Source organism: Georgenia daeguensis (genome assembly GCF_039537705.1).
GTDB lineage: Bacteria > Actinomycetota > Actinomycetes > Actinomycetales > Actinomycetaceae > Georgenia > Georgenia daeguensis.
The window spans coordinates 1-55,767 of sequence record NZ_BAABBA010000021.1; the positions used below are offsets into that span (position 1 = coordinate 1).

General features: G+C 69.2%; 53 protein-coding genes and 7 pseudogenes (1 of these 60 only partly in view). 25 read left to right on the forward strand and 35 right to left on the reverse strand.

The genetic code is table 11. The annotated features are described in order from the left end of the window. Positions 1–591 precede the first annotated feature (591 nt). The 8 genes and pseudogenes from ABD774_RS16990 to ABD774_RS17020 form a co-directional block, all read right to left on the reverse strand. On the reverse strand, positions 592–1,365 hold the full coding sequence (locus ABD774_RS16990) for a hypothetical protein (protein ID WP_345043781.1): 774 nt from the start codon (positions 1,363–1,365) through the stop codon (positions 592–594). Between the two features lie 123 nt (positions 1,366–1,488). Further along, positions 1,489–1,722: a Zn-ribbon domain-containing OB-fold protein gene (locus ABD774_RS16995; RefSeq protein WP_345043784.1), complete on the reverse strand. Its 234-nt coding sequence runs from the start codon at positions 1,720–1,722 to the stop codon at positions 1,489–1,491. Between the two features lie 27 nt (positions 1,723–1,749). Then, positions 1,750–1,917 (reverse strand): annotated as a pseudogene (locus tag ABD774_RS21715) (zinc ribbon domain-containing protein); the annotation flags it as partial. Positions 1,918–1,965: 48 nt separating this feature from the next. Continuing rightward, complete coding sequence (locus ABD774_RS17000; protein WP_345043787.1) at positions 1,966–3,144, reverse strand: thiolase C-terminal domain-containing protein; 1,179 nt, start codon at positions 3,142–3,144, stop codon at positions 1,966–1,968. Between the two features lie 31 nt (positions 3,145–3,175). Next, on the reverse strand, positions 3,176–4,399 hold the full coding sequence (locus tag ABD774_RS17005; RefSeq protein WP_345043790.1) for a CaiB/BaiF CoA transferase family protein: 1,224 nt from the start codon (positions 4,397–4,399) through the stop codon (positions 3,176–3,178). Beyond that, positions 4,396–5,721 (reverse strand): CaiB/BaiF CoA transferase family protein, encoded by a 1,326-nt coding sequence (locus ABD774_RS17010; RefSeq protein WP_345043793.1) that lies wholly within the window; start codon positions 5,719–5,721, stop codon positions 4,396–4,398. Before ABD774_RS17010 ends, ABD774_RS17005 begins: the two co-directional genes overlap by 4 nt. Positions 5,722–5,745: 24 nt before the next feature. Next, on the reverse strand, positions 5,746–6,189 hold the full coding sequence (locus ABD774_RS17015) for a hypothetical protein (RefSeq protein WP_345043795.1): 444 nt from the start codon (positions 6,187–6,189) through the stop codon (positions 5,746–5,748). Further along, positions 6,189–7,718 (reverse strand): sodium:solute symporter family protein, encoded by a 1,530-nt coding sequence (locus ABD774_RS17020; RefSeq protein ID WP_345043798.1) that lies wholly within the window; start codon positions 7,716–7,718, stop codon positions 6,189–6,191. Before ABD774_RS17020 ends, ABD774_RS17015 begins: the two co-directional genes overlap by 1 nt. A gap of 470 nt (positions 7,719–8,188) precedes the next feature. On the opposite strand from ABD774_RS17020, the pseudogene ABD774_RS17025 reads away from it, so the two are divergent. Further along, positions 8,189–9,278 (forward strand): annotated as a pseudogene (locus ABD774_RS17025) (IS630 family transposase). 173 nt (positions 9,279–9,451) lie between these two features. On the opposite strand, the gene ABD774_RS21720 reads toward ABD774_RS17025, so the two are convergent. Continuing rightward, the gene (locus ABD774_RS21720; protein ID WP_425554588.1) at positions 9,452–9,991 is read right to left on the reverse strand and encodes a transposase; all 540 of its coding nucleotides are present in this window, start codon (positions 9,989–9,991) and stop codon (positions 9,452–9,454) included. A gap of 311 nt (positions 9,992–10,302) precedes the next feature. On the opposite strand from ABD774_RS21720, the pseudogene ABD774_RS17035 reads away from it, so the two are divergent. The 3 genes and pseudogenes from ABD774_RS17035 to istB (ABD774_RS17045) all read left to right on the forward strand — a co-directional run. Then, positions 10,303–10,443: pseudogene (locus ABD774_RS17035) on the forward strand (IS3-like element ISPfr13 family transposase); the annotation flags it as partial. A gap of 89 nt (positions 10,444–10,532) precedes the next feature. Beyond that, complete coding sequence (gene istA / locus ABD774_RS17040; protein WP_345043803.1) at positions 10,533–11,765, forward strand: IS21 family transposase; 1,233 nt, start codon at positions 10,533–10,535, stop codon at positions 11,763–11,765. After that, a complete protein-coding gene (gene istB / locus ABD774_RS17045) occupies positions 11,765–12,556 on the forward strand; it encodes an IS21-like element helper ATPase IstB (protein ID WP_345043806.1) in 792 nt (263 codons plus the stop codon). The genes istA (ABD774_RS17040) and istB (ABD774_RS17045) overlap by 1 nt, the downstream gene beginning before the upstream one ends. Positions 12,557–12,928: 372 nt before the next feature. Here the strand turns inward: istB (ABD774_RS17045) and ABD774_RS21725 are convergent, their stop codons facing one another. Beyond that, positions 12,929–13,159 carry a hypothetical protein gene (locus ABD774_RS21725; RefSeq protein WP_425554590.1) on the reverse strand — a complete coding sequence of 77 codons (231 nt, stop codon included), beginning with the start codon at positions 13,157–13,159 and terminating at the stop codon, positions 12,929–12,931. On the opposite strand from ABD774_RS21725, the pseudogene ABD774_RS21730 reads away from it, so the two are divergent. Beyond that, a pseudogene (locus ABD774_RS21730) lies at positions 13,137–13,265 on the forward strand (IS3 family transposase); the annotation flags it as partial. The gene ABD774_RS21725 and the pseudogene ABD774_RS21730 overlap by 23 nt on opposite strands. A 112-nt stretch (positions 13,266–13,377) precedes the next feature. On the opposite strand, the gene ABD774_RS17055 reads toward ABD774_RS21730, so the two are convergent. After that, positions 13,378–13,725, reverse strand: coding sequence for a winged helix-turn-helix transcriptional regulator (locus ABD774_RS17055; protein WP_345043808.1), 348 nt, complete (start codon positions 13,723–13,725; stop codon positions 13,378–13,380). A 103-nt stretch (positions 13,726–13,828) separates the two neighbouring features. Here ABD774_RS17055 and ABD774_RS17060 point away from each other — a divergent pair, with 103 nt between their 5' ends. The 4 genes from ABD774_RS17060 (at position 13,829) to ABD774_RS17075 (ending at position 16,422) form a co-directional block, all read left to right on the forward strand. After that, positions 13,829–14,248: a DoxX family protein gene (locus ABD774_RS17060; protein ID WP_345043811.1), complete on the forward strand. Its 420-nt coding sequence runs from the start codon at positions 13,829–13,831 to the stop codon at positions 14,246–14,248. A gap of 236 nt (positions 14,249–14,484) precedes the next feature. Then, entirely contained in the window at positions 14,485–14,778 is a 294-nt protein-coding gene (locus ABD774_RS17065) for a luciferase domain-containing protein (protein WP_345043813.1), read from the forward strand. Between the two features lie 46 nt (positions 14,779–14,824). Continuing rightward, the gene (locus ABD774_RS17070; protein ID WP_345043816.1) at positions 14,825–15,667 is read left to right on the forward strand and encodes an SDR family NAD(P)-dependent oxidoreductase; all 843 of its coding nucleotides are present in this window, start codon (positions 14,825–14,827) and stop codon (positions 15,665–15,667) included. Positions 15,668–15,852: 185 nt separating this feature from the next. Then, positions 15,853–16,422: a PaaI family thioesterase gene (locus tag ABD774_RS17075; protein WP_345043818.1), complete on the forward strand. Its 570-nt coding sequence runs from the start codon at positions 15,853–15,855 to the stop codon at positions 16,420–16,422. Between the two features lie 134 nt (positions 16,423–16,556). Here ABD774_RS17075 and istB (ABD774_RS17080) read toward each other — a convergent pair whose 3' ends face one another. The 3 genes and pseudogenes from istB (ABD774_RS17080) to ABD774_RS17090 all read right to left on the reverse strand — a co-directional run bounded on the left by istB (ABD774_RS17080) (position 16,557) and on the right by ABD774_RS17090 (position 19,954). After that, positions 16,557–17,387, reverse strand: a complete 831-nt coding sequence (gene istB / locus ABD774_RS17080) for an IS21-like element helper ATPase IstB (RefSeq protein ID WP_345043820.1) — start codon at positions 17,385–17,387, stop codon at positions 16,557–16,559. After that, positions 17,384–18,743, reverse strand: a pseudogene (gene istA, locus ABD774_RS17085) (IS21 family transposase). The gene istB (ABD774_RS17080) and the pseudogene istA (ABD774_RS17085) overlap by 4 nt, the downstream one beginning before the upstream one ends. A gap of 482 nt (positions 18,744–19,225) precedes the next feature. Continuing rightward, positions 19,226–19,954, reverse strand: a complete 729-nt coding sequence (locus tag ABD774_RS17090; RefSeq protein ID WP_345043825.1) for a dienelactone hydrolase family protein — start codon at positions 19,952–19,954, stop codon at positions 19,226–19,228. Between the two features lie 839 nt (positions 19,955–20,793). On the opposite strand from ABD774_RS17090, the gene ABD774_RS17095 reads away from it, so the two are divergent. Continuing rightward, positions 20,794–21,273: a peroxiredoxin gene (locus tag ABD774_RS17095; RefSeq protein WP_345043828.1), complete on the forward strand. Its 480-nt coding sequence runs from the start codon at positions 20,794–20,796 to the stop codon at positions 21,271–21,273. 211 nt (positions 21,274–21,484) lie between these two features. On the opposite strand, the gene ABD774_RS17100 is transcribed toward ABD774_RS17095, so the two are convergent. Next, complete coding sequence (locus tag ABD774_RS17100) at positions 21,485–21,979, reverse strand: MarR family transcriptional regulator (protein WP_345043831.1); 495 nt, start codon at positions 21,977–21,979, stop codon at positions 21,485–21,487. 83 nt (positions 21,980–22,062) lie between these two features. On the opposite strand from ABD774_RS17100, the gene ABD774_RS17105 reads away from it, so the two are divergent. After that, positions 22,063–25,170 carry an efflux RND transporter permease subunit gene (locus ABD774_RS17105; RefSeq protein WP_345043834.1) on the forward strand — a complete coding sequence of 1,036 codons (3,108 nt, stop codon included), beginning with the start codon at positions 22,063–22,065 and terminating at the stop codon, positions 25,168–25,170. An 806-nt stretch (positions 25,171–25,976) separates the two neighbouring features. Here the strand turns inward: ABD774_RS17105 and ABD774_RS17110 are convergent. The 3 genes from ABD774_RS17110 to ABD774_RS17120 are packed head-to-tail and all read right to left on the reverse strand — an operon-like array spanning position 25,977 to position 29,085. Then, the gene (locus ABD774_RS17110; RefSeq protein WP_345043836.1) at positions 25,977–26,822 is read right to left on the reverse strand and encodes a hypothetical protein; all 846 of its coding nucleotides are present in this window, start codon (positions 26,820–26,822) and stop codon (positions 25,977–25,979) included. Positions 26,823–26,845: 23 nt separating this feature from the next. Beyond that, on the reverse strand, positions 26,846–28,780 hold the full coding sequence (locus tag ABD774_RS17115; protein ID WP_345043839.1) for a relaxase/mobilization nuclease domain-containing protein: 1,935 nt from the start codon (positions 28,778–28,780) through the stop codon (positions 26,846–26,848). Beyond that, complete coding sequence (locus tag ABD774_RS17120; protein WP_345043842.1) at positions 28,777–29,085, reverse strand: MobC family plasmid mobilization relaxosome protein; 309 nt, start codon at positions 29,083–29,085, stop codon at positions 28,777–28,779. Before ABD774_RS17120 ends, ABD774_RS17115 begins: the two co-directional genes overlap by 4 nt. Before the next feature lie 331 nt (positions 29,086–29,416). On the opposite strand from ABD774_RS17120, the gene ABD774_RS17125 reads away from it, so the two are divergent. Further along, the gene (locus tag ABD774_RS17125; RefSeq protein ID WP_345043844.1) at positions 29,417–29,749 is read left to right on the forward strand and encodes a hypothetical protein; all 333 of its coding nucleotides are present in this window, start codon (positions 29,417–29,419) and stop codon (positions 29,747–29,749) included. A 467-nt stretch (positions 29,750–30,216) separates the two neighbouring features. On the opposite strand, the gene ABD774_RS17130 is transcribed toward ABD774_RS17125, so the two are convergent. Further along, positions 30,217–30,615, reverse strand: a complete 399-nt coding sequence (locus ABD774_RS17130; RefSeq protein ID WP_345043847.1) for an SOS response-associated peptidase family protein — start codon at positions 30,613–30,615, stop codon at positions 30,217–30,219. Positions 30,616–30,686: 71 nt separating this feature from the next. Next, positions 30,687–31,586, reverse strand: coding sequence for a universal stress protein (locus tag ABD774_RS17135; RefSeq protein WP_345043849.1), 900 nt, complete (start codon positions 31,584–31,586; stop codon positions 30,687–30,689). Positions 31,587–32,053: 467 nt separating this feature from the next. On the opposite strand from ABD774_RS17135, the pseudogene ABD774_RS21735 reads away from it, so the two are divergent. Further along, positions 32,054–32,440: pseudogene (locus ABD774_RS21735) on the forward strand (class I SAM-dependent methyltransferase); the annotation flags it as partial. Between the two features lie 246 nt (positions 32,441–32,686). Here ABD774_RS21735 and ABD774_RS17140 read toward each other — a convergent pair. The 3 genes and pseudogenes from ABD774_RS17140 to ABD774_RS21865 form a co-directional block, all read right to left on the reverse strand. After that, positions 32,687–33,397, reverse strand: a complete 711-nt coding sequence (locus tag ABD774_RS17140) for a spermidine synthase (RefSeq protein ID WP_345043852.1) — start codon at positions 33,395–33,397, stop codon at positions 32,687–32,689. Next, a complete protein-coding gene (locus tag ABD774_RS17145) occupies positions 33,394–34,347 on the reverse strand; it encodes an ADP-ribosylglycohydrolase family protein (RefSeq protein WP_345043855.1) in 954 nt (317 codons plus the stop codon). The genes ABD774_RS17140 and ABD774_RS17145 overlap by 4 nt, the downstream gene beginning before the upstream one ends. Positions 34,348–34,594: 247 nt before the next feature. Then, a pseudogene (locus ABD774_RS21865) lies at positions 34,595–34,766 on the reverse strand (LLM class flavin-dependent oxidoreductase); the annotation flags it as partial. Between the two features lie 179 nt (positions 34,767–34,945). Between ABD774_RS21865 and ABD774_RS17155 the strand changes: the two are divergent. From ABD774_RS17155 to ABD774_RS17170, 4 genes are all read left to right on the forward strand, one after another. After that, positions 34,946–35,353 (forward strand): MerR family transcriptional regulator, encoded by a 408-nt coding sequence (locus tag ABD774_RS17155; RefSeq protein ID WP_345043858.1) that lies wholly within the window; start codon positions 34,946–34,948, stop codon positions 35,351–35,353. A gap of 143 nt (positions 35,354–35,496) precedes the next feature. Further along, complete coding sequence (locus ABD774_RS17160) at positions 35,497–35,949, forward strand: DUF2795 domain-containing protein (protein WP_345043860.1); 453 nt, start codon at positions 35,497–35,499, stop codon at positions 35,947–35,949. A 414-nt stretch (positions 35,950–36,363) separates the two neighbouring features. Continuing rightward, a complete protein-coding gene (locus tag ABD774_RS17165; protein ID WP_345043862.1) occupies positions 36,364–36,606 on the forward strand; it encodes a hypothetical protein in 243 nt (80 codons plus the stop codon). Beyond that, complete coding sequence (locus tag ABD774_RS17170; RefSeq protein WP_345043864.1) at positions 36,603–36,815, forward strand: DUF2795 domain-containing protein; 213 nt, start codon at positions 36,603–36,605, stop codon at positions 36,813–36,815. Before ABD774_RS17165 ends, ABD774_RS17170 begins: the two co-directional genes overlap by 4 nt. A 35-nt stretch (positions 36,816–36,850) precedes the next feature. Here the strand turns inward: ABD774_RS17170 and pgi are convergent, their stop codons facing one another. Both pgi and ABD774_RS17180 read right to left on the reverse strand, forming a co-directional pair. Further along, the gene (gene pgi / locus ABD774_RS17175; protein WP_345043866.1) at positions 36,851–38,482 is read right to left on the reverse strand and encodes a glucose-6-phosphate isomerase; all 1,632 of its coding nucleotides are present in this window, start codon (positions 38,480–38,482) and stop codon (positions 36,851–36,853) included. 68 nt (positions 38,483–38,550) lie between these two features. Continuing rightward, positions 38,551–38,958, reverse strand: coding sequence for a MerR family transcriptional regulator (locus ABD774_RS17180; protein WP_345043870.1), 408 nt, complete (start codon positions 38,956–38,958; stop codon positions 38,551–38,553). Between the two features lie 338 nt (positions 38,959–39,296). On the opposite strand from ABD774_RS17180, the gene ABD774_RS17185 reads away from it, so the two are divergent. The 6 genes from ABD774_RS17185 to ABD774_RS17210 all read left to right on the forward strand — a co-directional run bounded on the left by ABD774_RS17185 (position 39,297) and on the right by ABD774_RS17210 (position 45,724). Continuing rightward, complete coding sequence (locus ABD774_RS17185; protein WP_345043872.1) at positions 39,297–39,503, forward strand: DUF2795 domain-containing protein; 207 nt, start codon at positions 39,297–39,299, stop codon at positions 39,501–39,503. Next, the gene (locus tag ABD774_RS17190; RefSeq protein ID WP_345043875.1) at positions 39,503–39,832 is read left to right on the forward strand and encodes a hypothetical protein; all 330 of its coding nucleotides are present in this window, start codon (positions 39,503–39,505) and stop codon (positions 39,830–39,832) included. Before ABD774_RS17185 ends, ABD774_RS17190 begins: the two co-directional genes overlap by 1 nt. 35 nt (positions 39,833–39,867) lie before the next feature. Further along, entirely contained in the window at positions 39,868–41,469 is a 1,602-nt protein-coding gene (locus tag ABD774_RS17195; RefSeq protein ID WP_345043877.1) for a peptide chain release factor 3, read from the forward strand. Between the two features lie 43 nt (positions 41,470–41,512). After that, entirely contained in the window at positions 41,513–42,592 is a 1,080-nt protein-coding gene (proB, locus tag ABD774_RS17200; protein WP_345043879.1) for a glutamate 5-kinase, read from the forward strand. Between the two features lie 268 nt (positions 42,593–42,860). Then, complete coding sequence (locus ABD774_RS17205; RefSeq protein WP_345043947.1) at positions 42,861–44,318, forward strand: SulP family inorganic anion transporter; 1,458 nt, start codon at positions 42,861–42,863, stop codon at positions 44,316–44,318. 200 nt (positions 44,319–44,518) lie between these two features. After that, positions 44,519–45,724, forward strand: a complete 1,206-nt coding sequence (locus ABD774_RS17210; protein ID WP_345043882.1) for an MFS transporter — start codon at positions 44,519–44,521, stop codon at positions 45,722–45,724. Here ABD774_RS17210 and ABD774_RS17215 read toward each other — a convergent pair. Further along, positions 45,715–46,068: an STAS domain-containing protein gene (locus ABD774_RS17215; RefSeq protein ID WP_345043886.1), complete on the reverse strand. Its 354-nt coding sequence runs from the start codon at positions 46,066–46,068 to the stop codon at positions 45,715–45,717. The genes ABD774_RS17210 and ABD774_RS17215 overlap by 10 nt on opposite strands. 3 nt (positions 46,069–46,071) lie before the next feature. Continuing rightward, a complete protein-coding gene (locus tag ABD774_RS17220) occupies positions 46,072–46,278 on the reverse strand; it encodes a DUF2795 domain-containing protein (RefSeq protein WP_345043888.1) in 207 nt (68 codons plus the stop codon). A gap of 164 nt (positions 46,279–46,442) precedes the next feature. Between ABD774_RS17220 and ABD774_RS17225 the strand changes: the two genes are divergently transcribed. Next, complete coding sequence (locus tag ABD774_RS17225) at positions 46,443–48,128, forward strand: ribonuclease J (RefSeq protein WP_345043891.1); 1,686 nt, start codon at positions 46,443–46,445, stop codon at positions 48,126–48,128. A gap of 349 nt (positions 48,129–48,477) precedes the next feature. Here ABD774_RS17225 and ABD774_RS17230 read toward each other — a convergent pair whose 3' ends face one another. Then, a complete protein-coding gene (locus tag ABD774_RS17230; RefSeq protein ID WP_345043894.1) occupies positions 48,478–50,523 on the reverse strand; it encodes a HelD family protein in 2,046 nt (681 codons plus the stop codon). A 977-nt stretch (positions 50,524–51,500) separates the two neighbouring features. Here ABD774_RS17230 and ABD774_RS17235 point away from each other — a divergent pair. Further along, positions 51,501–51,671: an NAD-binding protein gene (locus tag ABD774_RS17235; protein ID WP_345043896.1), complete on the forward strand. Its 171-nt coding sequence runs from the start codon at positions 51,501–51,503 to the stop codon at positions 51,669–51,671. On the opposite strand, the gene ABD774_RS17240 is transcribed toward ABD774_RS17235, so the two are convergent. From ABD774_RS17240 to ABD774_RS17270, 7 genes are all read right to left on the reverse strand, one after another. Then, positions 51,653–51,994: a histone-like nucleoid-structuring protein Lsr2 gene (locus tag ABD774_RS17240; protein WP_345043899.1), complete on the reverse strand. Its 342-nt coding sequence runs from the start codon at positions 51,992–51,994 to the stop codon at positions 51,653–51,655. The genes ABD774_RS17235 and ABD774_RS17240 overlap by 19 nt on opposite strands. A 93-nt stretch (positions 51,995–52,087) precedes the next feature. Continuing rightward, positions 52,088–52,357 (reverse strand): hypothetical protein, encoded by a 270-nt coding sequence (locus ABD774_RS17245; protein ID WP_345043901.1) that lies wholly within the window; start codon positions 52,355–52,357, stop codon positions 52,088–52,090. 108 nt (positions 52,358–52,465) lie between these two features. Then, positions 52,466–53,218 carry a hypothetical protein gene (locus tag ABD774_RS17250; protein ID WP_345043905.1) on the reverse strand — a complete coding sequence of 251 codons (753 nt, stop codon included), beginning with the start codon at positions 53,216–53,218 and terminating at the stop codon, positions 52,466–52,468. Positions 53,219–53,258: 40 nt separating this feature from the next. Further along, entirely contained in the window at positions 53,259–53,570 is a 312-nt protein-coding gene (locus tag ABD774_RS17255) for a hypothetical protein (RefSeq protein ID WP_345043907.1), read from the reverse strand. 167 nt (positions 53,571–53,737) lie between these two features. After that, positions 53,738–54,670 carry a ParA family protein gene (locus ABD774_RS17260; RefSeq protein ID WP_345043910.1) on the reverse strand — a complete coding sequence of 311 codons (933 nt, stop codon included), beginning with the start codon at positions 54,668–54,670 and terminating at the stop codon, positions 53,738–53,740. Between the two features lie 337 nt (positions 54,671–55,007). Then, positions 55,008–55,295 carry a hypothetical protein gene (locus ABD774_RS17265; RefSeq protein ID WP_345043912.1) on the reverse strand — a complete coding sequence of 96 codons (288 nt, stop codon included), beginning with the start codon at positions 55,293–55,295 and terminating at the stop codon, positions 55,008–55,010. Positions 55,296–55,356: 61 nt separating this feature from the next. Then, positions 55,357–55,767, reverse strand: the 3' end of a protein-coding gene (locus ABD774_RS17270; protein ID WP_345043915.1) for a hypothetical protein. The gene runs 969 nt beyond the window's last position; only the last 411 of its 1,380 coding nucleotides appear in the window; the start codon falls outside the window, past its right edge; its stop codon occupies positions 55,357–55,359.

Here is a 55,767-nt window from a genome sequence, read left to right on the forward strand (position 1 = left end):
CACCGAGCCTCTCGCCGCCATCAGCGCCTGACCCGACAACGAAGGATCACCGAACCGGAGATCACCGGACCGATACACCACTCCCGCGGACTTGACCCCCCGACTACACCCTCAATTCTGAAGAGCCGGTTTGCCATGCCCGATTTTACCGCATCGAGGGTTTTTTGGACGTGGCGGTTTGTCCGCTGCCGAGTGGCAGGAACGGGACATGGCAGGAACCGGACGGCTCTACCCCCAAGAAGTGGGGATTCCCCAGGAAAGATTTGGCGGTACTTTTCCCAAATCGGAGCAACGAGGCTCCTATCTAGATTGAGGCCGCATCATGCGAATAGCGATCAGAGAAGGTCGACGGCCTGGCGATGATCACAGAATTGCCGGCATGAATCACATCGCGAGAAGGGTCCTGGCTGTCGGGGCGAGTGTCATGGCCTTCGGGGCGATGATTACGGCAGGTTCCATCACGGAAGCGTTCGCACACGCCCAGACAGGAACGGTCGGCTCCGGCTACACGTATTTTCCGACCGCATCTCCATACCACTCCTATGCGTACGTGACTAAGTGCCACAGCGCCAACGGTTCCGCCCCCTTTTATCAGGGCGAAGCGATTCTCGGTACCTCCTCGGCTTTTGGGCCGCGCCAAGCCTTTCCGGGCCCCGACAGCACCGTCAGCCTGCACAAGATCGGCGAGCGTCGGTCGAGCTCCCGTGCGACGTCGGCCGCCACGACGACCACCGCAGCCCCACCGTCGGTGGTAACGCAGCAGTCAAGTCGGTGGAGCGGGTCTGCTATCAGTGGCGACTCGAGAACCTCCTCTACGGAGACGAGGTTCGGCAGCAGCGCCCGGGGATTGTGCTGCGCGTGCCGCGAGGCGGCGACCTTGATGAGCGCAAGATCCTCGGCCGTCGTGCCGTACTCGTACATGTGCCGCATGGCCACCAGCGCGTAGCTCGGCGGGATCGTCAGGCCGACGTCGCTCTCATAGTCGGACTCCGGCCCCGCTGTTCCGAAGTCCGGCGGGTAGAGAGACGGGATGCCGGCCATCGTCACAAGAGCGACCCGGCACTTGCCGGCAGCGATGGCTGCGGCCGCGTGTCCGATGTGCATCGGGTACGACGCGCCGCCGCCTTCCGTGGTGTCGATGTAGCTGAGTCCGTCGAGTCCCAGGTAGTCCGCCATTGAGATGGAGCCGATCCCAGGGGCTTCCGAGGAGCAGAAGAACCCGTCGACATCAGCGACGGACAGGCCGGCGTCGGCAATCGCGCCGTACGCCACGTCGGCGATCACCTCGGCGACGGTACGGCCGACGATGCGGCGCTCCGGGTGCTCGTAGACCCCAGCGATATGGGACAGTCCGCGGATCGACATCAGTTGGCTCCTTCGGTGTGGGCAGCTCGTGCAGATGGGTGATGGAGCGGTGCCCCTCGCTCGCGCCAAGAGCGAGGGCGAAGGTGAGGGGCACCTTCTCCGGTTCGCCGGCTCAGCGCGCCGTCACGCCGGTCGCCACGCGATCGACCCGCCGTCCTCACCCAGGTCGTCGAACACCGCCTCCATCCGTTGGCCGCACGCGAGCCCTTCCGGGTCGTCGCCGACATACCTGCCGATGATCCGGATTCCGCCCTCCACCTCCACGACGGCGACGCCGTACGGCAGCTGGTCCTTGAACCAGGGGTGGAAAGCTCGATACATCACCGTGTAGGTGTAGACCTCACCGGTGGTCGGCACGTCGCGGGGTACGAAGCTGGAGCCTTGGCAGGCTCCGCAGAGTTCACGCGGTGGCCACTGACGGGTGCCGCACTCAGTGCACTCTCGTACCCTGATGCGGCCTGTTCGCAGTCCGTCAAAGTATTGCTCGTAGAGCGGGTTGTCAGGAAGAAGCGGTGCCGGAGGCGCCACGCTGATGGTCGCTTTCGTACCCATGTTTCGTGTTCTCCTTCGTTGCCACGGAATCCGTGTGCTGCTGGCCGGTCAGTTGTGCAGTAGGACGACGGAGCCGTCGCTGAAGTCTCCGTATCCGGTCACGAGCCCGATGTGCGCGTTGCGGACCTGGGCGTCGCCGGCCTCACCGCGCAGTTGTGAGACGGCCTCGACCACGTGGTTCATGCCCACCACATGGGCTTGGGAGAGAAGTCCGCCGTGCGTGTTGATCGGCATCTCGCCACCGAGGGCGATCCGGCCCCCGCTGACGAAGTCGGGCGCCTCCCCCCTGCCGCAGAAGCCCATCTCCTCGATCTGCCGCAGCACCACGAAAGTGAAGCAGTCGTAGATCTCGGCAAAGTCGACCTCCTCGCGGCGGATACCGGCCATGTCGAACGCGCGGTCAGCGGCCTTCGTGATGCCCATGTTGAGAATGTCGGGGCGGCTGGACAGGTCGTCCGGGGAGTCCGCGTGTCCTTCCGCACCACCGGCGATCGCGACGGCGCGCTTTCCCATGTCGCGCGCCTCCTCCGCGGAGACGACGAGCACAGCCGCCGCGCCGTCGGTCTCGAGGCAGATGTCGAAGAGATGGAAGGGCTTCACAAACGTGGGCGATGCCCAGTACTGCTCGCTGGTCAGCTCGCGACCACGCATGTAGGCCTTCTTGTTGAGCTGCGCATGTTTGCGGGTGGTGAGGGCCACGGTCTCCATGCCGGCGGGGTCGGCCTTCGTCTCGTGGAACCACCGGTTCGCGTGCAGGCTGTACCACTGCATGGGGGCCAGCAGTCCGGCCGGGTTCTCCAGGTTGTTGCGGATCTCGTATCCAGGGACGTTTCCAACTCCGCCCGGAGACTGCTCGGCCGAACTGAGGCGGTTGGTGGTGGAGTAGAAGTTGTGACCGGTCGCCACGATGACGCGCTTGGCGAGTCCCGCCGCAACGGCGGCGGCTGCCTGGACGACGGCCGCCACCGGCGACGCGCCACCGATGTGCACGTGCGCGTGGAAGCGCAGGTCGGTGATCCCGAGGGCGGCGATGAAGTCCTCGTTGGTGGGGACGTCCTTCCACGCCATCACCACACCGTCGACCGTTGACGGGTCGACCCCGGCGTCGCGGCATGCGGCGACGGAGGCCTCGAGGATGAGTTGACGCTCTCCCTTCGGTGTCCCCCGCACGTACTCCGTCTCGCCGACGCCGGCGATGTAGGCCTTGTCCGTGATTGTGCTGACCACTGTGGCTCCTTGCCTTGGTGTCGGTCTTGGTTCACGCCCGCTGCGGGGCGAGGGCGTCCTCGTCGTACTCGCTCTCGCCCAGGGTGTTGAGGACCTCGTTGGTGTGGGCGCCCAGCGTCGGTGCCGGCCGCAGCTGTGCGGGGTTGCCCACCAGGTACGGCGGCTTGGCGTACAGGTGACTGCCCCGATTCGATCCGACCTCGACGAACGTGTCCCTGTGCTGCGTGAAGTGATCGTCCCGGAGCAGCTCATCGGGAGAGTTGACCGGCGCCCACGGCAGCCTTCGCACCTGAGCCTCGCGGAACATGTAGTCCGAGTCGTGACGGGCGCAGAACCGTCCGATGACGTCCACGACGTGGAACATCTCATTCTCGCGGCTGGCGGAGTGGCGGTACTTCTCGTCGGCGAGATCTTCCGCCATTCCCTCTGAGTCGAACCACTCGACAAGGGCGGCGAAGCGCGTGTCGTCGATGTAGAGCGGCAGCGCCAGGAGGTACTTGCCGTCGGCGCACAGGTGCTGCCAGCGGGGTGTGTCGGCGGGCATCGCGTGCCGCGCTGTGTGCCGCTCGACGTCACGCTGCTGGTAGATCCAGAACGGCACCGCCATCTCGGTGGATGTGGCGATGGACTCGTGCGCCGAGACGTCGATAAACTGCCCGTTGCCAGAGATGCCCTTCTCGAAGGTGGCCGCCAGCGTGGCCATCGTGGCCATCATGCCCACGAGGTGCTTGGCGTGACCGCCGATCGGGGCGATCGGATCGTCGTCGGGCAGGTCGTCGTACCCGCACGACGCCATCACCCCCCCGAGTGCGAGCTGCGTGAGGTCGCTCGCGGCGTAGCTGCTCCAGGGTCCGTCCACCCCGAAAGGGGTGACGGAGCAGTAGATGAGTCCCGGGTTGGTCGCGTGCAGCGCCTGCCAGCCGATGCCGAGCCTGTCGGCGACCCCGACGCCCAGGCCGTCCAGGACCACGTCGGCCTGTGCCGCCAGTGCCTTGAGGGCCGCGCGGTCCGCCTCACTCTCGAGGTCCAGCACGACCGAGCGCTTCGAGGTGTTGTAGTGCTCGAACTGCAGACCGGCGTCGCCGACGAACGGGCCGACCCGACGGCTTGCGACACCGGCCGGCGGCTCGATCTTGATCACGTCGGCGCCTGAGTCGGCCAGCAGCTTGCCGGCGAACTCGGCGAGGCCGTCGCGGTCGAGCTCGAGGACGGTCAGCCCGTCGAGCATGGGAGTGATGATGTCGTTGGTATTCACCAGAGTGACCTTTCGACTGCGGGGTTGGCCGGCATGCCTTCCGGCCAGAGGACGTGAGCGTCGCGGAGCTGTGAGATCTGGTCGGCCGAGTAGCCCAGCACGTCGGCCAGGACGTACTCGGTGTCGTTTCCGAGGACCGGCCACCGGGACTCGAGGGCGTAGTCGCTGGACGGGGAGCGGAACGGCACTCCCTCGAACAGCTGCGTCCCCAGGTGGGGGTGCTGCAGCGAGGTGAAAATCTTGCGGTGACGCAGTTGCGGGTCGTGCTCGACCCGGTCTCTTCCGGTCTGGACGGCACCGGCCGGCACGCCGTGCTGCTGGAGGTGGTACATCGCCTCATACTTGTCGTAGCTGCGCATCCAGTTGCCCAGGTGCGTGTCGATCTCGTCCTGGTGAGCGGCCCGGTTCTCGGCAGTGTCAAGAACCATACGTTCCGCCCATTCGGGGTTGCCGAGCGCCTTCTTGAGGGAGCCCCACTGGTTGTCGTTCAGGATCGACACGGCGCAGTAGTCGTTCGGTCCGTCACCGCGGCTCCGGTAGACGTTGCTGGGGCTCGCCGTGTCCCCGCGGAAGCCGACGACCTCTCCGTCCGGGGAGACCGACCGGTTGCCGCCGGGGATGCTCTCGTTGCGCAGCGACCGGTCGGTCATGGCCGCCTGGAGCAGCGCGGTGCCGACCAGGGAGATGCCCACCTCGACCTGGGACATGTCCACCCGGGCGCCCTCGCCGGTGCGCTGGCGACGAGATAGTGCGGTCAGCACACCGACGGCGCCCATGTAGCCGCTCGCGACGTCGAGGTACGACCAGCCCCAGCCGGCCGGCGGAGCACCGGGCTTGCCCGACATGAACGTAGTCCCGCTCATCGCCTGGGCCGTCGGCCCCCACGTGTTCTTGTTCTTGTGCGGGCCGGTGTGGCCGAACCCGCTGACACTCACGTACACGACCGAGGGGTTCAGCTTCTTGAGCTCGCCGTACCCCAAACCCCAGCGTTCGAGCACCGAGGCCGAGAACGACTCCGCCACGACGTCGGACTCTCGGATCAGGTCACGGATGACGGCGAGTCCCTCTTCGCTGCGCACATTGATGGTGAGGCTCTTCTTCCCCACGTTGAGGTTGGCGAAGAAGGGGCCGTTGTTGAGCGTCTTGTCCGTCTCGTCGCGCAGGTACATGGCGCTGCGCATCGGGTCGGGGTTCGTCGGCCACTCGACCTTGATGACCTCGGCTCCGAGGGACGCGAGGTAACGCGTCATCGTGGGTCCTGCCACGCTCCAGCTGAAGTCGACGACTCGGACACCCGTGAGCGGGCGTTTGCGGTTTTCCATGTGATTCACTCCTACGTCGACTGGTCAGGCGGTCTCGGGGGTGGCGTCGGGCGTGGGTGCCAGGGACGCGTGGATCGTTGTCAGCCCGAGGCGCTCGGCACAGAACGCGAACAGGGGGCCGCTGAAGAGCGCGTAGAACGGCCACGCGACGAGCGTGAGCACCCCGGTGCTGATGGGCAGGCCGGCGATGACTATCCGCTCGTCGTGGAGCGTCACGAGGGCGATGACCCAGAGGCCGGTCGAGACGGCGTGGAATGCGATCAGTGCTGTGATCGTGCCCCGGTCGGGCCATCCGTTCTCACGGTCGAGGACGGACATGAAGGTCAGCAGCGCGACAAGCAGCGGCACCGGGATGATGATGAGCGCCGGAGACCCGGCGAGCATGCCGATCATGGTCAGCACCAGCAGCCCGGCGAACACCAGCACGAAACGGTCGATCCGGCTCTGGCCTGCCTTCGACGAATACATCACTCAACTCCTTCGCTTGCGAACTTGTTGGCGCGCGAACTGCGGGGTTGCGGGATGTCGTCCGCAAGGACCGCCCCGTTGCGGTCATCTGGCGCCCCCGTGGTGTTCTGCGCGAGCACCAGGGGGTACAGCTCGTCGAACCGACGCTTGTCTGCCTTGGAGGACGTCGCGTAGGACGCAGCGATGTACACGAGGATCCCGGCCACGATGACCACCGCTCCGGAGAAGAAGTTCTCCGGAGGCACCCAGCCCGCCTGGCTAGTCAGGAGGGTGAACCCGACGTTCAGCACCAGACCGCTGACGATGGAGATCGTCGCCGCGATGCCTGTGCCGCGCCGCCAGTAGATGCCCAGGATGATGGGGCCGAAGATGGCTGCGCCGAACGCGGCCCACCCGATGGCACCCAGCAGGTAGATGATCTGGTCGAGGTACAGGCCGATGAAGAGCGAGGCACCGACGATGACGAGGCTCGCGAGGCGGTTCCACATCAGGTCCCGTCGCACCGCGATCCGCAAGGCGCTCGTCAGGTCCCGCATGAGCGCTGAGGCGCCGATGGTGATGAAGCTGCTGGCGCTCGACATGATCGCGGCGAGCAGTGCTGTCAGGGCCAGACCGGCGACGATCGGGTTCGTGAAGTTGGAGAGGAAGCTGGTGGCGGTCGAGTCCAGGTCCGGCTCTGCCAGACGGCCGTCGATGATGGCCGAGCGCGTCGCCACACCGACTCCCAAGGAGAACAGGGTGGTTGTGGCATAACCTAGCGCCGCGACGGTCGCGCCCCACTTGAGCTCTTTCGGCGACTTGAGCATCAAGAACTTATGGATCAGTTGCGGCTGGGCGACCATCCCGAGGACGATCATGATGGCGTTGGCGATGATCCAGACGACGGGCTTGACCCCATCGAGCGACAGGAACGCCGCGTCCTCGCCGGCAAGAGTGCCCATGATTCCGGACCACCCGCCGCCACTGGCCATCGCAATTCCGAAGATCACGATCGACATCGCGATCATGATGATTCCCTGGACGAGGTCGGTCCACACCGCCGCGAGCATTCCGCCGGTCACGGTGTAGATCGCGACAACGACGGCACCGACCCACGTGGCAGCGGCGAACGGAATTCCGAGCAGGAGGCTCGTGATGACCCCGGCAGCGACGATCTGCGCCGTCATGTACCCGATCGCGCCGAGGATCATGGCGATGGACATCCACAGGTGGGCTGCCTTGGACTCATACCTCACCCGCACGATGTCGGGGATGCTGTACACCTCGTGGCGGTGGGCGATAAGCCGCAGGCGGCCCCCGAGCAGGAACCAGGCCAGCGCGAACCCGAGGGGAGCCAGCAGGGCCGTTCCTACGAGGGCGGCGAGCCCCCAGGCAGAGGTCGTCCCGGTGGCACCGACCATTCCCCATCCGCTCTGGATGGACGAGAACGACGCCATGGCCATCACAAAGAACCCGAGGGACTGGCCCGCCACCAAGAATTCTTTGGAAGACTTCATCTTCGTGTTCGCCCAGAAGCCGACGGCGAGCATCAGCCCTAGGTAAGCGATCGCTACGCCTAGAATTATTGTTTGCGCATCCATGCGAGCCCCTTCGTCATCATTGATCTGGGAACAGATTGAACGACTGCAAATTGCGAGAGTCGGGCGACATTTCAATCTCCCATGCACTAGGTTGCGCACTGAGAGTTGACATAACGGGCCGGGATAACGACACACTCGGGATCGATACGGCCTGGTGAGCCTCATGTCACAGTCGTCGAGCTTCGTCGCCTTGGACTGTCCGAACGCTTCCGAAATCTATGACGGCAGGGGACGGATCCAAATATCGCCCTGAGGTACATCTCCCGCCACGCATGTATCCACCCATGGCGCCGAGACGTCCGGTCCGGCGGCCGTGTCCGACTGCACGAACTTGCCCGTGCCGCGTCGCTTCTGGGAGTTCCGCAGCTGGTGGTAGTAACGCGCGCCAGTAATTCATTATCTAAGTTGTAGAATGGGGTATGGCACGAACTGGGCGTCCGAGAGCTGATCTGGTCCTGAGCGAGGAGGAGCGTGAGCAGTTGGTTCGCTGGGCTCGGCGGCGGAGGTCATCGCAGGCGCTGGCGTTGCGTTCGCGGATCGTGTTGGAGTGCGCTTCGGGGGAGGCGAACACGGTGGTGGCGCAGCGGCTCGGAGTGAGCCGTCCCACGGTCGGGAAGTGGCGGTCCCGGTTCGTGGAGCATCGGCTGGACGGGCTGGTGGATGATCCGCGGCCCGGCCGGCCCGCGACGGTGACCGCGGAGCAGGTGGAGGATGTGGTGGTGGCGACGCTGGAGTCCACGCCGGAGAACGCGACGCACTGGTCTCGGGCGAAGATGGCTGAACACACCGGACTGTCCAAGTCGACGATCGGGCGGGTGTGGAAGGCGTTCGGTCTCAAGCCGCACCGGACGGAGGGGTTCAAGCTGTCCAACGACCCGTTGTTCGTGGAGAAGGTCTACGACATCGTCGGCCTATACCTGGACCCGCCCGAGTCCGCGGTCGTGCTCAGCGTGGACAAGAAATCGCAGGTGCAGGCCCTGTCCCGCTCGCAGCCGGCCCCGATGATGCCGGGAACGCCAGAGAAGCGCACGCACGACTACTTCCGGCACGGCACCACGAGCCTGTTCGCGGCGATGAACGTGGCGGACGGCACCGTGATCGCCTCCACCCATCGCCGGCATCGGGCCACGGAGTTCAAGAAGTTCCTGGTCAAGATCGATCAGAACGTGCCCGCACACCTGGACATCCACGTGGTCTGCGACAACTACGGCACCCACAAGCACCCGACCATCAAGACCTGGCTGGAAAGACACCCCCGGTTCCACATGCACTTCACGCCCACGTACTCCTCGTGGATCAACCAGGTCGAACGACTCTTCGCCGAAGTCACCCGCGAGCTCCTGCAACGCTCCGACCACCGCTCCGTCCAGGCGCTGGAGAAGGACTCCCGCGCCTGGGTGAAAGCCTGGAACGAGGACCCGAAACCATTCATCTGGACCAAAACCGCTGACCAGATCCTCGAATCCCCTCGGACGACTATTACAACGAACTAACGGCGCGGGACACTAGTGCCTCGACCTTTCATGGCGGGGCCGTGGGGCGTGATGGCGTGGCTGGCGCCGTTGCCTGCGGGTGATTGTGGCATCTGGGTGCGACACGACGTCCGGGTGTCGCCTCGGGTTGGCGCCGGTTCCACTGCCGGGGTCTTGCAGTAAGTCGTCGGGACGGGGCCAGTGGGTTCGTCAGCCGGGGACGGCGAGCTCACGGAGCCTGGTGATGCCCTGGAGCGCGAGGTGCGCCCAGGGCGCTTTGTCGGCGAGGTGGAGCAGCGCCCGGCGTGCGGTGCGGACCATGGTGGCCGGGATCGAGTACAGGCGCAGCCGCAGGCTCTTCGGCTCCCACCGGCGGGCGGGGTGAGAGTGCAGGGCGAGCATCTGCATCCACGCGGTGAGCTCGGCGGCGAGACGACGCGGCGTCGGCCGATTCTTTGCCCGAACGCGCCAGATATCGGGAGACAGACGCACATCGTGCGGGCACAAAGGAGGACGGCGAGGAGCGCCTCGTCCCTCGTCAGTAATTCGTTCGTTCGTGGTTGCGAAGGAGATCGAGTATGTGACGGTGTTGTAGAAGAACGCACCAGACGGGACCACAATGAGCGTCGCCAGAAGGGTCTGCCGCGGGTACCGGGTGAACACCTCAACGATCGGGAAACGGCTCGTCTTCTTCCGCTCCTGGACGGTCTTGAAGGCTGGGGTCTCGCCGAGGCTTAGACGGACGTACATCCCTACACCCACGAGGACGGCACTCGCCAGAAAGGGCACGCGCCATCCCCAGGAGAAGAATCTGCTTCAGGCAGTTGCGATACGGCCAGGAAGGCAAGGGTAGATAGACGAGGCCGGCAGGTACTCCGACCTAGGGGAGGCTGCCACAAGCAGCTCCAACGCGGCGGTAAGGACCGCGTTGCCGCCCTCCGCCTGCTGCGCCGCCGCTTGTCCGACGTCGTCTTCACCGCACTTCGGACGGACCAGCAAGCCCTGGCACCAGGCCATCACGCAGAGCCGCTGCGACTAGCTGCTCGACATAGGAGCATCGGGGAGCTCGACCCCCGCAACCGCTGATCATGGGGTTCATCGACACCATGCGCGCCGAGGGGCACGCGGTCGAGTCGATCTGCCGGGTCCTGCAGGGCTGCCAGATTGCCGCGCGCACCTACCGGTCCTGGAAGTCTCCGCGGCGGATCTTGGCGGCCCGCTGTCGGCGACGGTCGAAAAGTAGGCCAGAAACGACGGTCGAAATCTAGGCCACCTGACGAGTATCGGACAGGTGATGACTGTGGAGGACTGGGCGCGGATCCGGCATCTGCATCAGGCTGAGGGGCTCTCGCAGCGACGGATCGCCGAGGAGCTCGGGCTCGCGCGGGAGACGGTGGCGCGGGCGGTCAGGTCCGACCGTCCGCCGCGCTACAAGCCGAGGCCGCCGGTGGTGGGGTCGGCGTGGACGGCGGTGGAGCCGGCGGTGCGGTCGTTGCTGGCGCAGCATCCGCGGACGCCCGCGACGGTGCTCGCGGAGCGGGTGGGCTGGACCGGGTCGGTGACGTGGTTCCGGGAGAACGTCGCGCGGCTGCGGCCGCGGTATCTGCCGGTGGACCCGGCCGACCGGCTCGCCCATGCGCCCGGGGAGCAGGTCCAGTGCGACCTGTGGTTCCCGCCGGTGAAGGTCCCGGTCGGTGACGGGCAGCGGGCGTCGTTGCCGGTGCTGGTGATGGTCGCGTCGCACTCGAGGTTCCTGGCGGCGGTGATGCTGCCCTCGCGCAGGACCGGGGATCTGCTCGCCGGGATGTGGCAGCTGCTCAGCGGTCAGCTGGGCGCGGTCCCGCGGGCGCTGTTGTGGGACAACGAGGCCGGCATCGGCCGGGGCGGGCGCCTGGCACAGGGGGTGGCGGGGTTCTGCGGGACGCTGGCGACCCGGCTGGTCCAGGCTCGCCCCTACGACCCGGAGACCAAGGACATCGTCGAGCGGGCCAACCAGTACCTCGAGACGTCCTTCGTGCCGGGCCGGACCTTCGCCTCCCCGGCAGACTTCAACGCCCAGCTCGAGGCGTGGCTGGCGCGGGCCAACACCCGGACCGTCCGGGCGCTCGGGGCCCGGCCGGTCGACCTGGTCGCGGCGGACCGGACGGCGATGCTCCCGCTGCCGCCGGTCGCACCGAGTGTCGGGGCGCGATGGCTGACCCGGTTGGGCCGGGACTACTACGTTCGGGCCGGCGGCAACGACTACTCGGCCGACCCGGCTGTGATCGGCCGGCTCGTCGAGATCGTGATGGATCTCGAGCGGGTCGTGATCACCTGCGAGGGGCAGGTCGTCGCCGACCACGCCCGCTCCTGGGCCAACGGTCTGACGATCACCGACCCGGCCCATGTCAGCACCGCCAAGGTGCTGCGCCGCCGGTTCCTCACGCCCCAGCCGCTGGCGGAGCCGGAGCAGGAGCTCGTGCGAGACCTGGCGGAGTACGACGCCGCGTTCGGCGTCACCGGGCTGGACGGGCAGGTCGCCTGATGTCCGCCCCCGCGAGCCAGACCGTCAAGGAGCTGGAGTACTACACGAGGGCGCTGAAGGCCCCACGGATCCGGGAGGCCGCCGCGAAGCTGGCCGAGCAGGCCCGGGCGGAGGGCTGGTCCCACGAGGACTACCTCGCCGCTGTGCTGGCCCGCGAGGTCGCCGCCCGGGAGGCCTCCGGCGCCAGCATCCGCACCAGGGCGGCGGGGTTTCCCGCGAGAAAGACCCTCACCGACTTCAACTTCGACCACCAGCCCGCCGCCGACCGCGGCCAGATCCACCGCCTCGCCGCCGGCGCCTACCTCGCCGAGGCCGGCAACATCGTCCTGCTCGGCCCGCCCGGCACCGGCAAGACCCACCTCGCCACCGCCCTGGGCATCACTGCCGCCGAGCACGGCACCCGGGTCCTGTTCGACACCGCCACCGGCTGGGTCACCCGGCTGTCCGCCGCCCATGCCCTCGGCAAGCTGCCCGCCGAGCTACGCCGGCTGCGCCGCTACGGCCTCCTGGTCATCGACGAGGTCGGCTACCTGCCCTTCGAGGCCGAGGCCGCCAACCTGTTCTTCCAGCTCGTCGCCTCACGGTACGAGCACGCCTCGATCATCCTGACCTCCAACCTGCCCTTCTCCCGCTGGGGCGAGGTCTTCGGCGACCAGGCCGTCGCCGCCGCGATGATCGACCGCATCGTCCACCACGCCGAGGTCATCACCCTCAAGGGCACCAGCTACCGACTCCGGCACACCCAGATCGACACACTGCCCTCCGCCGCCGCGGAGAACCAGGCACACTAACCACACACGACGTGGCCCACTTTTCGACCGCCGGAACTGGCCTACATTTCGACCGCCGCTGACAGCCCGCACGGTCACCGACGCGATGGTCCTCGACGCGGTCCGGGACGTGGAACTGGACGGTCAACGCTCATGGCCGGCGGGTGTTGACCCCTGAAGGGGCTCTACGGCGTCGGAAGATGACCGCGCTCATCCGCCGCACCTCGCTCCCGGACGCCTCGGCGGGGGCCGTGGACCGCGCTATGCGGGCGCTCGGGATGTGCAGGGCGTGCGCCGGGGCAAGGCAGCGGGGACGACCGTGCCGGGCAAGGACGGCAAGCGGGCCGGCGACCTGCTGGACCGCGACTTCACCGCCCCGGCCCCGGGTCTCGGTTACCGACTTGCGCACCTGCCGGGTTCGTCTACGTCGCGTTCATTCTCGATGTCTTCGCCCAGCGGATCGTCGCTAGGCACGCGGCGTCGACCAAGCACGTCGATCTGGTGATGACCCCGCTGCGGATGGCGCTCTGGCCGCGTGAGCACGAGGGCCACCCCCTCCAGGCACGCGAGCTTATCCAGCACATCGACCCCTGAACCAAAGCAGTACACCTCGATCCGGTTCACCGATCACCTCGAGCTCGAGGGCATCCAGCCCTCGATCGGGTCGGTCGGCGATGCCTACGACAATGCGCTGATGGAGACCATCAACCTGCACAAGGCCGAGTGCATCCGCACCACGGTCTTCCACCCCGGGCCGTTCAAGACCTCTCGCCGACGTCGAGTACGCCACCGTCGGCGCCTCGCACCGAATTCAGGCCATCTCACCCGCGCGCGATCGGGGCTTAGTCAGCTACCTGGATCCAGTCTGCAGCCCAGGACGATATTGAGTCGAGGACCGGCTGCAGAGCCCGCCCCTTGGCCGTCAGCACGTATCGCGGGGCGCCTGTGGTGACCGGACAGGTGCGCGAGAGAAGTCCTTCGCGTTCCAACTCTCGCAGCCTTTCGGCCAGCAGGCGGTCGGACAGCCCGGGTATCGCAGCGCGGATCTCACTGAAGCGCTCCGCGTGAGCCATTAGCGCATGAAGGATGACACCGTTCCACCGCCGACCGAGCAGCTCGACGGTCTGGTGGAACGACGGGCAGTATCGTCCGCGGTCACCACCCACGGTGCCGCTCGCTTCGTCCGCCACCTCGCACCCCCCACGTCCACTCAAAGATGATTGACCTGAGCTCAGGATACTGCTATACCTCAAGGTACTTACTCTTGGTAAGCGGCGACCTTGGGAGGATAACGTGGATGTCCTGGTGCTCCTAGGTAGGGTGCTTTTCGGCCTGCTCTTTCTCGGGTCAGGCTACGGCCACCTCGCACAGAGGCAGATGATGGCTGGTTACGCCGCCAGCAAAGGGGTGCCTGCCGCCAACCTGATGGTCCCACTGACTGGGCTGCAGATCCTGGTCGGCGCACTGATGGTGGCCCTGGGGATCTGGCCCGACGTTGGTGCCCTGCTGCTGGTGGCCTTCCTGCTGCCCACAGCCTTCATCATGCACGGCTTCTGGGCCGAGACCGATCCCGGAGCCAAGACCATGGAACAGACCCAGTTCCTCAAGGACCTGGCCCTGGCCGGTGCGGCCCTGGTGATGTTCGCCGTCTTCGCCTACCTCGGTGACGATCTCGGCCTCGTCCTGGTCAGCCCGCTGTTCACCCTCTCATGAACAGCGCCGACCCCGTGGCCATGCCTCATCGCCCTGGCCCACGACCCTCCACGACCCGAACCAACCCGCACACCCAGCTCGACCAGCAGCCCAGCGACGACCAACCGCGGCAGTACCTCATCGGGCAGCTCATCGACCTGCCAGGTGTGGTCTGGGCGAGCTCGATGATCTCCGTCCCGGGTGCACGAGCGCTCACGCTGCCCCGGGGGCCAGCCCAAGGTCCACCCGATTCGTTCATGATCGACACCGAGTTCGCCCACCTCCACCCAGCCCCCGACCACTCCCTGCACCTGGTACTACCGCCGACGGCCGCCGAGGCTGCGATCGAAGCGGGCTGGGCCGAGCAGCACCCCGTCGCCCGCCTCGGGATCATCGCACCGGGTGCGGTCATGGTCTACGCCCCACGCGACGCGCAAGAGGCGGACATCGCCGCCGGTCTCGTAAGGGCGTCGTACGCCTACGCAACAGGTGCACAACCTCCGCTCAGATCAGAGCCGGGGATCACACCGGGCACTGACGGCACGGCCTGACTCTCGGTCGCGCTGGTCCGGAAACTACTCAAACAAGGAGTACCTCATGGCGGGACGACTCGAGGGCAAGGTAGCCCTGATCACCGGCACGGCAGACGGGCAGGGACGGGCGGCCGCGCTCGCCTTCGCTATGGAAGGCGCCAAGATTGTGGGCTGCGATCTCAAGGCGGACCTAGCCGAACAGACCGTCGAACTCGTCCGGGCGCACGGCGGTGAGATGGTCTCGATGCAGCCGCTGAACCTGGGTGACGAAGCCGGGGTGCAGCGCTGGATCGACTTCGCTGTCAAGGAGTACGGCGACTTCGACATCCTTTACAACGCCTCGGGTGTGCGCGGAGGCACCATCGAGTCCTTGACCCGCGTGGACTGGGACTTCGACATGACCAACGAGATGTTCCTGGCGATCCAGAAGGCCCTGCCGGTCTTCAAGCGCAAGGGCCGCGGCACCATCCTCAACACCGGCTCGGTCGCCGCGACGGTCGGCTCGGCCATGCCCGGGAACGTCGCAGGCAAACTCGTGCACAACGTGGCCAAAGCCGCTGTCCTGCGCCTGACCACCAATCTCGCCGTTGAGCTGTCACCGTGGAACATCCGCGTCAACGCCGTCTCCCCAGGGTTCATCGACACCCCCGCGACACGACCACTGCTGGAGGCCGGCGGGCGCGCACCGGTCGAACGCGCACTGCTCAACCCCCGCATCGGGCGGCCTGAGGACATCGCCATGGCAGCGGTGTACCTCTGCTCGGACGAGGCCGACTACGTCACCGGTGCGAACCTGGTCGTCGACGGCGGCTGGGTCGCAGCCGGCGGCGCCGGCCGCCCAGACCCCGAGATCGGGCAGATCTTCGTTGACGTGATGAAGAAGTTGACCAACGCCCCCACCGCCTGACAATGGGATGTAAGGCGAGCCCCGCACCGGGACGTCCTGACCTCCACCGGGACTTCCTGACCTCCGCGCGACTGACTTCGGGTCGTCAACGAGACCGACCGTCCGGCACCGTGAACACGCACCCACTACCCCCCTGCGGCGAACCCCTCGTCGCGGCAGCAGTAAGGCGAAAGGTGATCGCTTTGATGCCTGACGTGGAAACGATGCTCGCGCACTGGGCCGAGAGGGCCGGGCCCCACCCAGATGGCGCGATCCTGCCACCGCACCACGAACAGTGCCTTGGCTGCGGCCCCGACAACGCCCACGGCCATCACCTCCAAGTCAACCGCCGTGGGGACGGGGTGGCGGCCGACCACGTCTTTGACAACCGCCACGTGGGAGCTCCAGGAGTCGTCCACGGCGGCGCGGTCGCCACCGTCCTCGATGACTTGTCGGGGTTCCTGCTTTACCTGGTGGGGACGCCGGCAGTCACCCGCCAGCTCACAGTGGACTACCTGTCACCTGTCCTCGTGGGGGTCACCTACCGGATGGAGGCGGGGGTGACGAGCCGTGAGGACCGGAAGTTCTTTGTTGCTGCCACCCTGAGCGACCTCGACGGATGCACCGTGGCCACGTCGACGGCGGTGTTCGTCACGGTCGGTGTCGAACATTTCGCCCGGCACGGAGGCGTATCCGGCGGTAGCCCCACGCCACCCGTCGCGGATGATCACCGCGACAGCGGTCGGGGGGGTGCGGTGGGTCAGCAACGCGGGTAGTGCGCGTCTCGGCGGTCTTCCGCGGGGCCGCGGCATTCCTCAGCTCCCGGCACGTAGCAACGTAGAAAAGGTTGATGGCGCTCGCTAATCTTCCCCAGGGGTGCTCGTCGGAATTCCTCACCCGGAGGCGGTTGTCACTGTAGCGGTCGTGCGGTGCCGGTGGTGGCTCGGCGGAGCGTGTCGGTGGCTGCGTGGTGGGCGCGGAGCCGGTAGGAGTCGCCGTCGAGGTTGAGCACGACGGAGCGGTGCAGGAGCCGGTCGAGCATGGCGGCGGCGACGGTGGTGTCGCCGAGGACCTCACCCCAGGAGGCCACCCCTCGGTTGGTCGTGAGGATGATGGAGGTCTTGAGGTACCGCTGCGAGATGACCTGGAACAGCGCGGAGGCGGCCTCGGCGGGCAGTGGGAGGTAGCCCAGCTCATCGATGACGAGAAGGGTGGGGCCGGCGAAGAAGCGCATGGTGTAGGCCCAGCGGCCCTCGATGGCGGCCTTGTGGCAGCGGGCGGCCAGGTCCGCGGCGGTGGTGAAGTAGGTGCGGTAGCCGGCCTCGGCGGCCTTGCGGGCCAGCCCGACGGCCAGATGAGTCTTGCCGACCCCGGGCGGGCCGATCAGCAGGACGTTGGTAGCGGTCTCGAGGTACCGGCAGGTGGCGAGCTCGTTGATCAGCGCCGGGTCGACGCCGGGAGCGGCGTCGAGGTCGAAGCCCTCGATGGTGGCCGGGGAGGGCAGGGACGCGAACCGGAGCCGGCCGGCGAGACGGCGGGCCTCGGTGTCGGTGACCTCCAGGGCGAGGAGACGCTCGAGGGCGGCGGTGACGGACAGGCCCTCGGCGGTGGCCTGGTCCAGGACGGCGGGCAGGTGCTCGGCCGCGGCGGTGAGCTTCAGGGCAGCGAGGTGGCCGCGCAGCTGCTGGTAGAGCGAGGCCTGGGAGGGGCCCATCGGCTCGGCGGTGGTCGTGGTGGTCATCTCAGGGTGTTCCTTCCTTGGGCGGCTTGGGCGTAGCGGGACAGGTCGATGACCACCGCGCCGCCCTCGGCGGCGGCGGCGGTGGTGGGCTGGCTGGTGCGGAGCTCGGCGGCGGCGGCCAGGGCCTCGGGGCCGGGCGGGATGCGGACCTTGGAGCGGTGCGGGACCTGGCTCGTGGCGGCCTTCATCGCCTCGGTGTTCAGCGCGGTGATGTGGCCGTGGTCGCGGACCATCACCCCGGTGCCGGGAGCGGCGAGGCGGTGCCGGGCGATGACCGGGGCCGCCGCGTCGGGCCCGGCGTGGATGTCGAGGTGGCCGGTGCCGAGCCGGACGGACACGGCCACGGTGGTGCGGGCGAGCTCGGGCGGGACGGAGTAGAAGTTTCCGCGGTAGGCCACCAGCGCCTGCGCGGAGACCTTCCGCGGCACGGTCACCGTCGCGGGGAACGGCGCCGCGGGGACCAGGGCGAGCGGCTCGGCGGCGGCGACGGTGGCCACCGAGGACTTCCCGTCCTTCGTGGCCCGCAGCCGGGTGTCCCCGCGGGTGGCGCACCACCTGTCCAGCCGCGCCTGGGCCTCCTCGACGCTCACGTCGTCGGGCAGGGTGCGCCAGAACCGTTGGGCGGCGACATGGACGGCCTTCTCGACCACGCCCTTGCGGTTCCCGCGCCGGGGCGGGCAGATCGCCACCGAGACGCCGTAGTGCTTGGCCACGGCCGCGAACGTGGCGGTGACCTTGCCCGAGGGCGGGTGGCACACGGTGGCCATCCGGTCGAAGCGCCACGTCCTGGTGGCGCCGCCCAGGGCCCTGGTGATCTGGTCGAGGCCGGCGATCAGGTGGGCCTGCTCCTCGGACTCGAGCAGCACCCCTCGCCAGCGCCCGGAGTGGGCCAGCACGCCGACGAGGAGGTGGGCGTTCTTGCCCCCATCCCCACGCCTTCGGCGGATCGGGCAGCTCGACCCAGTCCCACTGGGTCTCCTCCCCGGCCGGGTGCTCGATCACCGCCACCGGGCGACCCTTCGTGGGCCGGCACGCCTCGCACTTCGGGCGCAGCGCCCTCGTGCGTAGCTGGCGGGTGAAGGTCGGGTAGGACCCGGCGTAGCCGAGCTCGACGACCTCGTCGAACAGCGTCGTGGCCCACAGGTGCGGGTCCTCGCCCAGGCGTCGGCGGCAGTACTCGGCGAACGGCTCGAACGGGTCGGCAATGGTGCGCTTGCGAACGCCCGGCTCGCGGTCACCGGCAAGGTAGGCGCGGATGGTCTTGCGGTCATGGCCCAGGTGCCGGGCGATCGCGGAGATCGTCCAGCCCTGGCGGTGCAACGCGTGAGCGTCGATGTCGTCCTCCCGTGTCAGCATGACGTGGGGCTCCCTCGAGGTGATGGCTGGTGGTCAGAGACCGCCATCGTCGAGGGGGCCCCGCCGTCGTCGGCGGAGCCACACGGGTGGGGAATTTCAGTGAGCAGGTCTGGGGAGATTCACCTGAGCGTCATCAAGGTTGCTTGGTCGCTACTGATCATCGGGGACCTCGACCCCTACCCAGCCGTGATCACACCGCGAGTCTCACTCCCCACCAGATGTTCGAAGAGCCGCTTTAGGCCCTCGCGGCGGCAACGGTCCAGGCTCGGAGGGTACGAGGCCGCAGGAACGGCGAGGTAGGTCACGGCGTGAACGCGGCCAGGGCGACTCCTGCTTGGACCTTCTCCAGAGCAGGCGCCTCACCCGGATTGGTAATCGCCTTGATTAACCATCGGAGAGGACGTCGACGGGCATCCGTTCAGGTCGAGTGGCTCGGCACTCAGCCGAAGCGTTACCGAGGGCGCCGGCGGCTGCTGACGTCGTCAGGACTTCGCTATTCCACCGTTTCGGAGGTGTCGCTCGAAAAACCTGAAAATGCGGTCCCAGGCGTCCTCCGATGACGGGTGGTGGTAGCTGAAGCCGCCGATCCGTTCAACCACGGCGAGAGGACCGCTGTTGTGCCGGTTCATGAAGGAGTGACCCGCGTCGGGATACTCCTTCACGTCGCGCTCAACTCCGAGACCTGAGAGCGTGCGGTCCAGTCGCTCGGCCGCCCCGGGCAGCGTGCGGTCTCGAGCTCCGTAGCTGGCAACCACCGGACAGGCGCCCAGGAGGGCGCTGTCGGCGCCCTCGGGGAGTTGGCCATAGTTGGGAGCGGCAGCGTCGAAGCCGCGGGTGGCGGCGAGGAGAGCGAAGCCCCCGCCCATGCAGAAGCCGAGCACGCCGACCCGCCCGGTGCAGTCGGCGCGTTCGTCCAGCCACGCCCGAGTGGCCGCCAAATCGTCGAATGCAGGGCCCTCCCCGCGGGCGAGCGTCCGAAACGTCGATCTCAGGCACCGCATCGGACCACCGGCGGTGAACAGGTCGGGCGCCACGGCCAGGTAGCCTCCAGCTGCGAGCCGGTCCGCCTGCTGCCTGGTGTCGTCGGTCAGCCCGAAGGCCTCGTGCACTACCACGACACCCGGCCAGGGCCCTTCCCCGATCGGAGGGGCGGCCAGGTAAGCACGCAGAGAGGGCGCACTGGCGCCGGCCGGGATGGTCGTCTCGGGCAATATGGCCCCCCAGCGATCGCGATGCGGGCAGGGACGTCGTATCGAGTTCTGCGAACTCGGACGATCCTCCTGACTCGCTGTACGGTACCGGAGCATCGGAGATGCGATAGGCCCCTTGGGCCATGCACAGCTGCGAGTCACAAATCAGAGGGCTCATGTCACACACCACGTCAGCGGTTTGACGGCCCATCGGCAATCGGTGGGGTGAGGCCGCCTCAAACGAGGAGCACCCTGAGTCGGTAGTTGGTGGGGTTGCGGAAGCCGCGGACGACGCGGCGGTGGATTTCTACGATCCCGTTCAGCTAGCTAGACGTGACGATCGCGTTTGGTAGTGCTCGGCCGACCGGGACTGGGTCGCCGCGTTCCAGCAGCTGTCGCTGGTGGACCTGAGCACGGCGCAGATCGCCAAGCGCACCAAAGACCCGAATGCACCACGCGGTCAGACCGTTGGGGCCGCTCACCTCGACGACGGTCTATGTCTCCGTGTCTCCGAGATGGCCAATAAGCCCTCGCCCCCAGGTGATCGACTCCCGCACCGGGCGCTGCAGGAGCCTCACAGTTTCCTACCGGCGTCGCACTCCTGACCTGCTACACCCACCACGCCCCGGGCGAAGGATGCCGTGGGCCAGCCGCGCGCCGTTGTACGCGCACTTACGAAGGATGCTTACTATTCGTGAGGACCTGACCTAGAATGGTGGCCTGAGGTGCAGGCGTGGGCATGCCGGGGCCCCATCTCCAGGTGGAAGGATTGGTGCGGACACCGTGGACGTGGTCCTCTCGATTGGGCACACCTTGCCGCGCGATCCGCACCGGTCCCTCTCGTCCGGGTGGAGTCGTAGATGAGCAGCCTACTAGGCGTCGGTGACCTTGCCCCGGACTTCGAACTTCCCGACCAGCATCAGACTGCTGTTCGGTTGAGCCGGCTGCTGGTGGCCGGGCCGGTGGTGCTGTTCTTCTATCCGTTGGCGATGAGCCGAGGCTGCACCGCGGAGAGCTGCCATTTCCGTGACCTGGCCGCGGAATTCAACGCCGTCGGTGCGAGCAGGGTCGGGATCAGCCGCGACACCGTTGCTCGGCAACGTCAGTTCGACGCCGAACACCACCTCGGGTACCCGTTGCTGTCCGACCCGGATGGGACTGTCGCCTCCGACTACGGCATCCAGAGGAACCTTCCCGGGCTCCCCCCGCGACGAAGCACGTTCGTGATCGGCTCCGACCGGCGGGTACGAGGGGTCATCCGTAGCGAGCTGCGGATGGAGACTCATGCGGACGAGGCGTTGCGCATATTGAAAGCCGAGAAGCCGGCGACGCCACTGTGACGCGTGGCCTCGGCTTGCAGCCGCACAATTGATGGGCTGGCTGGAGGACCGGCGCCGTGCTCGATCACGTAGGCAGCGATCTTCGGGTCCGTGCTCACATCGCAGTGGCAGGAGGACGGGGCGTCGGTGACAGCCCGAAGTGGCCCCGCTTGGGCCTGTGGTGCTTAAGCCCAGCAGCACAGCGGGGCAAGATCGGGTGGTCATTCCTACGTTAGTCGGCGCCGGCGACGTGCGGTCGGACGGGCGGTCCCTCCCCGGTACGCGGAGCAGCGAGGGCCACATCGCGACCGTAGACCTGCTCTGCGGCTCGACGCAGCGCCGCGAACGCCGTCGCGATGGTCTGCACGCTCTCGTCGTCCAGGCGGGACAGGAGCGCAACGCGATGTCCGGCACCTTCGGCCATCAGCTGCTCCACCAGGTGTGAGCCTCGAGCCGTGGGATGTATGTGTCGGGCACGCCGGTCCGCCGGATCCGCTACTCGCTCGACGAGCCCCCGGTCAGCGAGTCGATCCACCAGACCGGTGACCGACGCCGGGCTGATTTTCAGCGCGTCGGCCAGCTCGTGACTCATCAGCGACCCGTCCACGTGCAGCAGCAACAGGACCTTGAGTTGCTGCATCGTCAAGGTGGTCTGCAACAGAGCGGTGAACTGCGCCCTCGAGAAGAGGCGAAGCAGCGCCGCCTCGTCCTCGGCGATGGCCGCCATCACTCCGTCCCGATCCACCGCGTGCCCCATTTCTTCGGCTAAGCCGTACTATTCACCTCGCACCGACTATACGGGAGATCCCTATGACTCGTCTTGCCCGCCTGAGCCTCTCCAACCGCGCTGTGGTGGCGTTGGCCACGCTGATCCTCATCGTGGCGGGGGTCTTCTCCACCACGTCGCTGAAGCAGGAGCTCATTCCGTCCTTGGAGATCCCGCTCGCGGTGGTCGTGACCCCTCTTCCGGGTGCCGCGCCGGACGTGGTCGAGCGGCAGGTGACCGAGGTGGTCGAGGCCGCCGTCAGCGGTGTGGAGGGTCTGGAGGGGACCGAGTCGACCAGCAGCAACAGCCTGTCGGTCGTGTCGGTGGAACTGGCCTACGGCACGGACATGGAGGCTGCCCAGCAGGACCTGGAGCAGGCCGTGTCCCGGGCGGGCACCGGTCTTCCCGCGGACGTCACACCGTCGGTGATCACCGGCAGCATCGACCAGCTTCCGGTGGTGCAGCTGGCGGTGGCTGCCCCGGAGCTGGACGGGCAGGAACTCGTGACCCGGGTGGAGGAAGAGATCCTTCCGCAGTTGCGCGGGGTGGAGGGATTGCGTGAGGTCACCCTGTCGGGGGGGCGGGAGATGCGGGTGGAGGTTGTCCCGGATCCGGCTGCCATGGCGGCCGCGGGGATCGGTTTCGACGCCGTGAGCTCCTCACTGCAGGCCAATGGTGTGGTCATCCCGGCCGGGACGGTCACCGACGGACAGCGCAGCCTGAACGTCGTGGTGGGCGAGCGGCTGTCCTCGGTGCAGGACATCGCCGCGATCGCGCTGCCCGCCGCCAACCCCTCCGGTACACCGGTCCTGTTGGGTGATGTGGCTACGGTAGAGGAGGCCGCGGTCTCCGCCACCTCGTATGCGCGGACGAACGGTCAGGCGAGCATCGCCCTGGCAATCACCAAGACTCCCGATGGCAACACCGTCAGCGTCTCCCACGACGTGCGGGACCTGATCCCGGGGATGGAGGCGGCGCTGGGTGAGGGTGCTGCGGTTGACGTGGTTTTTGACCAGGCCCCGTTCATCGAGAAGTCCATCGAGGACTTGAGCACCGAGGGCCTCCTCGGCCTGATCTTCGCAGTGATCGTGATCATGCTCTTCCTGCTGTCGCTGCGGTCCACGCTGGTCACGGCGATATCGATCCCGCTGTCGTTGCTTATCGCGATGACCGGGCTGTTGGTCGGTGGATACTCGCTGAACATCCTGACCTTGGGGGCGCTGACGGTCGCGGTCGGGCGGGTCGTGGACGACTCCATCGTGGTGATCGAGAACATCAAGCGCCACCTCGGTTACGGGGAGCCCAAGGGGCAGGCGATCTTGGCCGCGGTGCGTGAGGTCGCCGGTGCCGTGACGTCGTCCACCATCACCACCGCGGCGGTGTTCGTGCCGATCGGGATCGTCGGAGGTCAGGTCGGTGAGCTGTTCCGGCCCTTCGCCTTCACCGTGGCTGTGGCGCTGCTGGCCTCGCTGCTCGTCTCCTTGACGATCATCCCGGTGCTGGCGTACTGGTTCCTGCGCGCCCCGGCCGACCACGCGCACACGGCTGTGGACCGAGACCGTGTCGAGCAGCGGGAACGCCGCGGACTTCTCCAGCGCAGCTACCTGCCAGTGCTTCGGGGGGCGCTTGCCCACCCGGTGATCACCTTGGTCATCGCGGCCGCCGTGCTTGGCGGGACCGTCGCAGCCGCCCCGCGGCTGGAGACCAACTTCATCGGCGACGCCGGGCAGAACACCCTCAGCGTCGACCAGCAGCTGCCGGCCGGGACCAGTCTGGAAGTCACCGACGCCGCGGCACGGAAGGTCGAGGACGTCATCGCCGACCTGGACGGGGTCGAGACGTACCAGGTGACCGTCGGCTCGGGTGGAGACGGACTGGAGACCGCCTTCCTGGGAGGTGGCGGCGGGTCCAACACGGCCACCTTCGCGATCACCACCGACCTGGACGCCGACCAGGCCCGCGTCGAGCAGGATCTTCGTGCCGCGATCACGGACCTGGACGATGCCGGGGAGCTGACCGTGACCACCGGCCAGGCCGGGTTCGGGCTGCCGCCGGTAGAGGTCGTGGTCCGCGCCGTCGACGACCAGACCCTTCGCGAGGCCGCAGACCTTGTCGCCGTTGCCATGGCGGACGTCCAGGGTACGACCGACGTCGTGAACAACCTGGCCTCGGACGCACCCGCCATCCAGATCCAGGTCGACCGCGAGGCGGCCGTCCAGGCCGGCACGAGCGAGAGCGAGATCGGGCAGGCCATGGCCGGGCTGCTGCGCGGTGCGCCGATCGGTCAGGCGGACATCGCCGGACGCACGACCGACGTCGTGGTGCTCCTGGGCCAGGCGCCCGCCGACGTACAGGCCCTGCGCGCCACCCCGATCCCCACCGCCACCGGGATCGTCCCCCTGGGTCAGGTCGCTGAGGTGAGCGAGGTACAGCAGCCCACCAGCCTGACCCGCCAGGACGGGGTGCGCACCGCCACGGTGACCGCCACCGCGACCGATCAGAACCTTGGAGGAATCACCACCCGGCTGCAGGAACAGCTCGACGCCCTCGACCTGCCCGAGGGCGCAGAAGCCGAGATCGCGGGCGTCAGCGCGGAGCAGCAATCCGCGTTCGACGACCTGTATCTGGCGCTGCTGGCATCCATCGCCATCGTCTACCTGGTGATGGTCGCCACGTTCCGCTCCCTGCTTCAGCCGCTCATACTCCTGGTGTCGGTGCCGTTCGCCGCCACCGGTGCAGTGGCATTGCTGCTGCTCACCGGCACACCCCTGGGTGTGCCGTCGATGATCGGGCTGCTCATGCTCGTCGGCATCGTGGTCACCAACGCGATCGTGCTCATCGACCTGGTCAACCAGAATCGCGAGCAGGGCCTGAGCGTCCTCGACGCGGTGATCGAGGGCTCCCGGTACCGGCTGCGGCCGATCCTGATGACCGCGGCGGCGACCATCGGCGCCCTGACCCCGATGGCACTGGGACTGACAGGCGGCAGCGTGTTCATCTCCCAGCCGCTGGCACTGGTGGTCATCGGCGGACTGACCACCTCCACCCTCCTGACGCTGGTGCTCGTCCCGGTCCTGTACAACCTGACCGAACGCGCCAACGCGGCCCTGCGTGAGCGGCGGGGCCGCCGCCCGGCCACCCTCCCGGCGTGACCATGCCAGGAGGCCGAGCTGAACAGAGCCGAGATATGTACCTTCGCGGCCGGACTCCTGCACGCCGGCACGCCCGTTGCTATCGCGAGCAATAGTCGGAGGCACCGCATCGCCACCACACTCCAGATCGCCGCCCCCGCACTCACCGATGTGGCCATTCGTCAGCGCGGATGACGTCGAGTGCCCGAAGTCGGCGCCGGACATGCTCCTCCGTGCCGCTGCCGTGCTGGAGGTGTCACCGTCGCGTTGTCTGGTTGTGAAGGAGAGCGACCTCGGCGTTGCTGCCGCCCGCAATGCCGGAATGTCGGTTCTCAAGTTCCTACGCACGTAATAGCAATGCCGCGTCTTGCCAGGTGGGCGGATCAAGGCAAGCAGCGGCGGCGCCGTTCCGCTAGACGCGTGTCACCCCGTTCCTTCGGTCGGGGGGGCGCTGAGTTTCCGACTCGTGCCACCAGTGGGAGGGGCGATGGTCAAACTTCAGTGGGAGTCGACACGCCAGCCCGGCCAGAAGCCAGCGACTCCCCGCGCCCGGACCGTTGAGCTGCACGCCGCAACTTGTCCCTGACCCCAGGAGTTCACACTCCTGTCACGTGGGCGACGGGATCGCAGCCGTCCGCCAGCGTCCGAGCCGGCGGGTGCGCACGCTTGGCGAACTTCGACGCCGAGGCAACCAGGGGCGGCGCAAGCATGTCGGCCTCTGCCCTGAAGCGGGAAGTGCCCTGTGACGCCAACGGGCTCATATCCTCACCCTAGCTTTCACAGAACCTGATGCCTCTCGCATGAGTTCTCCACGCACGATTGCAGCTCTATCGGGTCAGGTTCTGCTCCCGCTGCCGCCCCTGTCCGATGCGTGACCGCCGGGCGCTCGGTGCCTTGTTTCCGGTCGATCTCGCCGCCTCGGAGGGGTGGGTGCCTTGGCTGACATCGGCGGTCATGCGGGCGGCGAGGGTGTCCTGATCGATGCCGCGTCGTTCGAGGTCGGCGGCGAAGGCCTGGCGTCGTTCGGCGCTGTCGTAGTTGTCCTTGCCGGCCTCGCGTGCGGTGGTGGCTCGGTTCTCTTCGCGCTCCCCTTCGAGGGCGGCTTCCTCGCGCTCGGCGGGGTCGGGTTCGTGCTGAGCGGCGGCGCGCGCTCCCTCGGCGGCCCTGTCGGCTAGGTCGGCCTCGGCGACGAGCAGCTGGGCCTCGACGTTCTCCGCGGCCGCCCGGGCGCGTTCCTGCTCGGCCTCGGCCCGGCGTACCTCGGCGCGGGCCAGGGCGACGCGCACGAGCTCGGGGTCGGCTCCGGCGCTGTCGACGTCAACGTCGTAGCGCCGCCGGACCTCCTCGCGGATGCGCGCGGCGGCACGGTCGGCCTCGGAATCCTGGCCCGCCCAGGCGCGGGCGGTGGTGTAGACGTGCTGGATGTCCTCAGCGCCAGCCCGGTCCCACCACTCGGCGCGGAAGACCGGGGCGAGCTCGGCACGGGCGGCGGCCTGCTCAGCCTGCAGCCGGGCGGTGAGTTCGCGGGCGTGCTGGTCCTCGGCGGCTTCGGCGCGGCGCATCTGTTCTTCGCGGGCTCGGGCGAGCATCTCGCCCAGGCGTGCCCCGACGGTGACGGCGACGCGCACCGATCCGGTCAGGGCTTCCTCGATGCCGTCGGACTCTTCAGCCATGACGTTCCCCCATCTGTGTTGGTTTACCGCTCCGGCCCTTGGTGCTTGTCCGGTCCTGCCAGCTGGTGCCGGCGTGCGGGCTCGATCCGGTTGGGCACCGGGGAGCCGGTCGATCGGGCCGGGGTCTGGCCGGTGGCCGCGATGCGTGCGGCCTCGGCTGCCGGGGCGTCGTGTGTCGGGCCGGCAGGTACGGGCTCGGGAACCGGTGGAAGGCGGTCGGCGACCTCGCGCAGGCGCTGCTCGGCGACCTGCCGGATCTGGGCGGCCCGGTGGTGCTCCGCGGAGGCGCGGTGCATGGCGTAGACGGCCTGGGCGAGCATCACCAGCTGGCGCAGCATCGCGGCCTGGGCGGTGGCGCCCTGGCCGGCGGTGGTGGCCGAGGCCAGGAGCATCGCCACTCCCCCGATGGACGCCTTCCCGGAGGTCTTGGGGTGGACGTTCTGTCGGCGCAGCTGGGCCGACTTCGCCAGGGCGTCCGCCGTTGCGGCGAGCGGCCCGGGCACTGTCTCGACGCAGTGCGACCAGGCAGCGAACGCCCCAGCGGTCTGGCTTGCCACGTAGGCCCAGGTGTCGCGGTCGTGGATCGGCACGCTGCGCAGCTGCTCGCGTAGCGCGGTGACCTCGGTCGCGTACTGCTCCCACAGTCGGGGGTCGACCTCGGCGGTCTCCCTGCCTGGCCTGACGGGGCGGCGGTTGCGCTTCGCGGCGTTCCACTCCCCCACCGCGGCGGTCGCCGCCTCGGGGGTGTCGGGCCATGCCTGGCGCAGCCTGGGCAGGGTCAGGTCGCGGGCCAGGTGCCCGCCGCCGTACCAGATCGGCCGCTCGCCGGCCTGCGGCCGCGGGGCGACGGAGTAGCCGGTGACGACGTCGGTGCGCCCGTCCGCGAAGCGCGGCCGCACGAGCAGACCGGCGCGGCGCATGCGGCGCACGAACTCGGCCTCGTCCGCGGCCGCGGTGGAGCAGCCGCGCACGATCCGGGCGAGCGCGTGGCGCGGCTCGTCCGCGCGCAGCTCGGCGCTGATGCGGGCCTGCTTCTCGGCCGTGGGCAGCTTGTCCCACGGCACCGCTCCCCCGCCGTGTTGGCGGTTTCGTTCGTGCTTCGCGCGGGCGCGGCCGCGAGCCTGGGCCTCGCGCTCGGCTGGGTCGTAGGCGCGCTCGGCGGTGTCCGCCGGCCCGTGCCGGTCCCGGCCCGCCAGGGCCCGTTGCCAGGCCTGGTCGCTGGTGAACTGCTTGCGCACCTCGGCGTCCTGCAGGTCGCTGGTCAGCTCGTCCCACGGCACGCGCCCGTCCGTCCGGCGGGAGCGTTCCCACTCGGCGCGGGTGTGCGCGCGGGCGGTCTCGTACTCGTTGGGCACCAGGGGCAGCAGGTCGAACTCGCGCTCGAGGTCGCGGGCGACCTGCTGGACGCGGTGGTAGTCGTTGTGGGTGGACGCCTTGGTGCCGTCCTCGCGCACCAGGTTGACCGCCAGGTGGATGTGGTCGTTGCCCTTGGACGAGAGTCCGTGGTGCACCGCGCCCCACCGGCACGGGGCCTTCGTGCCCTCGTGGTCGTCGAAGCCCATGCGCCTGATGAACTCGCCTGCGATGGTGGCCCACTGCTCGTCGGTAAGCCGCCCTTCCTCGGGGCGCAGCGACAGCGAGCAGTGCCACACGTGGGCCTGCTTCTCGCCGACCTTGACGTTCTTGAAGACCCGCTTGCCGGCGTCGTCACGGCCGGTGACCCGGCGCTCGTAGACGCCCATCATCACGTCGACCCCGAGCGCCTTGCGCGGGCGGTCGAGGTGCTTCGCGATCGCCAGGGCGGAGTCGCGGTCGAGCTCGTTGTCGTCGTGCCACGCCAGCAGCGCCGCGTCGCCGGCGACCAGGCGTGGCTCGGTGTGCTCGTTGCGCCGACCCGGCCCGGCCAGGTAGATCATCAGGCCGGCCATCCGATCCCCCCGGACGATGTGCGGGATCACGACTGCCCCAGTACGTCGACCGCCGTGTCGATGCGCTCGGCCGTGCGACGCACCGCGCGCAGCGTGGCGACCATCTCGGCCTGCACCTCACCGGTCACGTTCGTCGCCCGCGCCATCTGGTTGACGTTGTTCGCGATGCCCGCGAGCAGCCGGTGCACGGCGAACAACTCAACGACCGCGTTGCGCCGCTCGGTGGGCGTCTCCCCCGTCGGCGCCAGCGCCGACTCGATCAGCAGCCGGGGCACCGTGACCCGGTGCTCCTCGGCACGCTGCAGCAGCAGCGCCTCCTCCTCCGGCGTCACCATCACGCGGTGGCTGTGCTGGCGACCACCAGGCACGTTCGCCCGCCGGCGCCGGACCACACGGCGCGCCTTCGGCGACTCCTCCGCCACCGCGACCACCGCCTCCCCGTGCCCAGCGCAGCGACCCCGCCGGATGCGGGGATGCACGCCCAGCGTGCCAGTAACGGCCACCGGCCGTCCAGCGATAGCGGTCAGTTACGGCACGTAACTGTATAACTTGCTCGGTCTCAGGTAGTGACGGCGTTCCGCGCACCGTGCCCGGGGTGACGTTCCGAAAGGGCTTGGGACGGCGTGGATTTCGGCCGCCGTCAGTCCGTCGGCTTAGGCTGACGTCATGGCGAAGGAACTGAGCGTCGAGGACGCCGAGAAGAAGGCCCGTGAACTGCTCGACCGACGCATCGCGTCGGTCCGCACGCTCGTCACCGCACGGCAGAGATTGGCCGAGTTGCGCGAGCAGGTCGCTGACGCCGACCGCGAGGACGTGCGCCTCTACAACGCCGCACTCAATGACGGCTGGTCGCCCGACGAGCTGCGCAAGCTCGGCCTGTCCGAACCTGAGAAGAAGGCGCGCACGCGCCGCCGCGCCGCGGCCAAGAAGACGGCCGCCGACGCTCCCGGCGTCGACCACCAGGAGCCGGCCCCCGTGCCGGCACCCGAGCCGTCCTGAACTGACGAACCCCCGCCCCGGAGTCCCTGATGATCACGGGCCGGCAGGTGCCCTCATGGGCGCACAGCGTCGCTCCGCGATGCGGCAGGCCGCACCCCTGACCGCACCCGCCGATCCGGGATAGTCGTCTGGGCAGAGGGCCGGCTGAACTTCACCTCGCGGCAGCACCGGATGACCAACTCCCGTCGCGCCCTCGCCGACCTCATCCACCGTGAGCCGGCCTCCTACGTCGCCTTCGACATCCTCGCCGTCGCCGACCAGGACGTGCGCCACCTCCCCCTGCGCGACGCCGCGCCCTGCTCGAGGAACTCGCCCGCGGCTGGGAACCACCCATGCAGCTCTCACCCACCACCACCGACGTCGACGCGGCCCGCCGGTGGCTCGACGAGCTGCACGTCACCGGCATCGAGGGCCTGGTCCTCAAGGGCGCCGCCCAGCCCTAACGCGGCGGCAAATCGACTGGTGAGTTATCTGAAGGTCACCGCGACACCGTAGAAGTCATCTGCGGGGCGGTCATCGGCGCGCTCTCCCGTCCCGAGGCGCTCATCGCCGGCCTGAACATCGACGACCGGCTCCGCATCGTTGGAAGGCTTTTCGGTGATGGTCGTCTCCGAGCGGGCGTTGCTCATCTTCGACCCGATCTTGGGATCCTTCGCCCACTCGCCGGCATGGCTTGGACGTGCCTTGCATCGCGGCGGCCGATCCCACCTGACCGCACGAGCCACCGCCTCTCGTGCGATTCCGAACTCCTCAACGACCTGCCGCTGCGAGGTAGGTGAGAGTCTGCCGATGGCGGCCTTGCCCTCATCGCATCCGTCCGGGCTGGCGAAGCCCTGAAGCGCGCCGTTGTTCACGGTGGCACTCATGGTCGGTGTGGCGGCTTTCGAGGTGTGGGCGTTGGACCAGCCGCCGGTGGCGAGGTCTTGGTTTCCCGAGATCAGGCTTCGCGTTCGTGTGCTGAGGGCACGCGCACGACCACCACGACCAGTGCTCGGTTGAGCACACCGGTGCTGACAGACCCGAGCAGCAAATTCGTCAGGCCGCCCTGGCCGCGGCTGCCGACGACGATGATGCTCTCGTCGCCCGCGACGCCGAGGAGGGTGTCGGCGGGGTGCCCAGCCAGCCGCTGAACCTCTGCGGACACGTCGTGTGCGATGGAGAGCTGGTCGACCGCCTCGACGAGGCGTTCGTGACTCCTCTTGTCAGCTTGGCCCAGCATCGCAGTGGCGTCCGGGGCGATGGATAGAACTGGGAAGGGTAGTTCCCGGGTGGCTACGACGACGACCACCCCGACCCCGCGGCGCTTGGCCTCCTCAAACGCGTATTCCAGCGCCTCGACCGGCGGATCGGCGGGGTCGGCCCCGACGACAACCGGCCCGGGCATCTTGGCCGGCGCCTCCTCCCGGACGACCACCACGGTCCCATGGGCATGGGCGGCGACCTTTTGTGAGACCGAACCGAGCAGTGCACCGGCGAACGGTCCTAGGCCTCTGGCTCCGACAACGACCAGGTCAGCTCGTTGGGAGGCCTCGACGAGGACCACCGAGGCCTGGCCGGGTATCGCGCTCCCAGTCACTGTCACGTGTGGGTACTGCTGGCGAACCCGGCCGATCTCCTCGGTCACCATGCGTTCGCCCAGATCGGTCAGCTCAGACTCCGGGATTGGCCGCGACTCACCTACCGCTCCGCCCTGCCGCTCAGCGGCGTAGACGATCACGACCGGGGCTGCCCGACGGTCAGCCTCCTCGACCGCCCAGTCAACCGCCCGTCGTGACGCCGCGGACCCGTCGGTCCCGACCACGACGGCCGCTGATGGCACATCCAGCGCGAGTGGCATAGCGCCATCCTCCTTGTTGACATGCGAACCGTCTATGCCTGTCCGTCATCGCGCCTACTTACCAAAGTCGTCGTCGAAGAGCGCCTCTAAACATGGGTACCGTCGAAACTGCGCGAACTCGATCTCCCACCGCGTCGCCTCAATAACTTGTTGACCCCGGGATGCCGCCGTGCTCGGTGACAGTGGTCCGGAGGCCCTCGATGGCGACGACCGAACGGACTCCGTTGTCGAGACATCGTCCGGGAGCCCGTGGCGCCGTCGCTCGGGCGCTGTACTCGAGAACCCGACAGTGACCATGAAGCTGTCCACCAGGCGCATCCTGGGCTGCTGTGGTGGGCGTGGCGCCGCAACTTGGGGCTTACCGGCCGAGCGTGCCCGGGCCTGTACCTACTGGCTGGGTTAGGAGCACGCGCTTATCCCTCGCCGTCATCAACGCCACAGCGGGCCAGCGATAGGTCGACGTCGGCGCAGGGGTGCACAGCGTCTTTCCTTACCTGCTGGCGGCACGTCATGACGTGGGCGTAGCGGGCATCGACATCACCGACCGGTTACCGGAGCAGGTCGCGCGCGCCGAACGGGCCGAGCGCAACCGCCTCACCCGCGCAGGACAGGTTCACTGGGTCAGGGCGGATGCTCGCCAATTGCCGTTCGCGGACGCGTCAGTAGATGGGGTCACCGCTGTATCGAGTCTGGAGCACCTGACGGAAGACCACGACCGACGTTGGCAGAGAATCCACCGTGTCCTGCGTCCTGGTGGGGAGGCGATAGTGACGGTGTCGTTCGGCCGGCCGGAAGCAGGATCGAAGAGCGTGCCGATGAGCCGTTCCAGCGCGTCTACTCGCCGGGGACCCTGAGCAGGTCGTTCATCGAGCCCTCCGGGATGAGGCTGGAGGGTGGGGTGCCGTATGGCGAGCGACTTTCCTTCTACGTGGTCAGCAGCCGGTTGCCGCGGTGGGCCGACAAGCTGCACCGACCCGTTGACGCCCTTGCCGCCGCGGTCCTGATGCGGCCCTACCCCACCACCGGATCGACCGTGCCTCAGCAGTTTTCCTCCGCCTCCGGCGACCCGAGGAGCCGCTGCGCTGAGTGCCGCTGCCGGTTCAGTGGGCGAGGTAGATCGTGTTCGCCGAGTGCGAGCCGGTGTAGAAGTTCGGGAAGGTCACCTCCACGGAGCGCACCCGGCTGAAGACGGTCCGGGCCACGGCGCAGAAGGCCTCGTCGGGTGGGTCGTCCGACCACAGTGCGAAGACGCCGCCGGGGAGCAGATGCCGGGTCAGGTTACGCAGGCCCGCCTCGGTGTAGAAGCGGGCATGCGCCGGATCCAGGACGTGGCGGGGGGAGTGGTCGACGTCGAGGAGGATTGCGTGGAAACGGCGCCCCGGCACCTGCACGTCGAAGCCGGCAGCCGACGCCGACCTGGCGAAGAAATCCCCGGCCACCAGGTGGGCGCGCGGGTCCCCGGTCAGGAGGGCGGCGTCCGGGAGTAGTCCGTGCTGCTGCCAGTCGATGACGTCCTCCAGGAGCTCCACGACGGTCACCGTTCGCACCCGGGGGTCTGTCAGCACGGTTCGCGCGGTGTACCCCAGGCCCAGGCCACCGACGACGACGTCGATGGCCGGTTCGTCGAGCTCGGCCAGGGCCAGGCGGGCCAGCTCTTCCTCGGCCACGGTGAACAGGCTGGACATGAGGAACTCCTCGCCCAGCTTGACCTCGTAGACATCCACGCCGAGGGTCGGCTCCACACGGCGGCGCAGGGTGAGCTCACCGATCGGGGTCGAGCGCCACGCGAGCTCCTCGAAACGGGGTCTCACGGCCGGTAGGTCCGTTCCGCCAGGGCGTCCGCGACGGCGCGGATCCTGCTGGCGGCCTCCAGTCGGGCCACCAAGCCATCTGGCAGCCTCTGCTCGCCGACCAGGGCTCCGGACAGGCACCCGGACATCGTCGCGACGGTGTCGGTGTCCCCGCCCATGGCTACCGCGAAGGTGATGGCCGCGACCGGGTCCGCGGGGTGGTGCAGGAACGCGCTCAGCGCCGCGGGCGCGGCCTCGGCCGCCGCGATCCCCGTTCCGGTGCGCCGAGCGACGTCGGCGGGCTCGTCCTCGGCGAGTCCGGCTACGACCGCATCGAGCGCCGTAATCAGACTCGGGGATCGTAGGTGGCCGGCGACTGTAGACAGCAGTTCCGCCGGGTCGAGGTCGTCGGGTCTGGTACGCAGGCAGAACCACGTGGCCACCGCGATCAGCGCCGCGCCGTCCTGGCCGTCGGGGTGTGCGTGGGTGATCGCCGCGGTCTGCCGTGCCACGTCTGCGGCGTGCTCGGGCCCTCCGGGTAGCGCCCCGACGGGAGCCGCGCGCATCGCTCCGCCGTTCCCCAGCGACCCCGCACCTCCGAAGGAGTCCCGCGCGAGGTCGCGCCAGTCCCCTCCGGTCAGCACCGCGGCGAAGATGCGCGGCGGGTTGGCTCCGTACCCGCGGTGGGGTTCAGCGTGCCACGCCCGGGCGAAGCTGCGGGCAAGGGCTTCGTCGTCCAGGTCGGTGGTTTCCGGCAGGCCGGCGAGGTGCTCGGCCAGTGCCACCATCAGGCTCGTGTCGTCGGTCCACGTCAGCGCCCCGGCGCCGGAGAGCACCTCAGCCACCGCGTGCTCGGTCACCGCCCACTCGCCCTCGAACGGACGACCTAAGGAGTCCCCCAGCGCCCCTGCGAGCAGACAGCCACGCACCCGGGCCCGCCAGGAGTCGGGGTCGTGCCGGGCGGTCAGCATTTCCGCTGCGCCCTGCCCGATCCCGCGCCGGTCCGCACCGGGATGGCGGCGACCTGGTCCGCAGTACTCGTCGTCGTCACTGTCACGTTCGACCCCCTGGTTGGTGCAGCGAGGCGTTTGCCAGAACGGAGGAGAACTAGCCCCGCTCGCCAACTCTACCGTCACGTCAGTGTTGGACCCGAGCAGCCCCGCGCACCCACCTGCTCCAGCGATTGGTGAACGACCGCGCTACCGCCAGCCCAGAGGGGGCCGGAGCCACATTGGACAGCACGCTCTCGATGACGTGGGCGTTGTAGTCCACGCCGTGCGCGCTCGGCACCGCGAGCAGCACGGTGTCCGCCCTCGGTGATCGCCTCGTCGGCGGGCAGCTCCTCGGCCAGCTTGTCCAGCTCCCCCGCGTAGGACTTCCTGAAGCGCGCCAGCCCGCTCCGCCACCGTCGTCGACGCCGCGCTTCACCTGCCGGCAGAGGGCCCGGACCAGGTGGTCGACGTGATCCTCGCCGACCTGCGTTAGGACTGGTCGGAGTTCACCCGATCCGCCGACCTCGGTACGAACGGCCCCCACTCCGGGAGTGCAGCGTCACGGCACACTGATCACATGGTGGACAGGGAGCGCGAGCCGATGATGCAGATCGGGAAGTTCGCGCAACGCACGGGACTGTCGATCCACACGATCCGCCACTACGACGACGTCGCGCTGCTACGACCGTCAGGGCGCAGCGAGGGAGGTTTCCGCCTCTACACCGAGGCGGACCTCGAGCGGGTCAACGTCATCCGTCGGATCAAACCGCTGGGTTTCAGCCTGGAGCAGATGCGTGAGGTGCTCGACGTCCTCGACACGCTCCCCGCCGCGGGTCCCGCCGAACTCGTCGAGCTCGGCAAGAGGCTGGAAGCCATCAAGGAAACCGCGTGCGAGCGGCGCGCGACACTGCTCGAGCAGGTAGCCCTGGCGGACAACTTCATCGGTCTGCTCGAACACCTGAGGCCCTCCCCGCAAGAGACTTAGCTAATCAGCACGCGGTCGACGCGGGCGACTGGTTCGGCGGTAGACCGTGCGCCAGGGCCGTCGTCATGAACTCGGTCACCACCACTACCCCGAACCTTACAGTTACGTTAGGGTAGGTGTGTATCGAGGTTCATGGAGGTGCAGTGCCGGTCTACAAGGTCACGCACGTAGGAAAGACGGATATCACGCTCGAGGCCGACCGCGTCGTCAGCACCGGCGACTACGTCCGTTTCGAGAGGCTCGCCCCCGAGGGGGCGTGGAAGCGGGTGCTCCAGATGCCGGCGTCGTCCGTGCGGTCCGTCCGCCGACGCGTCCTCGAGGTCGGCGGCGCCCGACACTTCGCCCCTACGGAGCCGCTGTCGGTTCCGGCGCCCCCACGGAGGAGGTGGATCGTGGCTGACCGCGACGACATCGACAAGATCGTCGAGCGTGCGCTGAGGCACGGTCCGCGCGACCACGACGAGATCGTCAGCTTCGCGTCCGCTGGGGGTGCGAATCCGCGTGTCATCACTGCTCTGCGCGCCCTGCCCCCCGGGACCTATCGCACCGCGGCAGAGGTGCGACCTTTCCTGCCTCCGGTCCGGGCCGCCAGCTAGACAGCCCGACGAAGAGGCTGCGAGGAGCGATCGACCAGTTGGAAGACGAGAGGGGCTCCGCCGAGATGGAGTCAGGGATGCTGCCCCAGGGAGGGCCGCTGTCGTCCCGGTTCGAGGAGATCTGTCCGGGCTGCCACGGAACCGGCCGCCAGCCCAGGGACCCCGGACCGGGCCGGCGTGTGCCTGCTCGGACAGAAGTCACGCCCGGTCCGTGCGACGACCAGGCCGGCCCCCCGCTCGCCCTGGTGTTCATCGAGACAGACGGCGACCAGCAGCGCCGGCGCTGCAGCAGATGCGGCGGCGCCGGAACCGTCCCGACCCGCGCAGGAGATGAGCTGCTCGCGTTTCTCCGGCGCCACCTGCCTTACCAGCACGGACAGGGCTGGGGAAGTTCAACACGATGAAGGAGGGACTGTGCCGACGTTCAGAGTTGAGTACGCGGACGAGACGCAGAGGGTTGTCGATGCGCACCGGGTGGTGCGCGTCGGCGAGGAGATCACGTTTGAGAATCTGGTCTCGCGCGGCACCTGGGACCGGGTGCTGCGGGTGCCGGCGGAGTCGGTGCGCGCGATCCGGCGCAGCGTGCTGGAGGCGGGGAACTACCGCCACTACCTGCCGGCGCAGCCGCTGGTGATCTCGCCGGTGGGACGCTCGTGAGCGCGGTGACGCGGCGCGAGGTCGCCGAGGCGGTCCGACCGGCCCTGGCCTGGGGTGCGCGCGACGGCGACGAGCTGGCGAGCTACGCCATGACGTCCGGGGCCCGCGAAGGTGTCGTTCTGGCGCTCAAGACGTTGCCCAGGCGCCGGTACACCGGAGTCGCCGACCTGTGGCCGGACCTGCCGGACGTCAAGGACGCGGACTCGTAGCCGAGGGCCCCCACCGCCGGTCGCGGCGCTTCGGGTCAGCGGCGCCCCTGCCGGTAGCGCCGGATCAGCTCGTTCGTCGAGGAGTCGTGACCGGGGGCGGGCTCGTCGTCGGCGGTCAGCTCGGGGGCGATCTGGTTGGCCAGCACCTTGCCGAGCTCGACGCCCCACTGGTCGAAGGAGTTCACACCCCACACCACGCCCTGGGTGAAAACCTTGTGCTCGTACAGGGCGATCAGCTGGCCGAGGACCGAGGGCGTGAGCCGCGGCGCCAGGATCAGCGTGGTCGGGTGGTTGCCGGCGAAGGTCTTGTGCGGCACGAGCTCGGCCGGCACCCCGCCTGCCGCCACCTCCTCGCTGGTGCGACCGAACGCCAGGGCCTCGGCCTGGGCGAGCATGTTCGCGGTGAGGAGGTCGTGGTGGCCCGGCACCTCGCGGGCCGAGTGCACGAAGCCGATGAGGTCGGCCGGCACCGTCTGCGTGCCTTGGTGGATGAGCTGGTAGAAGGCGTGCTGGCCGTTGGTGCCGGGCTCGCCCCAGACCACCGGGCCGGTCTCGACCTCCACCGGCTCGCCCCGGCGGGTGACGGATTTGCCGTTGGACTCCATGTCGAGCTGCTGGAGGTAGGCGGGGAACCGCGAGAGGTACTCGCTGTAGGGCAGGACGGCGTGGGTCGGGGCGTGGTGGAAGTTGCGGTACCAGATGCCCAGCAGCCCGAGCAGCACCGGGACGTTCCGTTCCAGCGGGGTGCTTCGGAAGTGCTCGTCCACGGCCCGGTATCCCGCGAGCATCTCGCGGAAGCGGTCCGGACCGATCGCGAGCATCACCGACAGCCCGACCGCCGAGGGCAGGGAGTACCGACCGCCCACCCAGTCCCAGAACCCGAACATGTTCGCGGTGTCGATCCCGAAGGCCGCCACCTCGGCCGCGTTCGTCGAGACCGCCACGAAGTGGCGCGCCACGGCCGCCTCCTCGCCGAGGGACTCGACCAGCCAGGCGCGCGCCGTGCGGGCGTTGGTGAGGGTCTCGATCGTGGTGAAGGTCTTGGACACCACGACGAACAACGTCTGTTCCGGGTCGGCGTGGGCGAGAGCGCCGGCAATGTCCTCGCCGTCGACGTTTGAGACGAAGACCGAGGACAGGCCGTTCGTGGCATAGGGCTCCAGCGCCAGGGTCGCCATCTTCGGTCCGAGGTCCGAGCCGCCGATACCGATGTTGACCACGCGGGTGATCCGCCGACCGGTGTACCCGATCCACTCCCCCGAGCGGATCTGCTCGGCGAACGCCGACATCCGGTCCAGTACCTCGTGCACGTCGGCGACGACGTCCTGCCCGTCGACGACCAGGGATGCCCCGCGCGGTGCGCGCAGGGCGGTGTGCAGGACGGCCCGGTCCTCGGTGGTGTTGATCCGCTCCCCGCGGAACATCGCCTCGATGTGCTCGCCGAGTCCGGCGGCACGGGCGAGGTCGCCCAGCAGGCCGAGGGTCTCGTCTGTCACCCGGTGCTTGGAGTAGTCGACGTACAGGTCGCCCACCTCGGCGACCAGCCGGGTGCCGCGATCCGGATCGGCGGCGAACAGCTCACGCAGGTGCTGGCCTCGGGTGCGTGCGGCGTGCTCGCTCAGCGCATTCCACTCCGGCGTGGTCTGGATGGCTCGGTGCTCGCTCATAGCTCCTCCGCGTTCGTCGCGACCGGGCCGGCGGCACACGGCGAGCGGTGGACACCGGGCACCGGCTCTCAGGTGGTTGCGTGACGTGGCTGGTGGGACAGCCGCACGTCGAGACCGGCCACGAACGACTCGGTCGCGGCGAGCTTGGCGCGCAGCTTCTCGCTGCGTTCTGCCGCCCTGGCCCGGAACTCACCCAGCGCGGCGAGGAGACGGTCCCGCTCGGCGTCGTCGACGTGCTCGTCCTTGAGCCTGTCCAGGATGGTCAGGACGTCCTTCATCTCCTCGATGGAGAAGTCCAGGGGCTTCATCTGCTTGACCAGCTCGAGCCGCTCCACGTCACCGTCGGTGTAGAGACGGAAACCTCCCTCGCTCCGGCTCGAGGGCGAGACGAGGTCGACCTCGCCGTAGTAGCGGATGGTTCGCAGGGACAGGCCCGTACGCTCGGCGACCTCGCCGATCTGCATGTGGCCAGCCATGGTCTCTCCTCGGATCGTGTGACGGTCGACCTTACCGGGTCCCGCACGATCAATCTACTGTTACGTTACGGTAGAGTGTGGCGTGGAGGAGGCACCGTGCCCGCATATCGCGTCGTGGAGGACGACGGACGCCAGATCGATCTGGACGCGCACCGCGTCACCAGGGTCGGCGACGTTCTCGTCTTCGAGGACATCAGTACCGCGACGGGCCAGTGGCAAAAGGTGGCCAGGGTGCCGCTCGCCCGTGTCCAGTCCGTCCGTGACGACGCCCCAGCGAGCTGGCTCCCCGTGCGGCCTCAGACTCCGCACCGAGAAGGACGAGACGAGGAACAGGTTCGATGAACGTGACACGTGTGGAGCTTGCCGAGATCTTCCGGCCGGTCATGGACGGCACGGTGCGCAGCGCCGACGAACTGGTGAGCGTCGCAGTCGCCGCCGGCGCGCACCCCGACGCCGTCGAGGTCGTGCGCTCCCTGCCGCCCGGGGAGTACCGGCGGATGACCGACCTGTGGCGACACCTGCCCGGCGTGCCCGTGGGGGTCTGATGCGCCAGTTCTCCTGCCCGGCCTGCGGGGAGACCAAGCAGCTCAGCGGCGCCCGTTCCGCCGAGGGCATCCGCATCTCCTGCGGGGCGTGCGGTGCCAGCTGGATGCGCGACCAGACCCCGCGCTGCGCGACGTGCGGGGGCACCGAGGTGTTCAGCGCCCCTCGGGTCGTACTGTCGATGGGTCGCGGGTCGATCACGTCCATGGCCGGCCAGCGCGACGTCCTCGTCTGCTACCGCTGCGACCGTGAGGCGATCCTGACCTACCACGACCGCGGCAGCCCCCTGCCACCGAACTACGTGCCCGCCGCCCACACCCCGCGAGCCTGAGCACCCACCACGCCGACCCGCCCCTGGAGCCACCGTTGCGCCCTGACGTCCTGACCGCCCCCGACCCGGGCGACGTCACCACCGAGGCCGCCCGCCGCCGCGCCTTCGCCGTGATCAGCCACCCGGACGCCGGCAAGTCGACGCTGACCGAGGCCCTGGCCCTGCACGCCCACGCGATCGCCGAGGCCGGGCACGTCAACGGCAAGAGCGGGCGGCGGCACACCGTCTCGGACTGGATGGACATGGAGAAGGCCCGCGGCATCTCCATCACCTCCGCCTCCCTCCAGCTGACCTACCGCGACACCGTCCTGAACCTCCTCGACACCCCCGGCCACGCCGACTTCTCCGAGGACACCTACCGCGTCCTGGCCGCGGTCGACGCCGCCGTCATGCTCATCGACGCCGCCAAGGGCCTCGAGCCCCAGACGATGAAGCTGTTCAACGTCTGCAAGCACCGCGGCATCCCGATCATCACCGTCATCAACAAGTGGGACCGCCCCGGCCGGGAGCCGCTGGCCCTCATGGACGAGATCGCCGAGCGGACCGGCCTGACCCCGACCCCGTTGACCTGGCCGGTGGGTATCGCCGGCGACTTCCGCGGCGTCCTGGACCGCTCCACCGGTGAGTACGTGCGCTTCACCCACACCGCCGGCGGCGCCCGAATCGCACCCGAGGAGAGGCTTCCCGCCACCGCGGCGCTCGAGCGCGAGGGCCAGGCCTGGGTCGATGCCGCCGAGGAGGCCGAGCTCCTCACCGTCGCCGGCGCGAACCACGACACCGAGACGTTCCTGGCCGGCATCTCCACCCCGGTGCTCTTCGCCTCGGCGGTGCGCAACTTCGGCGTCCATGCGCTGCTCGACGTCCTCGTCGACCTGGCGCCCACCCCCGGTCCGCGCCCCACCGTCACCGGCGGCCCCCGGTCGGTCGAGGACCCGTTCAGCGCGTTCGTGTTCAAGATGCAGGCCGGCATGGACGCCGCCCACCGCGACCGGCTCGCCTACGTCCGCATCTGCTCGGGCGTCTTCGAGCGCGGCATGGTGGTCACCACGGCACGCACCGGGCGCCCGTTCGCGACGAAGTACGCCCAGCAGGCCTTCGGCCGCGACCGGCACGTCGTCGAGCATGCCTATCCCGGCGACGTCGTCGGACTGGTCAACGCCTCCGACCTCCAGGTCGGCGACACCCTCTACGCCGGCCCAGCTGTCCGGTTCCCCCCGCTGCCCGCCTTCGCGCCCGAGCACTTCACCGTCGCCCGCGCCGTCGACGCCGGCCGGTACAAGCAGTTCCGCCGCGGCATCGCCCAGCTCGACGCCGAGGGCGTGGTCCAGGTCCTGCGCTCAGACCTGCGCGGCGACCAGGCACCGGTCCTGGCCGCCGTCGGCCCCATGCAGTTCGAGGTCGCCCAGCACCGCATGGCCACCGAGTTCAACGCCCCGATCCACCTCGAGCCCCTCGGCTACACCGTCGCCATGCGCACGACCCAGACCTGGGTCCCCGTGCTCGAGGCCGAACGCGGCACCGAGGTGCTGCGCCGCGACACCGGCGAGCTCCTTGCCCTCTTCACCGACAAGTGGCGCCTGCAGACTGTGCAACGCCAGCACCCCGACGCGGACCTGACCGCGCTCGTCGCCGCCTGAGCGCGCGAGGATGCCTCCGGGTTCTCGGGAACCGGTGAAGTCCATGGCAGCACCGGCGCAGTCACCGCCCGATCGGGCGCGCATCTCCGGTGCCCGCCGGGTCGTCGTCAAGGTGGGACCGTCGTCGCTCACGACACCGGCCGGCGGGCTGGACGTCGCCGCCATGCAGCGCCTCGCTACGGCCCTGTCCCGCCGGGCGCGTTGCCAGCGCCTCGTCCTGGTCTCCTCCGGCGCGGTCACCGCCGGCACCTCCGCCCTGCGGCTGCGCTCCAGGCCCACGGACCTGGCCACGGCCCAGGCGGCCGCCAGTGTCGGGCAGGGTCTGCTCCTCGCCCGCTACACCGAGGCCTTCGCCGAGCACGGCGAACGGGTCGGCCAGGTACTGCTCACCGCCGAGGGACTCGCCCGCCGGCACACCTACACCAACGCCCGCCGCGCTCTCGAGCGCCTGCTCTCCCTCGGCGTCGTGCCGATCGTGAATGAGAACGAGACGGTGGCCACGGAGGGGATCCGCCTCGGTGACAACGACCGTCTCGCCGCGCTGGTCGCCCACCTGGTCCACGCGGACGCCCTTGTCCTGCTCACGGACGTCGACGGAACCCACGGCGCCGGAAGGGCGACCGAGCTTGAGGCCGTCGCGGTCGCCACCGGGTCCGGGATCCCCGTGGTGCTCACCTCGGCGACGACAGTGGAGTCCGCCCTCGCCGGCGGGGACGTCGGCACCTACTTCCCCCCGTCCCCGCAGCGCCGACCCGCCCGGTGGCTCTGGCTGGCGCACGCGGCCAGACCCCGCGGACGCCTGCACCTGGACGCCGGGGCTGCCCATGCCGTCACCGACGGCAAGGGCTCCCTGCTGGCCGCCGGGATCATCGAGGTCGAGGGTGACTTCGAGGAACGAGACGTCGTCGAGCTCGTCGGCCCGCAGGGGCTCCTCGCCCGCGGGCTCACCGCCTTCAGCTCCGACGAGCTCGCCCGGATGCTCGGCAAGACCTCGGCGCAACTACGCCAGGACAACACCGTGACGCGCGCCATCGTCCACCGCGACCACCTCGCCCAGCTGCCACCCACCCGGGCGGCGCGGCACGTGCTCGCCGGGCTCGGAGCAGGGCCGGGCGAGGCGTAACTCACTGAAACTCTCCCCTCGCGTTAGGATAGAGTTATCCGTAGCGGCTTCTCCGGAACCCGGGCCAGGGACGTAGGTCCCGCACCGTGCGAGACGCCGACGATCTTCCAGGTGTGATGACGCGCCGCCCTGACATGTCCACCGGGCGCGACGAGCGTCCACTGCCATGGGAGTCCGCGTGACCTCACCCTTCGCCGCCCTGCGCGCCAGGCGCACCACGACACCGGAGGAGCGCAAGCTCGCCCGCACCGAGGACGTCACCTCGGTCATGGGCGCGCTGCGCGACCCGCGCCGTCTGCGCACCGAGGTCCTCGCCGGCCTCGTCGTCGCCCTGGCCCTGATCCCCGAGGCGATCTCGTTCTCGATCATCGCCGGCGTCGACCCGCGGGTGGGCCTGTTCGCCTCCTTCACGATGGCCGTCTCGATCGCCTTCCTGGGCGGGCGCCCCGCGATGATCACCGCCGCCACCGGCGCCATCGCCCTGGTCATCGCACCCGTGGTGCGCGAGCACGGCATGGACTACTTCATCGCCACCGTCATCCTCGCCGGGATCATCCAGGTCCTCTTCGGCGTCCTCGGCGTGGCGAAGATGATGCGGTTCATCCCCCGCAGCGTCATGGTCGGCTTCGTCAACGCCCTGGCCATCCTCATCTTCCTCGCCCAGCTGCCCTACCTGACCGACGTGCCGTGGATCGTCTACCCCATGGTGGCCGTGGGCATCGCGATCATGGTGTACCTGCCCAAGCTCACCAAGGCCGTCCCGGCCCCCCTGGTCGCCATCGTGGTGCTCACCACGATCACCGTGGCGTTCGCACTGAACGTGCCCGACGTCTCCGACCAGGGCGACCTGCCCGATTCCCTGCCCTCGCTGTTCATCCCGAACGTGCCGCTGAACCTCGAGACCCTGCAGATCATCGCCCCCTACGCGATCGCCATGGCCCTGGTGGGCCTGATGGAGTCGCTGATGACGGCCAAGCTCGTCGACGACGTCACCGACACCTACTCGAACAAGACCCGCGAGGCCTGGGGCCAGGGCGCCGCCAACGTCATCACCGGCTTCTTCGGCGGCATGGGCGGCTGCGCGATGGTCGGCCAGACCATGATCAACGTCAAGGCCTCCGGCGCCCGGACCCGCATCTCCACCTTCCTCGCCGGCCTGTTCCTCCTGATCATGGTCGTCTCCCTGGGCGAGGCAGTCGGGAAGATCCCGATGGCGGCCCTGGTCGCCGTGATGATCATCGTCGCCGTCTCGACCTTCGACTGGCACTCGGTCCAGCGCAACACCCTGCGCCGCATGCCCAAGTCCGAGACCCTCGTGATGCTCTCCACCGTCGCGGTCACCGTGGCGACCCACAACCTCGCCTACGGCGTCGTCACGGGCGTGATCGTCGCCGCGCTGATGTTCGTCCGGCGCGTCGCCCACCTCACCGAGGTCGTCGACGTCGCCCACCCGGACGAGAACACCCGCGTCTACGCCGTGCGCGGCGAGCTGCTCTGGGCCTCGAGCAACGACCTCGTCTACCAGTTCGACTACGCCGGCGACCCCCAGAACGTCATCATCGACATGTCCGACTCCCACATCTGGGACGCCTCCACCGTCGCCACCCTCGACGCGATCACCACCAAGTACGCCGCCAAGGGCAAGACCGCCACCATCATCGGCCTGAACGAGGCCAGCGCCGAGCGCCACGGCCGCCTCGCCGGCCACCTCGCCGGCGCCCACTGAGCACCGGGTGGCCGCCGCCTGACCTGGTGGCCCCCCGGACGCCCGTCCGGACCGGTGCAGCGCGTCCCCCCTGCACCGGTCCGGATCACCAACACCACGACCCGTAGGAACGAGAGGTCACCACGCCCGCCCGCACCGCACCAGCCCCTCGCCGCCGCAGCACCGTCACCGTCGTCGCGGCCGGCGCCGTAGCGACGGTCATGTCCGCCCCCGGGCAGACCGCGGCGATCTCCGTCTTCACCGACTCGCTCATCGCCGAGCTGGGCATCTCGCGCAACGCCCTGTCAACCGGCTACCTGATCGGCACGCTCGCCGGCGCGGCGGCCATGCCGCTGGTGGGCCGGGCACTGGACCGCTTCGGGGTCGGGCGGGTCATGGCCGTGATCGCCGCGATCTTCGGTGCCGTGCTGCTCGCGATGAGCGTCGTGACCGAGATCGTGGGCCTGACCGCCGGTTTCGTCGGCATCCGCATGGCCGGCCAGGGTGCCCTGGGGCTGGCCGCCTCCACCGCCGTCGCCGTCCACGTCACCCGGCGCCGCGGTCTGGCCCTGGGCGTGACGAGCGCCGTGGGCTCCGGGGGTATCTCCCTGGCGCCCGTGGTCCTCGAGAGGCTCATCAGCCACCACGGGATGGCGACCGCCTGGCGCGTGGAGGGTCTGGTCGTCTGGGCCGTCGTCATCCCGCTGGCCCTGATCGTCTTCGGCCGACGGCCCCGGGCCACCATCCCCGCCCCCGACGGGCGAGGCCCGCAGGTCACCGACTCCGCGGCCGGGCGCAGCGACGGGGCATGGACCGCGGGCGAGGCGCTGCGGACCCCGATGTTCTGGGTCATCGCCGCCGGGCTCGCCGCCTCGGGGATGCTGAGCACCGGCCTGAACTTCCATCAGATCGCCGTCCTGGGCGAACGCGGCCTCACCCCCGCGCAGGCGGCGCTGAACTTCGTGCCCCAGGCGGTGACGACGATGACCGTCACCATCGCCATCGGGGCCCTGGCCGACCGGTTCGCACCCAAGCTGGGCCTGGTCATCTCGATGGCGTTGCTGGCCGGGAGCCTGCTGATGCTGCCGGTCCTCGACTCCGGCTGGACCGCGCTGGTCTACGGCGGGCTGCTCGGCGCCGCCGGCGGGACCGTGCGGACCGTGGAGGTGGCCGCCTACAGCTACTACTTCGGCACCGCGCACATCGGGGCCATCCGGGGCGTGTCGACCACCGTCTCGGTCGGCTCGACCGCGTTCGGGCCGCTCGCGCTCTCCCTCGGCGCCGGCCTCACCGGCTCGTACGCGACCGCCGCGACACTGCTGGCCGCCGTCCCGGCCGCCGTCATCGTCCTCGCGCTGGTGGTGCGGCCGCCGGCTCGCCGCCGAAGCGCCGAGACGTCCGACCAGCGGGTCGGGGCTCAGTCGTGAGACGTCCCACCGAAGTCCTCCACCTGCACCCTGTCCGCGAGCCCGGCCACCTCCAGGAGGAACGTCGCCGCGGGCGAGGGGTTGAGCACCCGGACCGGCGCCGCGCCCCGGTGCACCAGGCCGGCCAGGAAGCTGATCCCCGTGGAGTCCATGAACGTCACCCGGCGCAGGTCGACGTCGATCGGTACCGCGTGCCGCTCGGCCTCGCCGCCGAGGTGCTGAAGATCGGGCCACAACTGTGCGTCGACCTCGCCGGAGAGCTCCAGGAGCACCCGCTCACCGCCGCCGGCGATCAGACGCGCCGTCCCAGCTCCGGATCTCGCGCCGTGGAGAAACCGGTCCACGGCTCAGGACTCCACGAGGTCGGGCAGGTCGCGGCAGACCTGGTCGACCGTGGCGTACTTCTGTGCCGGCAGGCGCTTGAGCGCCTCGGTCACCGGCAGCGGGGCGCCGGCGACGAACGCATGGCGCAGCAGCTCGTCGGAGGTCCGCGGTCCCCAGGCCAGCACCGGCCGCAGGAACGTCGCAAGCTCTGTCCGTGTCAGCGAGATCATCACAGCACCGCATATCGAGCCGTCGAGGGAGGCCTCCTGCACCGACTGCCGGGCCGGTGCGGACCTTCGGACATCTCTACCCTAACGTAACTGTATTTGGGTTGCGCGCGTCTCTCCCGCCAGCCCCTTCTCTTGACCAGTCCGCACGACGAAAGCGTGAACCCATGCCCACCGCCCACAGCAATCTCAAGGCCCCGCCGCCGCTGCCCACCGGCGGGCTGCGCGTCACCCCGCTCGGCGGGCTCGGCGAGGTCGGCCGCAACATGACGGTCTTCGAGCACGCCGGCCGGCTCCTCGTCGTCGACTGCGGCGTCCTCTTCCCCGAGGAGCACCAGCCCGGCATCGACGTCATCCTCCCGGACTTCACCTCCATCCGGGACCGCCTCGACGACATCGAGGCCATCGTGCTGACCCACGGCCACGAGGACCACATCGGCGGGGTGCCCTACCTGCTCAAGGAGCGGGCCGACATCCCCGTCATCGGCTCGGAGCTGACCCTGGCGTTCATCACGGCCAAGCTCAAGGAGCACCGCATCACGCCGAGGACGGTCCACGTGGAGGCGGGCGACCGCCGCACGGTCGGCTCCTTCGATCTGGAGTTCGTCGCGGTCAACCACTCCATCCCCGACGGCCTGGCCGTCGCGATCCGCACCGCCGCCGGGCTGGTGCTGCACACCGGCGACTTCAAGATGGACCAGTTCCCCCTCGACGACCGGATCACGGACCTGCGGCACTTCGCGCGCCTCGGCGAGGAGGGGGTGGACCTGTTCATGACGGACTCCACCAACGCCGAGGTCCCCGGGTTCACGATGTCCGAGCGCGACCTCACCCCGGCCATCGACCACGTCTTCGCCACGGCCCCGCGCCGGATCATCGTCTCCAGCTTCGCCAGCCACGTGCACCGCATCCAGCAGGTCCTCGACGCCGCCCACGCCCACGGGCGCAAGGTCGCCTTCGTGGGCCGCTCGATGGTCCGCAACATGGGCATCGCCCGCGACCTCGGCTACCTGAACATCCCCCGCGGTCTGGTCGTCGACTTCAAGAAGCTCGAGTCGATGCCGGACAAGAAGGTCACCCTCGTGTGCACCGGCTCGCAGGGCGAGCCCATGGCCGCCCTCGCGCGCATGGCCAACGGCGACCACCAGATCCGCGTCGGCGAGGGCGACACCGTCCTGCTGGCCAGCTCCCTGATCCCGGGCAACGAGAACGCCATCTACGGCGTGATCAACAAGCTCACCGACCTGGGCGCCAACCTCGTGCACAAGGGCAACGCCAAGGTCCACGTCTCCGGCCACGCCAGCGCCGGCGAGCTGGTCTACTGCTACAACATCGTCCGGCCCAGCAACGTCATGCCCGTGCACGGGGAGTCCAAGCACCTGCACGCCAACGCCGAGCTCGCCCGGCGCACCGGCGTCCCCGCAGACCAGGTCGTCATCGCCGCCGACGGCGTCACCGTCGACCTCGTCGACGGCCGCGCCAGGATCTCGGGCAGGGTGCCCGCCGGCCTGGTCTACGTCGACGGCCAGACCGTCGGTGCCGCCACGGAGGACACCCTCGCCGAACGCCGCCTGCTCGGCACCGGCGGCGTCGTCACCGTCCTGGCGCTGCTGGACCCCGACACCAACCAGCCCACCGAGCCCCTGGAGTTCCTCACCAAGGGCTTCGTGCACGACGAGCGCACCTTCGCCGGCGCGACCGCCGAGGTGAAGAAGGCCCTGGCGCGGGCGCACGAGAAGAACGTCGACGACATCGCCGGGCTGGAGAAGACGATCGCCGACGCCGTCAGCCGCTACCTCCAACGCGCCTACCGGCGCGAGCCCGCCGTCATGGCCATCGTCGTCGACGCCTGAGCCCCCCGGTCACCCCTGAAGGAAGGACCCATGACACTCATCCTCAAGCTCACGCCGACCACCGGGCGCCGGCGCGACGCGCGTCACCGCCCCCACCGCCGACCGTCGACCAGTTCGCCGGCGAACACCCCGGAGACAACCGGTGACGACACCCGGCGTATCGAAGGACCTCCGGCCGGCGCCGAGCCTGCACTGCGGGCCTCGTCGCAGGCCGTCACCGCGGGTTAGCGTAGACGGGCCTTCGCGGACGAGGGAGGTTCACTCACTTTCTTCCCGACCCCGCGAAGGCGCCGTCCCATCTGCCGGCTCGAGCTCTGCGCTCGCCGGGCCGGCGGGCCTGCCGTCGACGTCAGGCCACCGCTCGAGCCCGTGACGGCAGCTGGCCGAGCTCGGGCGGGATCGGCCGGGTGTGGACGATGGTGAGGCGGGAGACGGCGCGGGTCAGGGCGACGTACAGGTGCCGCAGGCCCACGCCGTCGCGGGGTTCGCCGCCGGTCGCCGGTGCCGCGACGACCTCGGCCGGTTCGGCGACCACGACGTGGTCGAACTCCAGCCCCTTGGCCAGAGCGGCCGGGACCACCTCCACGCGGTCGCTGGCGGGCAGCGCCTGCCGCACGGCCTCGAGGGTCTCCTCCGCCGCGATCACACCGACCAGGCCCTCGTCGTCGAGGGCTCTCTTCACCGCTTCGACGGTCGCGCCGGCGAGGTCGTCGCTGCGGACGACGTCGACGGAGCCGTCCGAGCGCACGGACCGTGCCGGGGAGACCGCGACGCCCAGGTGCGGGAGGATCCGGTTGGCGAGGTCGATGATGACGCCCGGCACGCGGTACCCGGCGGTCAGCTCGGTGTACTCCACGTCCTCGCGGCCCAGGTGCTCCATCTGCGTCTCCCACCGGTCCGCCGCCCACGGCGTCGTGCCCTGGGCGAGGTCCCCGAGCACGGTCAGGGACCCGGACGGGCACCTCCGGGCGACGGCGCGGCACTGCATGGGCGAGAGGTCCTGCGCCTCGTCCACGACCACGTGCCCGTAGGTCTTCTCGGACGCGATGGGCCGCAGGTGGCCCTGGATCTCGTCGAGCAGCAGCAGGTCGGCGGCGGCCAGCTTGAGTGCCCCCTTGCCCCGGCGCAGCAGCGCCGTCTCCTCGTCGGTGAGGAGCCCGCTACACACCGAGGCACGGAACTTCTCGTCCACGTAGAGCCTGCGCAGCACCTGCCTGGCGGTCAGCCGGGGCCAGACGGCATCGAGGAGCGCCTTGAAGGCGGGCTGGCGCTTCAGCTCAGTGACCCACCGGCTCTCCGGCGACCGGAGATGGCGGACCTCGAACTGACGCACCACACCCCGGACCACGGCCTGCTCCACCGCCTTCCGGCCGATCGTCCACGTGCGCGACCCCGCGATGGCCCTGTTGACCGCGTCGGCAAGGTAGTCACCGTCGAGGACCCACCGCCCCCCGGCATGGGCGATGATCACCTCCTCCTCGACGGCGCCCACGTGGCTCCAGACGGCGCGCTCGCACACCTGCGCCATCCGGGCGTCGTGCTTGAGGCGGGTGACGTCGACAGGCTCGTCGAACCGCGCGTCCACCGCGCCGGTGAGCTCCTCGACGGTCACCTGCCACACCGCACTCTCGCCCAGGGTCGGCAGCACCCCGCCGATGTAGCGCAGGAAGCCGTCGTTGGGGCCGACCACGAGCATTCCGCTCCTCCCGAGCTTGTTCGGGTAGCTGTAGAGCAGCCACGCCGCACGATGGAGCCCGACGGCGGTCTTCCCGGTGCCCGGCGCTCCCTGCACGCACAGGGTGGTGGCGAGCTCGCGGCGGATCAGCTCGTCCTGCTCAGGCTGGATGGTGGCGACGATGTCCCGCATCGGCCCGGTGCGGGGCCGCTCGATCTCGGCGGTCAGGAGCTCCGAGGAGAAGTCCTCGCCCAGCCGGAGGTCCTCGTCCTCGAACCCGGTCAGCACGCTGCCCTGGAAGCCGAAGCGCCGACGCCGGCAGACCTCCAGCCGCTGATGCATCGAGGCCCGGTAGTAGCGTTCCGCCACCGGCGCCCGCCAGTCGATCACCAGCGGGGTCGCCCGGTCGGACTCGTCGCGCACATGGCGACGGCCGAGGTGGTAGTCCTGCCCCGTGTCGAGCCAGAGCCGCCCGAAGAACAGGGGAATGTCCCGGTCCGCGAGGTTCTCCAGGCGATCGTCCCGGTACCTCGCCATGGCGGAGCCGAGGTTGTGGTCCGGGCCGCCGTCGTGGGCGAAACGGTTCGCCTTGCCCTCAATGAAGTCGGACCGAAAACCCGCCACGAGATCGATCGTCGTGCGTCGCATCGCCCCCATCGCCGCCCGCACCCGGTCATGGTGATCGACCTCGGCCCGCAGCTCGGCCTGGACCTCGGACACAGCGACACTCTCGACGGGCACGACAACACTCCGGACGGACGACGACGGGGCCACATGACGTGGCGCGGCGGCAGGGGAACCGGTCGGGTCCCTCCACACACCACCGGACACCTACTCTACCGTCACGTGAGGTTAGGTTTCGATGGCTGATGCTGTTACGCCGGCCACGCAGCCGCCGCGCCCCCGACGCGCACCCAGCGGCGGATGTGACCTTGCTTCCTTCTCGCTCTCGCTGCTTGTCCGTGAGCCCGGACGGCACGCATGGTCGTAAAGGGCCGGAGCGTCCGGCCACCCACCCGTAGCACAGGAGGTGATCCTGCTGACGTTGTCACAGGAAAGTTTGGTCGTCGACCGGAGCCGTGCGGCCGTCGACCCCAGCAGTCCGGTCGTCGTGCCGAGCAGCCCGGGTTCGCCGCCCCCGGGAACGGTGTACTCCCACGCGATCCCGAAGAGCCCGGGCAATCCCACGCCCGGCTGGACGGCAGGAGGCGTGGTTCCCAAGAGCCCCGGCTCACCGCCGCCGGGCACGCCGGAGCCCCAGGGGGCACCGATGAGTCCCGGCGCTTCGCCGGACAGCTACCGGCGAGCCGGTCTGGCCTGAGGCGACCCGCAAACGTCCCACCCCCCGGCAACCTGGGGGCGGGACGTTGGCTGTGTCCAGGAGAATTCTTCAACTGGCGTCGCATCCCCCGCACTCCCGATTCCCTGATACCGGCGCCTCTACGCGCCGCGTCTGTCCCGACCGACAGGCGACACCCGGGCGGACCGGTCAGCGCCGTGGTGCCGCCGCGCGCCCCGGATCCATACCGCGGCACGTAGCCGGAGCGCGACCCCGCCCTGGGCGGCAGCGATGACAGAGCCGATGATGACGGCGAGCTTCGCCGCACCCCTCCGGTGTGGCACCGATCGCTGGGCCGTCACCAGGTCGCCGGTCTCCACCCCGACCGTGTCGAGGCGGAGCCCGTCGGTATCCAGCGGTGCGCACCACCCTCGTCGAACTGCGCGATGACGCCGCGGAAGCAGAGCACCTGCCCGACTCACTCCTGATCGTCGGCGACGGCTACGTCTCCCTTGAGCAGGCTCAGCTTCTCGCCCGCCTCGGCGCCCGCGTGACGATGCTGGCGGAGGCTCAGTTCGCGAGCGAATAGGCCTCGCGGACGCTCGACGGGATACGCCCTCGATCCGAGACGGTGTAGCCGTTCTGCCGTGCCCACTCCCGGACCTTGGCGGTGTCGAAGGCCGAGGGGGACGCAGCCGTCGATGAGGCACCACGGCGCCCGGTGGACTTCTTTCGGCCACTCACCCTGCGAGCGTGACCGATCCACTCGGCGAAAGACTCACGCAGCGCTTCGGCGTGCGCTTCGTTGAGGTCCATTTCGTAATCGGCGCCGTCAAGGCTGAAGGCCACGGTCTCCGAGGCAGGCGAACCGTCTAGATCGTCGATAAGCACCACGTGCTTCTTCTGTGCCACGACGGGCTCCTTGGGCAGAACACATTGTTGAGGGGTCCCCACATTAGGGGATGCGGGGAGAACTTCAGAACCGATGGCGCCCGCTCTGCCCGGCTATTCGTGGTTGTCCCAGCGGCGGATGACGGCATTTGCCCAGACCCAGACCGAGAGGGCGCTTACGTCATCGTCTGCGGTGTACTGGACTTGGACCGCCCGCGGTGTCCACGCGGTCGCGACGGCGTCAACCAGGTGATGGCGGCCGTCCCCGTGGCGGACCCACGCCAGGGCTGGGACGGGAAGGTCTGCCTTCTTGACGGGCTGGCCGTACTGGTCAGGTGTGAGGGTGTACGCGACCTCGTCGTAAGGTCCCTGCTCGAGCGGCACGGGGCGACGTTATTGGCCGACGACGGACCACCGCAGTTAATTGGGAGCTAGTCCTCCCGATTCGCTGTCGCCGTCTCCGGCGGCGCACCACGGGCGGCCGCCAATCGATCACCGTGCCTCCTTTTCGGTCCGGGCGGTATAGGTGCGCCCGGCTGCGCGCACGGCGTCGACGGGGCTGCCGGTGGACCAGTCGGGAGCTTGACCGGTCGCTGGTAGCGGGGTTCGCTCCCGGGCGATCGCGTGCAGCTCGTCGGTGAGTGCGTCCCAAGGCTCTGCGGGGGCCTGGAAGTCGGGTGTGCGGATCACTTCGACGTCGACCTCGATGCCCCGCTCGGTGAGCACCTGACGCACCGTTGCGGCGTACGCCTGGGCGTAGGCGTTCATGTCCTGCTCGCGCAGACGATCGATGGCCTCGAGAAGGCTCTCGGCCCTTTCGAGCTCCGCGTCGCTGACGCTCTCGCCGACCGTGCGCGCCGCGGCCGCGCGGAGTTCCTCCTCCGCCAGCTCGTACAGGCCGAAGTCGTCGAAGGTGCCGGCGACATCCAGGTGCAGGCGCACCGGCTCGGTGCGCCAGCGCCACAGCTCATCCTCGGGCGCGGTGCTGGCGACGATCTGACGCACATAGTCGGCTTCCCAGGAGCCGGGGCGGCCGGCCAGCAGCGTCTCCACGCCCCCGACGTTGGCCGCGACGGTGGTGATGACGTGGCAGGCGATCTCGGCGAAGTCGACCGGCTCGACACTCTCGCTCTCGGTGCCGGCCCCGCGCACGCGGGTCTGGCGCGCGGCCGCGGTCAGTGCGGTGATCGCCTGGGCGATCGGGTCGGGCTCGGTGGTGGCCTCGGCGTCCGGGGCGGTGGTCATCTGCTTCCTCTCGGGTGCTCGCGGTTCTGGGCGGCTGCGCCTACTGGACGTCGTGACGTGGCGTGAGCCCGAGGCTCGCTGCCAGCTCTGCCTCTGTCGTGCCGTGGAGATCGTCGGCCCGGGCGAGGAGCAGGTCGATGGCCACCCGAAGGAGGGTGTTGTCGGTGATGCGCTCCCCCACCGTGGTCCCGTCGGGCTGCCGGCGGGCCTTGTTCAGTCGTCTGGTCAGCAGGGTCAGCGCGTCGGCCTGGTCGTAGTGCACGCGGGACTCGCGGCGGCGCAGCTGCTGGTACTTGGGGCCCTCACCGGCCCGCCCGGTACTCCGTAACTCTGTTACTTCCGGAGTGCGCACCGTGCGCACGGGGACTGGGTCTACTGCGGGCGGGGCGCTGGTCGTCGCCGGGGCGCTTGGCGCTGCGGGTGCTTCCGCCAACCGCTTGCTGCGGATGAGTCGTGAGTTGCCCGACGGTGCGGCTTTCGGTGCCAGCCCGCTCAGGGTGCGCCGAGGCGCCTCGCTCATCATTTGCGCTCCTCCCCCGCCGGCGCGCCGGCGACTACCTGATCTGCTTCGCTCGCCGTGATCCGCTCGATGACTTCCCCGCCGAGGGCCTGGAAGTCTTCCGCGAGGCCGACGGCGCTGCGCGAGCGCGGACCGTCGTGCTGTGCGCGATCGCGTCGAAGCTCCCACCACTTGGGAGCCGAGAGCACGGCTTCTTCGAGCTCGAACACCAGCAGGCCTCGTTCGCGGCTCTCCTGTGCGGCGGCTTCGGCGTGCCGGATGGAGGTGGCGAAGATGGGCGCCCCCTCCCCGAGGTCCTGCTCGATGGCCTCGCGGGCGGTCTCGGAGACGCGTTTCGCCGAGCGGTTGACGCCGAAGAGCACGACGCCGAGGAGGTCGAGGTCGGGATTGAGGTCCACGACGGCGTCCAGACGCCTGGCCACGTCACGCAGGCCCTTCCTCGAGGACGCATCGGTCTTGACCGGGATGAGGGCCCAGCGGGCGGCCGCGAGGGCGGCCTGCTGGAGGGTCTCCTGCCCGGGCGGGCAGTCGATGAAGATCAGGTCGTACCCGCCGGCCAGGGGTGTGAGTGCTTCGGCGAGGGCGAGCTTGGCCGCCGTGGGGTCCTTCTGGGCCTTCATGGTCAGGCCGGCTGCCGCCATGTCCAGGTGCGGCCCCCCGACGAGGACGTCGAGGTTCTCGCGGATCCCGGCGACCGGCTGCGGGGCGCCGGCGAAGGTGAGTGCCTGGGCGAGGGCGAGGCCGTCGTCGTTGATGTCGCTGTGGGTGTAGCCCAGCTCTTCGGCCAGGTTGCCCTGCGGGTCCATGTCGACCAGCAGGACGCGGTAACCGCTGGCAGCCAGCATTCCGCCGAGGTTGGCGGTGATCGTCGTCTTGCCGACGCCGCCCTTGCCGTTGACCACGGCGACCACACGTTCGAGTCCGGTACCCATCAGATCTCCTTCTGCTTGCGCGACTTCATCGTGCCTTCCCCGGATCGGACGGCGTGGTACGCCGCGCCGGAAGTCTGTTAGTTCGTTACCTCGGCACTTCCGGAGTCTGTAACTCTGGCACTCTGTTTCTCTGCGAGTACCCGGCTGCCTGGAGATACGGGATGGCCCCTACCGCCACGGGTTCGGGTCCAACACACTGTCACTCTGTTAGTCCGTTACTAGCGAAGTTTGGTACTCGCAAACTGCCGTACTTCGGTACTTCGGTACTTCCAGAGTTTGGATGTCCGCCGCGCTGGTGCCGCGCAACTGCGCGGCGCGGTTCTCGGCGGATCAGGTGCTAGGTCTGCGGCGGGGTTGGCCATGGCCAGGTGTCGAGCGCTGCGGCGGCTTCTTCGATGGTGGGGACGCCGCGGACCTGTCCGGTGCTGGTGAGGTCGTGCATGTGGCCGGCTCGCAGGAGAGCGGCGACGTCGGGCAGGGCTTCGGCCCACATCTCGGCGCCGTCCAGGTATGCGGTGAGGATTGCGTCGGCCTTCTGGAGCTGGCGCCGGGGGAGGGGAGTGGGGTCGTCGTCGCCGGGCAGGGGAGCGTCGGCGGCGTGCTGGTAGTCCTCGGGGTAGGGCATTGGCTGATCCTCTGGTGGTCTCAGTGGGGTGCGCGGCTGCTTGCCTGCCGTTCTGCGGGGTCTAGCGTCCGATGTCGGGCTGTCTGAGCGCAGGGGCGGCAGGGCGGGATCGGGTTCTGCTGACGTCGGCGAGCGTCTTGTGGGCGGGTGGTTGGGGTGTGTACCTGACGGGGGGCTGCGGTGCGCGGATCTGGGCGGCGGCCGCGACCGTTGCTGCCTGGTCGAGCTGCGTGCACAGCCTGGGCTCGTCGAGTCCGTCGTGCCATGCGCCCCACGGTGATGGGGAGTCTTCCTGGCCGGCGTAGGCGACGACCCAGCGGTGGCCGTAGACCTGGCTGTTCGCCGCCTTGGCCAGCGCCTCGACGACGCCGGGGGAGTGGTCCACGATCGCGCTCATGCTGCGGCGCACATGATCAGCGTCGGTGCTGGTGGGGTCGGTGGCCATGGCGGCGTCGAGGTAGCGCTTAATCTC

Bases quoted from the DNA above. Each gene is read 5' to 3' on its own strand.
- pgi (WP_345043866.1), bottom strand. From the start codon at position 38,482: ATGAGCGAGCACCGAGCCATCCAGACCACGCCGGAGTGGAATGCGCTG.
- ABD774_RS17105 (WP_345043834.1), top strand. From the start codon at position 22,063: ATGACTCGTCTTGCCCGCCTGAGCCTCTCCAACCGCGCTGTGGTGGCG.
- ABD774_RS17180 (WP_345043870.1), bottom strand. From the start codon at position 38,958: ATGGCTGGCCACATGCAGATCGGCGAGGTCGCCGAGCGTACGGGCCTG.
- ABD774_RS17220 (WP_345043888.1), bottom strand. From the start codon at position 46,278: ATGATCTCGCTGACACGGACAGAGCTTGCGACGTTCCTGCGGCCGGTG.
- ABD774_RS17020 (WP_345043798.1), bottom strand. From the start codon at position 7,718: ATGCTCGCCGTCGGCTTCTGGGCGAACACGAAGATGAAGTCTTCCAAA.
- proB (WP_345043879.1), top strand. From the start codon at position 41,513: ATGGCAGCACCGGCGCAGTCACCGCCCGATCGGGCGCGCATCTCCGGT.
- ABD774_RS17065 (WP_345043813.1), top strand. From the start codon at position 14,485: ATGATCGACACCGAGTTCGCCCACCTCCACCCAGCCCCCGACCACTCC.
- ABD774_RS17130 (WP_345043847.1), bottom strand. From the start codon at position 30,615: ATGAGTGCCACCGTGAACAACGGCGCGCTTCAGGGCTTCGCCAGCCCG.
- ABD774_RS17190 (WP_345043875.1), top strand. From the start codon at position 39,503: ATGCGCCAGTTCTCCTGCCCGGCCTGCGGGGAGACCAAGCAGCTCAGC.
- ABD774_RS21720 (WP_425554588.1), bottom strand. From the start codon at position 9,991: ATGTACGTCCGTCTAAGCCTCGGCGAGACCCCAGCCTTCAAGACCGTC.
- ABD774_RS17110 (WP_345043836.1), bottom strand. From the start codon at position 26,822: ATGGCTGAAGAGTCCGACGGCATCGAGGAAGCCCTGACCGGATCGGTG.
- ABD774_RS17010 (WP_345043793.1), bottom strand. From the start codon at position 5,721: ATGGAAAACCGCAAACGCCCGCTCACGGGTGTCCGAGTCGTCGACTTC.
- ABD774_RS17155 (WP_345043858.1), top strand. From the start codon at position 34,946: ATGGTGGACAGGGAGCGCGAGCCGATGATGCAGATCGGGAAGTTCGCG.
- ABD774_RS17125 (WP_345043844.1), top strand. From the start codon at position 29,417: ATGGCGAAGGAACTGAGCGTCGAGGACGCCGAGAAGAAGGCCCGTGAA.
- ABD774_RS16990 (WP_345043781.1), bottom strand. From the start codon at position 1,365: ATGTCGATCCGCGGACTGTCCCATATCGCTGGGGTCTACGAGCACCCG.
- ABD774_RS17185 (WP_345043872.1), top strand. From the start codon at position 39,297: ATGAACGTGACACGTGTGGAGCTTGCCGAGATCTTCCGGCCGGTCATG.
- istB (WP_345043820.1), bottom strand. From the start codon at position 17,387: ATGACCACCACGACCACCGCCGAGCCGATGGGCCCCTCCCAGGCCTCG.
- ABD774_RS17250 (WP_345043905.1), bottom strand. From the start codon at position 53,218: ATGACCACCGCCCCGGACGCCGAGGCCACCACCGAGCCCGACCCGATC.
- ABD774_RS17095 (WP_345043828.1), top strand. From the start codon at position 20,794: ATGAGCAGCCTACTAGGCGTCGGTGACCTTGCCCCGGACTTCGAACTT.
- ABD774_RS17225 (WP_345043891.1), top strand. From the start codon at position 46,443: ATGCCCACCGCCCACAGCAATCTCAAGGCCCCGCCGCCGCTGCCCACC.
- ABD774_RS17015 (WP_345043795.1), bottom strand. From the start codon at position 6,189: ATGTATTCGTCGAAGGCAGGCCAGAGCCGGATCGACCGTTTCGTGCTG.
- ABD774_RS17100 (WP_345043831.1), bottom strand. From the start codon at position 21,979: ATGGCGGCCATCGCCGAGGACGAGGCGGCGCTGCTTCGCCTCTTCTCG.
- ABD774_RS17070 (WP_345043816.1), top strand. From the start codon at position 14,825: ATGGCGGGACGACTCGAGGGCAAGGTAGCCCTGATCACCGGCACGGCA.
- ABD774_RS17120 (WP_345043842.1), bottom strand. From the start codon at position 29,085: ATGGTGACGCCGGAGGAGGAGGCGCTGCTGCTGCAGCGTGCCGAGGAG.
- ABD774_RS17135 (WP_345043849.1), bottom strand. From the start codon at position 31,586: ATGCCACTCGCGCTGGATGTGCCATCAGCGGCCGTCGTGGTCGGGACC.
- ABD774_RS17205 (WP_345043947.1), top strand. From the start codon at position 42,861: ATGGGCGCGCTGCGCGACCCGCGCCGTCTGCGCACCGAGGTCCTCGCC.
- ABD774_RS17075 (WP_345043818.1), top strand. From the start codon at position 15,853: ATGCCTGACGTGGAAACGATGCTCGCGCACTGGGCCGAGAGGGCCGGG.
- ABD774_RS17210 (WP_345043882.1), top strand. From the start codon at position 44,519: ATGTCCGCCCCCGGGCAGACCGCGGCGATCTCCGTCTTCACCGACTCG.
- istB (WP_345043806.1), top strand. From the start codon at position 11,765: ATGTCCGCCCCCGCGAGCCAGACCGTCAAGGAGCTGGAGTACTACACG.
- ABD774_RS17260 (WP_345043910.1), bottom strand. From the start codon at position 54,670: ATGGGTACCGGACTCGAACGTGTGGTCGCCGTGGTCAACGGCAAGGGC.
- ABD774_RS17145 (WP_345043855.1), bottom strand. From the start codon at position 34,347: ATGCTGACCGCCCGGCACGACCCCGACTCCTGGCGGGCCCGGGTGCGT.
- ABD774_RS17265 (WP_345043912.1), bottom strand. From the start codon at position 55,295: ATGCCCTACCCCGAGGACTACCAGCACGCCGCCGACGCTCCCCTGCCC.